Origin of the sequence: Paenibacillus sp. B1-35, from assembly GCF_050474385.1 — a bacterium.
In the GTDB taxonomy this organism is placed as follows: Bacteria; Bacillota; Bacilli; order Paenibacillales; family Paenibacillaceae; genus Paenibacillus_B; species Paenibacillus_B alvei.
Map to the genome: position 1 here is coordinate 749,731 of NZ_JBCHVJ010000001.1, position 57,671 is coordinate 807,401.

Consider the following 57,671-nt stretch of genomic DNA (forward strand, 5'->3'; position numbering starts at 1 on the left):
TTTCGAAGCGAAGCAGAAGTCACCGAAGGTGCTTACCATCGCTCGCACCATGAAAAACTCAAGTGGCCATTCGCTTGGCTATGTGATTGTCAGTGTGAACGAAAGTAAGATACAACGTCAGCTAAACAGCTATTCAGAACAGAAAATTATGCTGCTGGATGATCAGGGAGCGATCTTATCTCAGTCGGACTCCATAAACATCGGACAACAATTCCGATACCATGATTATGCGATTAACGAGAATACGCTCGTCTACAACAATGAAAAGTATATCTATGTTTCAGAGCCCGTAGCTGGAACCAAATGGTCCTTGCTCAGTCTAGTTCCATATTCTTCGGCAGTAGGCCCTAACAATCAGATATTAGTAACCAGCTTCATTATGCAGTTTCTTTTCTTTACAGGGTTTTGCATTCTGCTGATGATTCTGATCTCGGCGATCACTAATCCGATCACAAAGTTAAGTAAATTTGTCGCCAAGGTCAATATGGGGCAATTAAGTATTCGTTCGGGGATTAGAGGACAGCATGAGGTAGGCCAACTTGGCAAATCAATTGACCAAATGTTGGATCGAATTGAGATGATGATCGAACAGATTACGCTTGAGCAAACTAAGAAGCGCAAAGCAGAGCTTGAGATGCTTCAAGCACAAATTAATCCGCATTTCATGTTCAATTTGTTAAATTCGATTCGCTTAAACATCCTGATTCGCGGCGATGAAGAGAATGCGAAGTTAATCGGTTCGTTATCATCATTGCTGCGGATGACCATTAATCGAGATAATGAATGGATATCGCTTCGCGACGAAGTCGAGACCATTCAGCATTATATATGTTTGATGAACTTCAGGCATGCGAATCAGGTTCAGTTAATCGAGAAAATTGTCGTGGGTAGTGAGCACGTCTTCGTTCCTCGCTTTATGATTCAACCGATTATAGAAAACGCTATCATTCATGGATTTCATCAGTATGGCGGCCAAATTGAAATCGAATCGTATACGGTAAAGGTGAATGAAGAAAGCAGCCTCTTGATTAAGATTCATGATAATGGCGTCGGAATGACGCCAGAACGATTGCAAGAATTGATAACCAAACTTGAGAAGGGCCAGAGAGAGGCTGCTCCCAACAAATCTGGCTTCTCTGGCATTGGCGTGACGAATGTTTATCAGCGGTTGAAATTAATATATGGCGAAAAGTTTCTAATGAGGATTAACAGTGAAGTTGATGTAGGAACAACAATTACGCTTCAATTGCCCCAAGTAAACCGTGAAGTGGAGTGAAGCTAAATGTTTACAGCGATTGTAGTAGATGATGATTACCCTGTTCTTCAATATTTGTCTCAAGCCGTCAAATGGAAACAGCTTCACATCGAATTGCTCGGTACGTATTCCAATGGGTTAGAAGCGTTGGAAGCGATTCGTATGTGCGAGCGATTGCCAGATATCGTGATTACGGATATTGGCATGCCGAAAATGAACGGACTCGAACTGATTGCGGAGTATAGCTCAATTAACCCTGACTTTGCGGCGATCATTATATCCTGCCATGATGAATTTCATTACGCTCAACAAGCACTTAAGTTGAATGTTCAGGACTATATTTTGAAAGAAAGCTTGGAAGTGGAGCAACTAGGGCAGATTTTAAAGAAGATAACCCATCGATTATGCTCCAAACAGGATCAATTGGCTGAATTTCAACATTACAAGCAATTAGGCAAAATGAATCAGACTGCTGTCAGAAACAAATTTTTGAAGGATACCCTGTATCAAAATGCCTGGTCGAAGCATGCTTGGATTGAGAAGGCAGGATTAAATGGTATTAATCTTCAATCAAAACAGTACGTCACCATGATCCTCTCTGTAGATCGGTTGAATGAGATGACTCGTGTGCACAGATTGAATGATCATACGATTATTTTTGCGGTGGAGAATGTGCTTCAGGAGATTCTGAGCGACAAAGGGAATTTCGTTATTTTTAACTATAATAGTCGCGATTTGGTTGTTCTCTATTTAACGGATGATCCGAGTGTTGAGCAGTCCTATGTTTATCACATGATGCAGACCTGCATTACCAACATCAAACAGTACATAAAAATCCATGTATCCGGCTTCATTGGTCGAACGGTAAGCAAACCCAAAGAAATTCAAGATGCTCTGCTTCCTATGCTGCAGGAGTTGGAGCATCGATTTTATAGTGCGGAATCCAGCGTGAGCACATGGTCAAAACAGGAATTCAGCAAAGTTGATATTTATCAAGAGTATGCAAAGTATTATTCCATGATTAGCGAGCATATCGCAGCTAAGAATCAGTCTGGACTCATGATGACAATACAAGATTGGTCGAATTGGGTGAGATCCTCTCGTTTTCATCCTGATTATGTAAAAGAATGGGTGTTGCAATTACTTTTGGATTTACATATGAAAATAAAAGTTACACTTCATTTTCAAAGCGAGTTTTCCGATGAGAAGCTCTATTTAACCATAAGCCAAATTGTAACCTTGTCGCATTTATCGGAGTGGTTCCTAGACTACTTATCACGTATGGCTGCTAAGTTAAGCGAGATTACAATATCTACGCGTCCGGAAGTGATTAAGGCGCAGCAATATGTCATTCAGCATGTTTCGGAGCGGATAACGCTAGAGGAGATGGCCAGCTATTTAAATCTCAACTCGAGTTATTTCAGTCGGCTGTTTAAGCGAGAGTTGAATATCAATTTTATAGAGTATGTGAATCGAGTCAAACTTCAGAAGGCAAAGGAGCTTCTGCTGCAATCGAACAAAACGGTAGAGGAAATCTCAGATTTGCTCGGTTATTCGAACAAAAGCTATTTCATTAAACTATTTAAGCGTGATGTAGGAACAACACCAAGAGAGTTTGTCTCCTGGGACAAATCACAGAGGATGATGGAAGAGTCAATAAACTTTAAACTGGCAGGGGAGTAGAACTCATGTGGCGTAAAGCAATTGAAGATGCACAGGCGAAAATAGCAAATAATCTGCGCAATCACCCAGGATTGCTTCCTCATATTACGGGAGACAAGTGCTATGAATGGGGAGAGAACAACGATTGGATCGAGGGCTTCTATATCGGGATGATATGGCTGGCGTATGAATATAATCAAGATTCCTATTATAAAGAAGCAGCGGAAAAGTTCTTGGAGAACTTTAAGTATCGTTTGGATCATCATGTGGATTTGGATCATCATGACATCGGCTTTCTCTATTCACTATCTGCCGTTGCCCAGTATCGCATAACAAAGAGTGAAGAAGCAAAGCAGGTAGCCTTGCAGGCAGCACGTGTGCTTGCGAATCGGTGGCGCCCGAAGATGGGCATTATTCAAGCATGGGGCAAAGAAGGAGATCCTGAGAACGGCGGCAGAATCATTATTGATTGCATGCTGAATCTTCCGTTATTGTTCTTTGCATATGAGCAGACAGGTGAACAGGAATACTATGATATTGCGTATAAGCATGCACGCAAGAGCTTGCGTTTTCTAGTTAGAGGCGATTCCTCTTCCTACCATACCTTCTATTTCGATCAGGAGAATGGCAATGCTCTGCGCGGAGGCACGCATCAGGGCTATCAGGATGGCTCAACCTGGACACGAGGTCAAGCTTGGGGTGTCTATGGCTTTGCGCTTGCTTATCGATATACGCAAGATCCTGACTTCCTTGTTGCCTCTAAGCGTATGGCAAAATATTTTATCGATCATCTGCCAGAGGATCATGTTGCTTATTGGGATTTTGACGTTCCAGTTGAAGCGTCAACGCCTCGTGACAGCTCTGCTTCTGCAATCGTTGCCTGCGGTTTGATTGAGCTGAACGGTCTGCTTGATGTGGAAGATCCAGATCGTGAGTATTTCACCCAATCGCTGCATGAACAGATGGAGTCACTTGTTGCAAACTATTCCACAATGAATATGCCAGATGCAGAAGGTTTACTGCAGCATGGCTCTTATCACGTTAGAGGAGATCGTGGGCCGGATGATTACATGATTTGGGGAGATTATTATTATTTTGAGGCTTTGATTCGTCTGCAATGTGGAATTAGAAGCTATTGGTAATGTAAATGAACCAGCGGCTATCCAAGACTTTATAATCCAGTCAAAGGCTGCCGCTGGTTTTTATGACGCAGGAAGGGACGATTCAAATGTACTTCGTCACAAGCTACGCAAGAACGCTGTGTCATTAGGATTTCTCTTTTTCAAGAAATATTGATCTATTGACGACCAAATACGATTATGTTTTAATATGAATGAATTTAAATATATTCATTCGTTTTTGTTGAGAAACTCCAATTGGGTTATTGAATAATCCCGCATGTATTCTAGTTTCCGGAAGCTGTCAATTGGTCAATGTCTTGATGCAATATGATCTTGTAGATGAGTATCAGCTTGGAGGATGAGAATATGAGACCATTCGAGATTCTTTTATCGTTTGCCAATTTTATGGCATTATTGATCCTAATAATCCCGCGCCCTCACCGCGTTCGTTGGAAGGGGCTTGTCATACCCGCCACCCTCTGTATAGCAATTGTGCAAGTGCTAATAGAAGGCCCGCGCTGGCAAATGGCTCCAGCATATGTGCTGACTGTACTTTTCTTATTAGTTAGCTTGCTGCAGGGCACTATACAAGCAGGGGGGAATGTTAAACAAATCCTAACGAAACGTTATGTAACTATTGTTCCTATCACATTAGGCATCATTGGTATCGGAATATCGATTGCTCTTCCAATTATTTTTCCGGTATTTCATTTCCCGCGTCCAAGCGGATCATATGAAATCGGGACTGTAACCTACCATTGGACGGACTTAAGTCGTCACGAAGTTTTCGGTTCTGACAAAAGTGCGCATCGTGGTCTGATGGTGCAAGTATGGTATCCGTCTAAGAAGGGATCATCCATATCGTATGCTCCATACTTGCAGAATTCCAGCTCTGTTCCAACAGCCTTAGCGCGATTGCACAATTTCCCGGTATTCTCCTTAAAGCACCTCAAATATGTGATTTCACATTCCTCTTCTTCCATAGTCGCAGCCGATAATAAAAACAATTATCCGGTCGTCCTTTTTCTAGAAGGACTTACTGGATACCGTCAGATGAACACCTATCAGATTGAGGAATTAGTCTCTCATGGCTATATTGCCGTAGGTATCGACCAGCCGGGAGCAGCCGCATCGGTGACTTTTCCAGATGGACGTGAAATAGCGGGACTCTCAAAACCCGAGATGGATTCGCTTAGGGAACAAAACAGGAGTACTGTTGAGAAATTAGACCTCTTAAACAATGCAGAAATCATGGACGGTGTTATCCCGTATTTTGCAAAAGATATCAGCTTCGTGCTAAATCAGTTGGAATCTATAAATAGCGCTGATCCGAATCATATTCTGACCGGCAAGCTTGATCTGCAGCATACTGGCATATTGGGGGTATCATTTGGCGGTACGGTTGGTGCCGAAGCATGCTTGAAAGATCCGCGCCTAAAGGCCTGCTTGGTGATGGATGTTGATATGACTGCAGAAGTCGTACAGAAGGGATTGCAACAGCCAAGCATGTGGATTACCCGAGATGCCGACACAATGCGGCTTGAAAGACAAAGAGCCGGCGGTTGGACGGAGGAGGATATCGAGAAAACTCAGACCACGATGCGTGCGGTATATAATAGTTTGCCAGGAGACGGCTACTTCGTTCAGGTTCCTGGGATGTTTCATGCTGATTTAACTGACCTAACCTATTTATCCCCGATTTCTTCGAAATTTGGACTAGGAGGGCCGATTGGCAGACGAGCACATGATATCATCAACGCATACTCGGTAGCATTCTTCGACAAGCACCTAAAGAACACTCCAACAGCATTGCTCGATAGAACATCAAGACAATTCCCGGAAGCGATTTTCGAAACAAGAAAGCCGTAGTCTGATGCTTTCCACATGCCATGTCAATCGTATCATATACGATATTGCGTCTAAACCACCGACGACAATTGAGTGGATGTAGTATTCATCCGGTCACCTTTGTTCATTGTAGGAGACACCAAATCTTGACATCAAAATGCAGCTATGATCTAATGAGAATGAATTATAAAATATTCATTCATGAAAGGTTCGTTGCCAAATGGACAAAAAAACGATGATCTTTAATTGCGGATGGGAATTATTCCACTCCAAAGGGTTTAAGGATACGAATATTTCAGAAATTGCGAAAATGGCAGGAATCGCGGTAGGTACTTTTTATAACTACTATCCCTCAAAAGAAAGATTGTTCTTTGAGATTTATATGAAAGAAAACGAAAAATTCAAAAAGCGGATGATTGAATCCCTGGACATGAATCAGGATCCCGTAACGCTAGTGAAACAGATCGTGGAGCAGAACATTAGTGCCACGAACACGAGTAATATCCTAAAAGAATGGTACAATCATGATCTCTTTCGGGAACTGGAACAATACTATGAAGAAGTTAAAGCTGAAGATGATTCCATTCGCAGCCTCTATACTGGATTATTCAAAAAATGGAAGGCAGAAGGAAAAATACGAGATGATATAGATGATGAACTTTTGCCCGCCTTTCTTGATTCGTTAGCCTATATCGATGCACACAAGGAAGAGATTGGGCTTAGCCATTTTCCGCAATTGATACAGTATCTAGCAGAGTTTATTATGAAGGGCTTGACGGAAACCTCACGTTAAAATAATACCGTAAAAGCAAAAAGCGCTTGGAAAATTCCAATGCGCTTTTTTTACAGGGAATTTACGGCTTAACAATACATTTGGTAAGGACATTCATTTGAGAGCATCGGCAGAGATGGACGAGCTCATCTCCTGCACATTTTTACTTCATTGGATATAGAAACTATTCCGCCCGATTGAATCCTTTCATGATCAGCCATATAGCCAATATCAATTGTTGAACAGCGATCGGCACGTTCAATACCATGTAGGTTGCGTCCAGACCGATGAAGCGAATCATAAATAATAGGCTTGCCAATATAGATAGTGCTGAACCTATCAGACCCGGAACTGACAGCCAGCGTGGAACGATTTTGGTCTGGACAAATATACAGGTAAATAAGAACATAGCCAAAACAAAGGCCAGTGTTGTTGCGACATGGTTCACCAAATCACGACCGTCCCGCAACAATTCGCCCAGGGTGTGGAAATAGGATACGTTCAGAGCATCAACTGTTGCAAATTCTTGACTTACTGTCAGTAACAGCAGCAGAATGATAACTCCAATCATAATGAACACACCCGCGATTATGCCGCAAGCAACAGATCCAAGAGCTAAACTTTTATGATGTTTGCTTATTATCGGATACAGCAAAATCGGAATCCCAACATAGGCAACAACCATTAACAACTGTGAAAACGCTCCTATCAGTACTTGACTTTCATTTGTAGAAGCGTTGACCAGGTAGTCTGCTCCATCAATAACAGGCACAACACTACATATCCCTGCAACCAACCCGACTATGAATAACAACCCAACCATTACAGTAGACTTTCTACTTGAATGGATACTCTTCCTCAGCATAATGAACCTCCTTTTCATATCTATCGTGGGGTCTACTATCAAAATACTCCGAGTCGCTTACTGACATGACAGGGTCGGGAAGGAAGAATTTCTAAGTAAAGTTGTATCAATCAAGTTGGAGTGTAAACGCAATGAAGGGAAGGCGTCACAAGGGTTTCAAACAGATCAATGAAAACATGAACGAGTGGCTAGATGAAAAACGCAGCAGATATGCTTTCTCAATCTGTACCTAACAATATTACTTCGGAAATGGGTCTGGCGCTGTTGGATGTCGCAGATGTAATCCGCCCTTATCGGGAAGTTACCAATAGTTTACATAATGTGATTATGATTAACTTTTGTGATGGACTGATTCAGTTGAAGGGTGGACAGGAGACCCAAGACGCGTACTCTGCTTTTCTGTTTATCTATACAATGGCCACGTCACCGAAGTTGGCGGATTGATGACCCATGGGGCCGTTATCGCACGGGCATATGGCTTGCCAACAGTTGTTGGTGTAGAGAATTGCTACCAGGATGAGCAGAGATGGACCATTAATTCGCGTGCATGGAACAGAAGGGGATATCGAAATATTGTAAAACAGCAGCGTATAAACAAAAAGGATGAGCAAGATCCACATTTGTTGATGGATTTAAACTCATCCTTTTTACAATTATAAATAATCGCATTCTATTTCTGAAAGCCTTAATTATATGCAATGTTGCTGCTCGTTACAGCAGACTCATCAGCTTCTAATCGATTCGGATCAAATTCATTCTCCATCTTGGCGATAACTACTGTTGCTACACCATTTCCGATCAAATTCGTTATTGCGCGAGCTTCGGACATGAAACGGTCAACACCCAGCAGTAGGGCCATGCCTGCGATCGGAATTGATGGGAAAGCAGCTAAAGTTGCAGCTAGTGTAATGAATCCTGATCCTGTAACCCCAGCAGCACCTTTGGAAGTTAGCATCAATACGAACAGAAGGGTAATTTGCTGCCAAATGCTTAGATCAACACCAGATACCTGAGCGACAAATAGCGCAGCCATTGACAGATAAATCGATGTACCGTCTAGGTTGAATGAGTATCCTGTTGGAATAACGAGTCCCACGACGGATTTGGAAGCACCGTATTTCTCGAGCTTTGACATCATTCGCGGCAGAGCAGATTCGGATGAAGAGGTACCGAGCACTAGTAAGATTTCTTCTTTAATGTAAGAGATAAACTTGAAGATGTTGAATCCGAATGCTTTGGCGATGAATCCGAGTACGACGATTATAAATAGGAACATGGTCAAATAAACAGAACCCATCAGCTTGCCAAGTGTAAACAACGAGCCAAGACCAAATTTGCCAACCGTATATGACATTGCACCAAAGGCGGCAATTGGTGAAACCTTCATAATGATATTTACGATACCAAAAAATACGTGTGAGAGCTTATCGAATAATGAAATGATGGCTTGCCCTTTTTCACCAATAGCTGTTAGAGCAAAACCAAACAGGACTGCAAATAACAATACCGGAAGAAGCTCACCGCTAGCAAAAGCCCCGATAACATTATCAGGCACGATGTTCATGATGAAGCCCATTACACTATTCTCATGCGCTTTCTCCGCATATTGGGCAACGTCACCTGTAGCCTTTGAAATATCGATTCCAGAGCCTGGCTTAACTAAATTTACTACAAGTAGGCCAATTGCAAGTGCTATGGTTGTTACAATCTCAAAGTATAGTAATGCCTTACCACCGATGCGACCGACCTTTTTCATATCGCCCATACTTGCGATTCCATGTACGACGGTGAAGAAGATGATTGGTGCAATTACCATCTTAATAAGCTTGATAAAGATGTCTCCAAGCACCTTCAGTTCAACGGCATATTTAGGGAAAAATTGTCCGAAGAGAACCCCAAGAAGAATCGCGAATAATACTTGAACGGTCATGTTTTTCATGATTTTTTTTATCTTCATGTTCTTACCCCTCGCTTTCACCATTGTAAGCGCTTTATTCGATGTGCTTAAGTGTAAGAGAGAGGGGAGAAGGTGACAAGCATATGGTCATATTGTTCTTTTTGGTCTTTAAGGCCCAGAAATTTCGCTCATTACATCAGCCCCGATTTTCATTGCGAAATCTTTATAAAGCTCCTTTGAGGCTATCCTCCATTCCGCTGTTTGTTCTTTCGTTAATATGGAAATCTGCAAATTCTGGTTCGTATTAATCTCGTTCATATGCGTCTCATTTCTAGCTGCTTTCTTATTTGCCTGCTCTGTTGTTTCATCCAGTGCTTCCATGAGCAGCTGTTGCACATCAGAAGGCAGGCTATCCCAGAAGGATTTGTTGAAAATAACGGCATAGCCCAAATAACCATGATTGCTAATCGTCATATATTTCTGCACTTGGTAGAGGCGTTTGCTTACGATATTCGATATCGTGTTTTCCTGACCATCTACTGAGCCGTCGGCTAGATTGCGATAAGCGTCGTTAAAAGGAATAACACTTGTCTTCCCTCCCCAGTTCTTCATGTGCCGTTCAATTAATGGACTTGGTTGTATGCGAAACTTTAGTCCTTTGAAATCTCGAGGCCCCAGAATAGGCCGTACATTGTTCGTCACTTGTTTAAAGCCATTGGACCAGAAGGCGACTCCCTTCATGCCATGCGGTTTAAGCGTTTGGAATAGCTTGTCTCCAAGCGAACCATTCAGCTTGCTTTCAACCTCATTCTGATCTTTGAAAGCAAATGGCAGATCCATTACTAGCCATGCTGGATCGATCTCGCTTATAGTTGAGAAGGATGGGGCTATCATTTGAATATCACCACGCTGAAGTGCAGCAACTTCATTATTCTCACCATATAGCATGCCATTTGGGAACACTTGTATCTCGACGCGATCCTTTGATTTCTTCTTTACTAGATCAGCGAATTCAGCTGCAGCGAGGCCCTTTGGTGTGTTCTCAGCAACTACATGACTGAATTTGATGACGATCCGTTGCTTAAGTCCAGTTTGTTCATCATCCTGATAGAGCTGTTCATTCCAGTTTGGTTGATATCCGACGAGATATGCAGCTAACAATCCAACAATAATGAACATTCCAATACTTGCAATCGCTTTCAAATTTGTCTCCTCCCAGTTGCTAAATTAGACTTATTATTGCACAATAGCAGATAAAGGTAAATATTTCGAAAAGGAGGGCGCTAGACTTGAACCGAATAGGAATCTACTGGAAAATTATTTTGCTTTCATTCGGTTTGGTTCTGTTCTCCCTCCTTATTGCTGTAGAGGTCTTGCTTGGAAGCTTGACTAGCGTCAAAGAAGAGAGCTTACGTCAACGGCTGATTACGACTGCCCAAACCGTTGCTAATCTACCGGGAGTGGCAGAATATATCAATCAGCAGAATGGAGCTGAGCATATTGCTCCCGTTGCTGACAAAATTCGCATGCTGAATGAGGCTGATTATATTGTCGTGCTGGATATGAATCGCAAGCGCTTATCACATCCTCTATCGGACCGAATAGGAACTTATTTTAGTGGCGACGATGCGGATGCAGCTTTTGCTGAGCATATGTACGTTTCCAAAGTAAAAGGTGAAGCAGGTGTTGGCTTGCGGGCATTCGTGCCGATCATGAACGCGAAGCATGAGCAGGTTGGCGTTGTAATGGCAGGAGGACTTCTGCCTACCATGAAGGATATTTTTCCCGAGCAGCTCAGATCGGTTATGGTAATGATTATATTGGCGCTTTCGTTTGGAATGATGGGCTCAGCGATGCTTGCTAAACATATCAAGAAAGAGATGTATAATTTAGAGCCGCATGAAATTGCCTCGATGTTTCGTGAGCACACGGCTGCATTCCAAGCTATGCATGAAGGAGTAATCGCCATCGACAGCAAGGAGCGAATCACGATTTTCAATGAACGGGCCAAGCACATTTTTGGCGTGTCCAAGGATGTGATTGGACTGAACATTTGGGATGTGATTCCCGATTCTCGCTTGCCCGAGGTACTTAAGGTAAAAACACCGCTCTTGAACCACGAATTGCTGGTTGGCGATACGCTCATCTGGAGCAATCGAATACCCATAATCGAGCAGGGTATTACACAGGGAGCCATAGCGATTTTCCAAGACCGAACGGAGGTTACGCATATGGCAGAAGAACTGACAGGTGTGCGAGAATTTGTGAATGCCTTGCGAGCCCAAAATCATGAGCATATGAATAAAATGCATACCGTTGCTGGGCTTCTCCAGCTTGGAAAACATGAAGAAGCATTAAGATATTTGTTTGAGGTATCTGATCAACATGAAGAGACAACAAGATTTATGCAGGAGCATTTTGAGGATGATGGAGTTGCAGGCTTACTGCTTGGTAAGATCAGTCGAGGAAATGAGCTTGATATAGATGTGATCATCGATCCGAATTGCGGTTTGCGTCAATTTCCAGATTCGCTTGATCGACGAGATATCGTGCTGCTGGTAGGCAATTTGATTGAAAATGCATTTGATGCACTTTCCAATATCAAGGTTGATCAGAAGGCAGTGTATCTGTACATTGGGCAAGATGAAGATTATTTATCGATCTTAGTTGAGGATAATGGCTGTGGTATGACAGAAGACACGAAAGCAAGAATGCTGGAACGCAGCTTCTCGACCAAAAGTGGAGAGCATCGTGGAATAGGCCTATTTCTGATAAGTGGGATTATCGCAAAAGGTAAAGGGCTACTTCGGTGTGAATCCTCCCCAGGACTCGGAACATCAATGGAAATCGTTTTTCCGATGAAGGAGGCGGCAAGAGATGCAGGAGCAATGTAAACATATCGTGCAAGTATTGCTGATTGAAGATGATCCAATGGTTCAGGAAGTGAACCGCATGTTCATCGAAGGGGTGAATGGTTATAAAGTTATTGGGACGGCAGGCAACGGTCAGGATGGCTTGCGGATGATCGAAGAACTGAAGCCGGATCTAATCTTTCTGGATGTGTTTATGCCTTCATTTGATGGAATTAGTACGCTGCAGGAAATTAGGGCGCGTGATCTACCAGTGGATGTGATCGTAGTTACGGCTGCTAAAGAGACGGAAACATTACGAGCGATGATGCGAAACGGTGCAGTAGATTATATTATCAAGCCTTTTAAACTAGAGCGGGTTAGACGGACATTGGAACGTTATCGTGATCGATACGAGACGTTAACCGACGATCATACAGTTACCCAAGAGCAGCTTGATCGCATTCTGCAAATGGGAGATGAGATCCGAACGGATAGCACTGTGAACGATGGATCTTCTCTATTAGGGCAGAGTGTAATACAAGAGAAGAACGTTATCGAATCATCACCACCTGCTGAATTGTTTATACCTACGGAAGAACTGCCAAAGGGATTAAATCCAGTAACACTTAAACAAGTGCTTGCAGTAATGGCTGATAAAGGTGGGAAGCTATCCGCAGAAGAAACAGCCGAAGGGGTTGGGATTGCAAGAGTGACAGCAAGAAGATACCTTGAATATTTGTCAAAGATAGGATATGTCTATCTAGAGGTGAATTATGGAGGCGTAGGGCGACCAATTAATCGGTATACGCTTCATTCAAGACCAAAAAGACTAAAATAATCCGAAACACGCCTTATCGTGAATCTTACAATTACAAATGAAAATGTAACACCAAAGTGGGTAGGCTAATGACTCATGAAGCAGATGAAGGTTGCCATTGCTTATTGCAATGAAATATCTGGTATGTTAATATTGCGCTAACACTTACGATAGGAGTTGAAGAGGATAATGTAAAATTTCTTGCTAACGTTTAAAGAATAAAACAAGTTCTATTTGTGCTGTTTTGTTCTTTATTGGCAAGAAAGTTACCTTATTCTTTTCACTCAAAGAATATATTCTTATCTGACTCTGCGTAGGGTTGGATTTGTTTTATTTTTTTGAGCTGTAAGAAAGGTCAACTTTCTTGCAGCTCTTTTTTATTTGTGACCAAGGAGGTTTCTGGAATGTCATTGATCAAGGTAACAAACTTGACGTTTGCCTATGACGGCAGCTACGACAACATTTTTGAGCATGTAAGTTTACAAATCGATACCAACTGGAAATTGGGCTTTACGGGGCGGAACGGCCGGGGCAAGACTACGTTTCTCAACCTGCTGCTCGGCAAGTATGAATACAGCGGAACGATTTCCTCTAATGTCAGTTTCGAGTATTTCCCGTTCCACGTCGAACACAAGGAACATTATACATTCGACGTGGTAGCAGACATCTATCCGGACTATGAGCACTGGCAGCTTATGCGCGAGTTTTCGCTGCTGAAAATGTCAGAGGATGTGTTGTATCGACCATTCAACTCGTTATCCAACGGAGAACAGACGAAGGTAATGCTCGCAGTCCTGTTTTTGAAGGAAAACAGCTTTTTGCTTATCGACGAGCCGACCAATCATCTTGATCTGCATGCTCGGAAGCTGGTAAGTGATTATTTGAACGGCAAGAGCGGGTTTATATTGGTGTCACATGATCGGGCGTTTCTCGACAATTGTGTGGACCACATTATTTCAATCAATAAGACCAATATCGAAATCCAGAACGGAACTTTTTCAGACTGGTGGGAGAATAAACAAAGACAGGACAATTTCGAATTGGCTGAGAACGAGAAGCTGAGGAAGGACATTAAGAGGCTGTCCGAAGCGGCCAAGCGAACGAGCAACTGGTCCCACGAGGTAGAAAAAACGAAAAACGGCACCCGCAACTCCGGCTCCAAGGTCGACAAAGGATACATCGGCCACAAGGCCGCCAAAATGATGAAGCGATCCAAATCGATCGAGCAGAGACAGAACTCCGCCATCGAGGATAGATCCCAGCTTCTGAGAAATGTCGACAGCTCGGAAAGTTTGAAAATATCGCAGATGACTTATCATAAACATCAATTGGTTGAGCTTGACCGCGTTTCGATTCATTATGGTGAAAAGAACGTGTGCAACGACATTAGCTTTACTATCGAGCAAGGGGATCGCATCGTGCTCTCCGGTCCGAACGGCTCAGGCAAATCCAGCTTGCTCAAACTGATTTGCGGCGAGGAGATTCCTTATACCGGCGCGGTTCGAAAAGGGAGTCAGTTGAAAATTTCCTACGTTTCACAAGATACCTCGCAGTTGCAGGGCAATTTGTCGGAATTCGCCAGATCCAGCGAGATTGACGAAAGCTTGTTCAAAGCGATTTTGAGAAAACTCGATTTTTCACGCTTGCAATTTGAAAAGGACATCGCTTCTTATAGCGGCGGTCAGAAGAAGAAAGTTCTGATTGCGAAAAGCCTCTGCGAACACGCTCATTTGCATATTTGGGACGAACCGCTTAATTTTATTGACGTCATTTCCAGGATGCAAATCGAAGAACTGCTGCTGGAACATTCGCCAACGATCCTTTTTGTGGAGCACGACAGCGAGTTTTGCAAACATATCGCAACTAAAACTGTGGAATTGAACGTTTAACAGGTTTAATAAACTATGAGAGGATGAAAACGATGATCATTGAGGTTGAGGTTGTAGATGATACTGTGAACCGGTTCCTACCGGCTGACCCGGTTCACAAAAAAATAGATCTGTTGCCGGAGGTTTACCAATCTATCGACAGATGCACATAGCGATTCTATCAGCGAACGCATCGTGTTTAGTTGGTTAAAGACGCATGAAAGCGCCGGATGACGGTTGCTTTTCATGTATTTCTCCGGCGGTAAGGAGAACACATGAAACCAACCTCGAAATATGAAACGATTAGGCAGATCTTGTCCGACTTCAAGCAGCCTGCGTACCGGTATAGGCAAATTATAGATGCTATTTTCGAACAAAAAGTTGCTGAATACGAACGGATCACCATACTGCCTGCATTTTTGCGAGAAGAGTTGGCCCGGACGCTTGGTCCGAACGTCTCCAGCGTTATTCCGGTAAAGGAGCTCACATCACAGCAGGTCAGCAAGGTGCTGTTTGCCATCGGTGGCGGCGAACGCGTAGAGGCTGTAAGACTTTCCTATAAACGGGGATGGAAATCGTATTGTATTTCCACGCAGTGCGGCTGCGGGTTCGGGTGCCGTTTTTGCGCCACGGGTACCATCGGCCTGAAACGAAATCTGACTGCCGACGAAATTACCGATCAATTGCTTCACTTTCACTTGAACGGCCATGCCTTGGACAGCGTGTCCTTCATGGGCATGGGGGAGGCGCTCGCCAACCCGCACCTTTTCGAAGCGCTGGCGATTTTGACTAACCCGCATCTCTTCGGTTTAGGACATCGAAGGATTACGATATCAACCATCGGCCTGTTGCCAGGAATCGATAGGTTGACGCGGGAGTTTCCTCAGGTCAATCTAACCTTCTCGCTGCATTCGCCGTTCGACGAACAACGGAACGAACTGATGCCGATTAATAAGCGTTTTCCGCTTCGCGACGTGCTGAATGCATTAGATCGCCATATCCAACATACGGGAAGAAAGGTGTATATCGCGTATATTCTTCTTCAAGGGTTCAACGACTCGACGGAGCATGCGAAAGCACTTGCCGCTCATTTGAGGGGAAGAGGATGTTGGGAACACCTCTACCATGTGAACCTCATTCCCTACAATTCTACAGATGTGACGCCTCAGAGCTACTTGCCATCTGACCCCGAAAGGATTAATACGTTCGTGCGGACGTTGAAAATATTCGGTGTGAATGTAACGATCCGAACTCAATTCGGAGCAGATATTAATGCGGCATGTGGTCAGTTATACCGAGCTGATTCTAAAATGAATGGATAGGAGAGATATGGAATGAATACTTTCGTTCTCGATTTTCAGGAAATGAAAAATACACAGCTATTGCTCGTTGGCGGAAAAGGGTTGAATGTAGGGGAGTTATCAAAAATGGAGGGAATACAAGTACCGGAAGGATTTTGTGTGACAACAGCAGGATATCAAAAAGCAATCGAGCAAAACGAAACGTACCATGCTTTGCTCAATCGACTAACGATGCTACACGTAGAAGATCGAGATCAAATTGGTGAAATCAGTAGGGAGATTCGACAAATCCTTTTGGAAGTAGAAATTCCTTCTGATGTAGTGAAAGAAGTAACTCAATATCTCTCCCGGTTTGGCGAGGAACATGCATATGCCGTGCGTTCTAGTGCGACTGCTGAAGATTTGCCGCATGCCTCTTTTGCTGGTCAACAAGACACCTATTTACATATTATCGGCAAAGAAGCCATCCTGCAGCATATCAGCAAATGTTGGGCCTCCCTATTTACGGATCGCGCAGTCATTTACCGGATGCAAAATGGATTCGACCACAGTCACGTTTATTTAGCTGTTATCGTTCAAAGGATGGTGTTCCCACAAGCTTCAGGGATATTATTTACCGCTGATCCGATTACTTCAAACCGTAAGGTGATATCCATTGATGCCAGTTATGGACTTGGAGAAGCACTGGTCTCTGGCCTGGTCTCTGCCGATTGTTATAAAGTAAAGGAAGGAGAGATCATCGAGAAGAGGATCGCGGCCAAAAAATTAGCGATCTATGGACGTAAAGAAGGCGGAATAGAGACACAACAGATCGATCCTGAGCAGCAAAAGACTCAAACTCTTACGGAGCAACAAATCTTGCAACTAGCACGCATCGGAAGGCATATCGAAGCCTATTTTGGTTGCCCGCAAGATATCGAGTGGTGCCTGGTTGATGATACCTTTTACATTGTCCAGAGTCGGCCAATCACGACATTATACCCGATTCCGGAAGCGAATGATCAGGAAAATCGCGTTTATGTCTCTGTCGGTCACCAACAAATGATGACCGATCCCATGAAACCGCTAGGATTGTCTTTTTTCCAGTTAACCAATCCAGCACCCATGCGTAAAGCCGGTGGCAGATTGTTTGTTGATGTGACACCCATGCTGGCTAGCAGAGACAATACATTACATTACCTGGGTCAATCCGATCCGCTTATCAAAGACGCACTGATGACCATAATAGAGCGAGACTTTATAAAAACGTTACCAGATGAGAATATAACACCAAGTCCAATCAAAAGCATTACAGATACGATTCGTGAAATTGAAAACAATCCGTCAATCGTTCCTGATTTGATTCAGCGTAGCCAAGCATCGATCGAAGCGTTGAAACAAAATATCCAAACGAAATCAGGATCGGATTTGTTTGATTTTATTCTTGAAGATCTTGAGCAATTAAAGATGTTTGTATTTGATCCGCAGAGTTTACGTGTGATTCTGGCTGCAATGGATGCTGCAACATGGATCAATGCAAATATGAACGAGTGGTTAGGTGAAAAACACGCAGCAGATACACTTTCTCAATCTGTACCGGACAATATTACTTCGGAAATGGGTCTGGCGCTATTGGATGTCGCAGATGTGATCCGTCCTTATCCGGAGATCATTGAATATTTGCAACATGTCAAAGATGAGCACTTTTTGGATGAACTGCTTACGTTGGATGGCGGGCAGAAAGCCCGAGACGCGATCTATGCTTATCTCGACAAATACGGAATGCGATGTGCCGGAGAAATCGATCTTACCAGAACGCGCTGGATCGAAAAACCAATTACGATTGTCCCGTTGATTCTTGGCAACATCAAAAACTTTGAGCCTAATGCGAGCCAGCGGAAATTTGAGCAAGGGCAGCAAGAAGCTTTGAAAAAAGAACAAGAGTTGTTGGAACGATTAAAGCAATTGCCGGATGGCGAACAAAAAGCGAAAGAAACAAAACAAACGATCGACTTCATCCGGAATTACAGTGGGTATAGGGAATATCCGAAATACGTCATGGTTAATCGTTACTTCGTGTATAAACAGGCTTTGCTGAAAGAAGCCGAACAACTCGTACAAGCGGGCATCATTCATGAAAAAGAAGATATCTTCTATCTCACTTTGGAGGAACTTCACGAGGTTGTACGCACAAATAAACTGGATTACCACATCATCAGCAAACGGAAAGATGATTACAACTATTATGAAAAATTAACTCCGCCACGTGTTATCACGTCTGATGGTGAAATCATTGCAGGGGAGTACAAACGAGAAAATCTCCCGTCTGGAGCATTAGTAGGTCTGCCTGTGTCTGCCGGGGTAATAGAGGGACGCGCACGTGTCATCTTGAAATTGGAAGATGCTGATCTAGAAGATGGAGATATATTAGTCACCGCTTTTACGGATCCTAGCTGGACCCCCTTGTTTGTATCTATCAAGGGTCTCGTCACCGAAGTTGGCGGACTGATGACCCATGGAGCCGTTATCGCACGGGAATATGGCTTGCCAGCAGTTGTTGGTGTAGAGAACGCTACCAAGCTGATCCAAGATGGACAACGAATTCGCGTGCATGGAACAGAAGGGTATATCGAAATATTGTAATGGCTGAGTACGTCAAGTAATAACCTTGTCATTAGGAGGTTTGTTATTCAAAGCCCATATGTTACTGTCGCGGGCAACGACAAAAAACATATGGGCTAATCGCTTTGCGGCAAACATATGCGCATAATCGAGGAAATGAGAATTGAAGGGAAGAAAAGGGGACGAGGGTGTTAAAAGCGCTGTTATCTGCAACCTTAATCTATAAGGCTCTATGCAACAAACTCCAACACCTTCCAGGCACATCGGATTGAAACATTTCAATGCTTCCTGTATCAGACATTGTCACATAGCAGGTTCTTCCATCAGGCCCCCCAAATGTAAGGTTGGTGCAGTTTTTACCAATAAGATAAATTTCACCCAGCAATTGACCATCAGGGGAAATCTTCGCTACCACACCTTTTTCAGGGCGAGTAACAAACAAATTGCCTGCCACATCACAACGCATTCCATCAAGTCCAAAATCCCGAAACTCTATCAATAAGCGTTTATTACTCAATTCATTCGTACTAGATAGATCATATACCCATATTTTTCTTTCCAATGATTCATTCACATATAATTTTTTGCCGTCAGGACTAACCTCAATTCCATTTGGCGTTCCCATATTCCTTTCTAATAAATGCGTGTTCCCATTTGTAAGAATACGCCACAATTGTCCCTTATTTTGTTGGAACCAGTTAGGGTCACTTGCGAATAAAACACCTTGTTCGGTTATCGCTAAATCATTAGGCTGATTCATTGAAGGGTTATTAGCATGTATACTGATCTCTTTCGTTTCAAGGTTAACGGCGAATATATTATGTTTTTTATAATCTGCAATGTACAAAGTTCCATTAGGGTCAATACGTGTCCCGCATCCGATACTATCCGGGGGCAATGCAATAAAAACACTGCTTTTTCCATTTGGAGTTACTTTGCCAATCGTGCCATCTCTTTGATAATTTACGGCGTAAATATTCCCGTCTTTATCGCATGAAGGACCTTCTATTTTGTTTGTAAATCCATCCGTTAGAATTTTGCTCTTAAATAACTCAAACCGCATGGTTAAAATCTCCTTTCCTTAATACCTGGATTCACTTAGAATGTTATTTACCGCTAAGTCAAAAAAGTACGCTTAATGCAAAAATTCTCTTATCGAAAGACGGTCGGTGCAATAATTGCAAGTTAATGACATGACCAACAATCGACCATGCAAAGTAGGTAACTTTTGCGTTTTGAGTGTGAATTACGGCGGGCTCAGGCACCTAAGTGTAATCCGAAGCTATTTGTCGATATAGACATTGTGACTTTTGTTTACAGTTTGAGCGATTTCAAAAGCCGAGGCAGCTTGGCCAAATGCTAAAACAGACACCAGCGCTGTTAATGTTCACATTGCATCTTCTCATCAAGGCGCGAGCATGAAAGCTTTAAGCAGTTCTTCCTGTCTTTCTTTCGTTAATTTATTATCGTCAAAGTAGGCAGTATAAAGAGGTGGTAGTCTTAAATGTACGGAATAGTCAATTACGAAGTATTTTTGCTTACTGGAATTTTACTGAATTTAATTCCCGGAGCAGACACAATGTATATTGTAGGCAGAAGTATTTCACAAGGAAGAAAAGCAGGTGTATATTCTGTTTTTGGAATCATTAGCGGTTCATTAATCCATACCTTGTTAGTTGCATTTGGGTTATCCATTATTCTTACAAAGTCAATATTGGTTTTCAACATAATTAAGATGGTTGGAGTCATTTATTTAATATATTTAGGAATTAAAATGCTACTTGATAAAACGAATGCAAGCTTCAGTACATCTGAATCCCAAAAAGAAAATCTAAGAAAAATATATATACAAGGGATGCTGACGAGTCTTACGAACCCAAAAGTATCATTATTCTTCATTGCCTTTCTCCCGCAATTTATTGATACAAAGAACTCTAGTCCAATCCCATTTATCATTTTAGGGCTTACTTTTTCAATCACTGGGTTGTTATGGTGCCTGTTTATTGCCTATTTCTCTTCTTATGTTACCCGAAAAATAAAAGCAAACCAAAGGCTGAGTGCGTATTTAAACAAAATTACCGGCATACTCTTTATTGGATTAGGTTTAAATCTCCTTCGAACCAAAGCTCCTCAATAAAGCTCAAAAAAAACATTTTGAGTAGACGATTCTTTACAGACAGAACAAATCGTAACGTTACAGTCCGGCCCGTATTAGTTTTGCGGGTCTTTTTATTTTTAGCATAGGTGTAAAGGAATAACTACGGTGCCTACTTCTGTATCTTTATTTAACAAGCCGACCGGCCCATTTATTGTTGGCACGACGTTGTATCATTGGGTTGATGATCGGCGGGAGGAGCCTTTTACAAAAGATCCGAACGACGGCGCGAGCTAATGGTACAGATGTATTATCCTGCAAGTAATAAAGGAGAGGGAAATCGTGAGCCTTATATCCGAAACGCGCATGAGGTTGCAAAGGGATTGGAAGAAGATTTGTCCATCCCGGCATTCGTATTGAGTCATCTGAATTTGGTGAAATCGAATACGTTCACGGAAGCCCTGCTATCAGACGCCGAGAGCCGTTATCCCGTATTGATCTTTTCCCATGGTTTAAACGGTTTTCGCAATCAAAATACGTTTCAGGTCGAGGAGTTAGCAAGTCAAGGTTATATTGTGTTATGTATCGATCATGCCTATGACGCTGCGGCTACCGTCTTTCCAGACGGTCGAACCGCATACTTTCAGTCCGATAATCTAATTAATCTTGCTGAAAGAGATCGCCATATCCAATTATGGAAGGAAGATGCCGCTTTTGTGCTAAATCAAGTGGAGAAGCTTAATCAAGGGGATGTAGACAACCGCTTTACGGGAAGGATCGACACCACTCGAATCGGGATGTTCGGCCATTCTTACGGTGGAGCTACCGCTGCACAAATGCTTTTCGAAGACAACCGTATCAAAGCAGCAATTAACATGGGCGGTCTGTTATATGGGACAACGGTTACAGAAGCAGGAATCGGCAAACCGCTTCTGCTCATGAGTGCAGAGATCAACGAAGATCCAGATGAGGATCACACAGCATTCAAGGTTCGCAATGAACGCGCCCTTGCTGGTGGTGGCATGTCGATAGTCATTCCTCACACGGATCATACGAGCTACTCTGATTTTCATTTGATTTCACCTTCTTGCGAAGTCCAGGCGAAGATCCGCGACGTGTTCATCGTATTATTAACGAGTTTAGCCTCGCTTTTTTTGACCTTTATGTGAAACAGACAATCGACAGCTCGGCATTGGACAGACTGGCAGCCATTTACCCGGAAGTCAATTTTAAAATGAATTAGCGATGTATCTCAACATCAGGTCTCAAGTCCATTTTCATGACGGAATATTTCCATTTCAATAAACTTGACGATGATTGGAGAATGGATTAGAATGACTCCAACAAAACGTTTACGTATTTAAACCTTTCGTTACAACGTCATGAAGAAAGGATAGAATATGGGAAAACAGGCATTCGAACAATTTCGCACATGTATCCCTTTTTTCCAATTGTTAGTTGATCCGCATCGCCAAGATATCATCCTGTGGCTTAGTGAACAGGGGCCAATGTCAGTTGGTGAAATTACAGCCCAATCTACATTATCGCGTCCTGCGATTTCTCATCATTTAAAACTGCTGCGGGATCAAGGATTAGTTACGATGGAGAAGATCGGTACAGAGCGTTATTATTCCGTAACCTTGGATACTGCTGTTGATTCGTTAAAAAAACTATTATTGTTACTTGAAGATGAGTGCCTTTAGAACAAATCTAAAGGCATTTATAATCATATATATGTCGAAGAGTTTGAACGTTTAGATATTTAGGTGTTCGGAATTGTTGAATGGATAAGAGCATAAGGTGTTTATGCGGTGAGAATAGATAAGGAGTGATTCGGAATGAATCAAATAGAGAAGGTGGACACTGAATGCATTCTTGCGGAACATAAGAAATTTTTTCAAAAAGGGGCAACACGTACTCTAGAATTTCGCCTTGAACAGCTGAAAAAATTAAAAGAGGGTATTAAGCGTAATGAAGATAAAATTACACAAGCACTGTATCAGGATTTAGGGAAAAGCGAATATGAGGCGTATTCAACGGAGATCGGCTTTATATTGGATAGTATTAAGAACACGATGAAGCATGTGAAGAAATGGATGAAGCCCCAGAAGGCAAAAACCCCCATAGCCTTATGGCCGTCAAGAAGCCGCATAATCAAAGAGCCATATGGGACAGTACTCATTATAGGACCTTATAATTATCCGTTCCAATTGCTGATTGAACCTCTTATTGGAGTAATTGCTGCAGGAAATTGTGCGGTACTTAAACCTTCGGAACATACACCTCACACAACGCGAGTCGTTCATGAAATGTTAAACGAGATCTTTGACAAGAGTTACATCCGCGTCGTAAAAGGGGAGAAGGAAGCAACGTCAGCACTTATTCATGCCCCTTTTGACTATATCTTTTTCACAGGAAGTGTACAGGTGGGAAAGATCGTGATGGAGGCTGCTGCCAAGAATCTGGTTCCCGTAACCTTAGAACTTGGAGGGAAGAGCCCTGTCATTGTGGACAAGACTGCGAACTTAGAATTATCAGCGAAAAGAATTGTATGGGGCAAGTTTATGAATACAGGCCAAACCTGTATAGCGCCTGATTACATGTTGGTACATTCGGAAATCAAAGACGCTCTTATTTCAAAAATGAAAGAGGTCATCGTGAGTTACTATGGAGAAAATCCGATGGAAAGTAAGGACTATGGCCGTATTGTGAATGAGCGCCAATTCGATAGATTGACTTCAATTCTGGAAAAAGATCAAGATAACGTAATAGTTGGCGGTAAATCAATAAGAGAGAAATTGTATATCGAACCAACATTGCTAGAAGCAAAATCTTGGACTGATGCGGTTATGGCAGACGAGATTTTCGGACCGATTCTACCGATTATGGAATACGAGCAGTTAGATCGTGCAATTTATGCGATTAATGAACGTCCAAAACCGTTGGCCTTGTACTTGTTTACCGAGGATAAGAAATGTGAGGAAGAGGTGTTGCGAAGAATCTCATTTGGGGGAGGATGTGTAAACGATACGATTCTTCACATTGCGAATCGTTATTTGCCATTCGGTGGCGTTGGAAATTCGGGGATAGGCGCCTATCACGGGAAATACAGTTTCGACCTTTTTTCACATCATAAGAGCATTGTGAAGAAGACCACAAAAATCGATACCCGTTTTATTTTACCTCCTTACAACGATAAGAAGCTGAGATTGGTTAGAAAGTTTTTAAATTAGAATACTATCTCTTACAGATATCATTAGGACAATAACATGGATGGGAACGAGTTGAATATGGAAACGGTAGCATTAGTGGTGGGAGCAACTGGTTTGCCTTTTTAACGAGTTAGGGATCTATTGAAGCAAGGAGCAGTTTGCCGAGCAGCTGCTCCTATTGGTGTGCGACTGGTTTATTTAAAACATGGAATATATAGGTTGACAAAAGGTTGAATTACTCTTATTATACAATTAACACATTGGTAATTGTTAAAAGAGAGAAAGGGTTGTGCTTACCATGTCAAACAAAGAAGCCTTAGCACAATATGATGTCAAACAATATCGAACGCCGGATGGATATACATCGGACATTGCTGTATTTACGATATTGCCTGTTACAATCCAAGAATTCAAACCGCCCGAGATGGATCTCAAGATTATGCTCATCCAGCGGAGTGAACTTAACAGCGAAGGAAAGCCAAATATCGAAGCAGGCAAGTGGGCATTGCCTGGTGGCTTCGTCAATCCAGATGAGACTGCCTATGAATGTGCACAACGCGAGCTGCAAGAAGAAACAGGCGTTGAGAACATTCACCTTGAACATTACGGCGTTTACGATAAACCAGGACGCGATCCGCGGGGCTGGATGATTACAAATGCCCACTTTGCAATAGTTCCAGAACACAAGTTGTCCCAAAGACAGGCAAACGATGATGCTTCGGATGTTCAATTGTTCTCCGTAAAAGAGGTCATGAATCTCGAGCTTGCTTTTGATCACGCACAAATCATTGCAGATGCGATTCATGTGATTCGCCAGAAGCTGCTCGAAACGACTGTCGCCAAGGAATTTCTGCCCGAAGAATTCACATATTCGGAGCTGCAAGCCGTTCTCCTTACGGTCACAGATGATTCCGCAATTGCGTTGGAATCGGCATTTGCAAGAAAGATCAAATCTTTGCCCTTTATCCAAGAGGTTGAAGGGAAGAAGACAACCCGAACATCGAAACGACCGACACAGTTGTACCGATTCGTCGAAATGGATCTGAACAAATCCATTTACCATACCAGAATGTGATTGATAATAGATGATTACAATAAGATGGTGACTAAAGTAAATAGCATTTCGAAATCGATGTGTGATGGGTAAGGTGCTATTCTAACTTTATTGTCACTACTCTTTTTACCATATTCAATTAACAATTATACAATAGTTAAATTAGAGGAGGAGTCTAGAATGAACAAGAAAAAAGCGCTCATTCATATTGACTATACAAAGGACTTCGTTGCTGCGGATGGGGCATTGACTTGTGGAGAACCAGGGCAAGCGATTGAAGGGCGAATGACTGAAATTACGAAAGAGTTTATTCTAAGCGGTGATTTCGTTGTTTTCGCTATCGACATGCATAAGGAGAATGACGCATTCCATCCGGAAACGAAGCTGTTCCCGCCGCACAACATTGAGGGAACCGATGGTCGAAAGCTTTTCGGTCAATTGGAGGATCTGTATCAAGCAAATAAAGACGCAAATAATGTCTATTGGATGGACAAAACAAGATACAGTGCATTTGCTGGAACGGACTTAGAACTTCAACTTCGATCAAGAGGAATCATTGAACTTCATCTTGTAGGCGTTTGTACAGACATTTGCGTACTCCACACCGCAGTAGATGCTTACAATAAAAGCTTCGATATTGTCGTTCATGAGGATGCCGTTGCAAGCTTTGATGCAGAAGGTCATGTATGGGCGCTTAGACATTTCAAAGGATCGCTCGGAGCTGCAGTAGTCAAAAAGGAGGAAAACAAAGATGAATAAAATTGAGCTTCCGGTTTTCAATCATGGTGATGACAGTCTCGCGCTGCATACCGATAAATATCAAATTAATATGGCGCAGGTCTACTGGCAACATGGCATGCATAACCGTAAGGCAGTATTTGAAGTATACTTCCGCAAGCTTCCATTCCAGAACGGATATGCGATCTTTGCAGGCTTGGAGCGGGTCATTCGTTATTTGAATGACTTTTGCTTTACCGAGAGTGATTTGAGTTATCTTCAGGAAGAAGGATACAACGAAGAATATCTGGACTACCTTCGGACGATTCGCTTCACAGGAACCGTTCATTCGATGAAAGAAGGGGAACTGGTTTTTGCGAATGAACCGATTATGCGAATTGAAGCAGCACTAGCCGAAGCACAGCTCATTGAAACTGCGATCCTAAATATCGTTAATTATCAAACCCTTATTGCAACAAAGGCATCTCGTGTGAAGCAAGTTGCGGTTGATGATCATTGCATGGAGTTCGGAACTCGAAGAGCGCAAGAACTGGATGCCGCGATTTGGGGGACGAGAGCTGCTTACCTTGCGGGGTTCGAAGCAACATCGAATGTAAGGGCAGGGAAGTTATTTGGCATCCCTGTCTCAGGCACACACGCTCATGCAATGGTTCAAGCCTATCGTGATGAATATAGGGCATTTAAAGCCTATGCTGACACGCATAAAGACTGCGTATTCCTTGTTGATACCTATGACACACTGAGATCCGGTGTCCCTACGGCAATTAAAGTGGCGAAAGAGTTCGGTGATCGAATCCACTTTAAAGGCATCCGACTTGATAGCGGAGACTTGGCGTACTTATCGAAAGAAGCTCGCAAAATGCTTGATGAAGCAGGCTTTCCGGATGCCAAAATCTATGCATCAAACGATCTTGATGAACAAACCATCATGAACCTAAAAACACAGGGGGCTAAAATTGACGTGTGGGGCATTGGCACCAAGCTGATTACAGCGTATGATCAACCCGCTTTGGGTGCCGTATACAAGCTGATCTCGATAGAAGACGAACACGGAGATATGGTCGATACGATCAAAATCAGCTCGAATCCTGAAAAGATTACGACCCCTGGACGCAAACGTGTATTCCGCATCGTCAACAAGGCGAATGGGAAATCGGAAGGCGACTACATTGCATTGGAACATGAAGAACCGCAGTCGGAACAGCGCTTGCACATGTTTCATCCCATTCACACGTATATCGCAAAATTCGTAACGGGATTTGAAGCGAGAGAACTTCATCATGCCATCTTTGAAAATGGCGACTTGGTGTACGATGTACCTACGCTTGATGAAATTAGGGAGTTTGTAAAAGAAAATCTCAATGTGTTGTGGGATGAATATAAACGTACTCTCAATCCAGCAGAATACCCGGTTAACCTCAGTCAAGCATGCTGGAATAATAAGATGCGATTGATTGAAGAAGTACGAAATAAAGTTCAAGCGGCTCTCAAAGCTTAGAAGGAGGCTGGATGCGGTGGCGAAAATCGGTATTTACGGATCATCCTTTGACCCGGTCACGAATGTCCATCTTTGGACAGCAAGCACCGTAGCGCATCGCTGCAAGCTGGACAAGGTGATTTTCCTGCCTTGTTCCAGTAAGCGGCAAGATAAACAGTTGAACGTTTCGGATGAACATCGGATGAACATGGTTCGTACTGCGATAGAGGGCAACGACAAATTTGAAGTTGACGATTTTGAAATGAATCAACCTGCTTGGGAAATCGCGACGTACCAAACTATGAAGCATTTTCGAGCGAAATATCCGAATGACGAAGTGTATTTCATCATGGGGGCTGATCTGCTCGTCGATATCGGTGAAGGGAAATGGAAGCGGGCAGAAGAGCTAATTCGTGAAAATAAGTTCATTGTCATGGCAAGAGACGGCATCAATATGCTGTCGGCCATTAGCAAATCTCCAATTCTTCGGAATGCAGATGATGGCCATACGTTTCATTTGATCGACAAGGGGCTGGCCATGGAGATCAGCTCTAGTTATATTAGAGAAGAATTCAAAATGGGCGGAGAACCTCGCTACTTGGTTCCTGATCAGGTTTACGAATACATTAGAATCAATCGCCTATACAAATAGTGAAAGGGGAAGCGGGATATGAATAAGCAAACAGATATTATCAACGCACTGCATGTAAAACATACGATTGTACCTGCGGAAGAAATCCGTATTCGGGTAGATTTCCTTAAAGATTATTGCCGTACAGTTAGAGCGAAAGGATTTGTCTTAGGAATCAGCGGGGGGCAGGATTCGACACTTGCAGGACGATTATCCCAATTGGCGGTTGAAGAGCTTCGTGCAGAAGGCTATGAAGCCAAGTTTATTGCGATCCGTCTGCCTTATGGGAGACAACAAGATGAGGATGATGCCCAGCTTGCTTTGCAATTCATTACTCCTGATGATACGCTTACGTTCAATATTGAGGCTCCTGTAAATGTATTTGCAGAAGCATATAAGAGTGCTGACGGAAAAGCCCTTACGGATTACCACAAAGGGAACGTGAAGGCAAGAATGCGAATGATTGCACAGTATGCTGTCGCAGGCGAGCATCAATGCCTTGTAGTGGGAACCGATCATGCCGCAGAAGCAATCACTGGCTTCTTTACCAAGTTTGGTGATGGGGGAGCTGATATTCTCCCGCTAGCTGGACTTACAAAAAGTCAAGGGCGTGAACTCTTGATCGAGCTGCACGCACAAGAACGTCTATATCTGAAGACGCCAACAGCCGATCTACTCGACAACAAACCGCAGCAATCCGATGAAACTGAGCTTGGTTTGGAATATGCCGTACTTGATGAATACCTAATCGGCAACGAAGTTGCTCCAGACGCGAAATTGAGTATTGAGAACCGCTACGCGGTGACACAACATAAACGGGAACTGCCTGTAACACCATTCGACCAATGGTGGAAGTAAGGAAAACAGACTAGATTCTCGTAAGCTACTAAGCTAAGAGCCTCTTTTTCGAAAGGGGCTCGTTGGTGTAGATGGCTGATTGACTAGCATCATGATAGTAGGAGCTGCGAACACCACGGTTTTTCTAAAGTGATGCAAAAAATAGAAGTACTAGCCTAAAAATTAAGCGTTAGACTGAAGTATATCAAGTAGGGAACTAACGAGGCGATGCTGGTTGTTCCTAGAGGATTAGCATATTTCATATAACAGGAAGGCTGGCACTTAGTTCAAGCAATTCCACCATATTATGGGGCGTTTCTATCTCCTTAACAATTGTCCTCTAAATGTCTAGGCTGGATGTCTGCTCTCGAAGCTTTCATGGATGAACTGTCGTACTTAGCTTGACAATCCGTCTTATATAAAAGAAAATTGCTGAATGTAAAAGCCGGGGCTTGCTGCCTATGAGCTTGATCCGGGCTTTCTGAAACACGGGAGCAGACCCGCTCGGGGATCTGCATGAGCACTTCCTTTTTCCAATGATGGTCACTCTCTGAATCGGGGTCGCGCCAAAAACATGTAATTTAGGATTTAGCATCCGTTTGTAGCATCAATAAATAATGCTGTACCTGCTGCTTGCTGTAGGCGACGTGTTTATTATCTCTTTCTAGTTTGCTAGCCATAATACTTCCTTCAAAAATTGCAACAATGAAGGAAGCCACCGCTTTTGTATCGATATTAGGCTTTAGCTCTCCGAGTTGAATACCTTCTTCGATAATCTCTTCAATCATGTTGAGAAAGGTGCGGAGCACGCGAAGCGCCTTTTCCCTTAGAAGCGAGTTGGTATCATCACTGTCTACGGCGGTATTCAGCAACGGACATCCCCCTTTTATTGGGGGATTATTTATTACATCTTCATATACATCAAAAAGGGAGCCTATTTTCCCCTGAACGGTAGTAGCATTGGATATCGCTTCAGCAAAATGTTGAGCGACCGTTTCAATCGCGAAATCAAACGCCTCTGAAGCAATCTCATCTTTACTTTTGAAATGCCGGTAAATTGCCCCCTTTTGCAGTCCTGTAGCCTCCATAATGTCATGCAATGAACAGCCAGCATACCCTTTCTGATTAAATAATTCTGCCGATTTTAGGACGATGTGCCTTCGTGTCTGTTCACCTTTACGCATAATATCCTCCATCATTTATTCTGTTAAAAAAGTGTAACATATTTCAGTTGTACATGAACATACAGTAAGTTACCATAAAAGGGACTGATCGGTCTCTTTTAAATGGAGATGAGAAGAGTAAATTGACACCAGAAATTTAGTTAACGAAGGAGGAATCATTATGAAAATCGCAATCATGCTTTTCGATGGAGTCACAGCATTAGATGCAATTGGTCCATACGAGGTATTTGCTGCAACGATGAAATGTGAAGTAAAGTTTGTCGCTAAGAAAAAAGGGTTAATAAAATTGGACTCAAGTATGGGATATTTGCACGCCGATTACGATTTTTCTGAAGTTGATTCGGCTGATATTCTGGTTGTTCCAGGCTGCAGTCCGCCAAATTATAAAACTCCAATGAATGATCAAGTTACGTTAAATTGGATTCGTCAAATCCATAAAACAACGAAATGGACAACGTCAGTTTGTAACGGATCTTTGATTTTAAGCGCCGCAGACATATTAAACGGAACCATAGCCACTTGTCATTGGGGAGCCTTTGACCTGCTCAGATCGCTTGGCACCATTCCAACTGATGAGAGAGTGGTTCGACAGGGTAAAATCGTTACAGCAGCCGGTGTATCCTCGGGTATCGATATGGCACTCCATATAGTAGCATGGGAGTTCGGAGAAGATATCAGTAAAGGGGTCCAATTGATTTTGGAATATGATCCTCAACCTCCATTCGATGCTGGTTCACCCAAGAAAGCGCCCGCATTACTGGTTGAACAAATAAGAGGGATGTTGCAAGAGTTTGATAAACGGTAGCCCAATGTATGACTTAGGGCCAGAACGGTTGGACGAATAATAACGATAGCCCAAGAAAGACAGTTAAAGGCAGCCGACTTCCTTTGATCAGCTGCCTTTTATGATCTTGTACGGTGAACCGTTAATTAATAGGGATCGGCTTCGTGGCTTTTCTTTACAGCATCTTTTGTTGCTTCGTTCGCAGATAATGTACCTTGACCATATTTCGATTTGCCCGATTCCTGGCCAGGCACTTTATTTTCCGCCTTTATTTCCTGAAGTTCTTTCATTTTCTTTTCAATACCTTCCTTCACACGTTGGCCATATTGTTCATCGGCTTGTGTGAAGTGATCTATCATAGCTTCTTGGATTCGTTTATCGCAAATTGCAAGTGCTTCAGAAAGGTTTTTGATCAATTCATCGCGTTCCCAATCTTCAAAGCTACGGTACGTGTGTCCAGCCTGACCGTAGTTGTTAGGACGGTCAATTGGCGCACTCATTGCTGCCGCATGATACATAGGTTGGTGTGGTACACGATCTTCCTTGCTTGCTTCCTGAAAGCCGCCGAGCATGGATGGCTCATAGTTAATATGTGGATTTCCTCCAGATTCTTTCGGATCACGGATATCCATTTGGCCACGCTGCTGATTCGTGCGAACAGGCGCTTTTGGCGCATTCACAGGCAATTTCAAATAATTCGCACCTATTCGATAACGCTGCGTATCAGAGTAAGAAAAAGTACGGCCTTGCAGCATTTTATCGTCTGAAAAATCCATTCCATCAACGAGAACCCCTGTGCCAAAGGCTGCTTGCTCAATCTCAGAATGGAAATCTACTGGATTTCGATCAAGAACCATCCGACCCACCGGCAACCATGGGAACCTATCCTCTGGCCAAAGTTTCGTATCATCAAGCGGATCAAAATCGAGCTCCGGATGATAATCATCCTCCATGATCTGTACAAAGAGCTCCCACTCCGGATAATCGCCACGCTCAATCGCTTCATATAAATCTTGTGTCGCATGGCCGACGTTCTTCGCTTGAATCTCGTTTGCCTCTTCTTGTGTTAAGTTACGGATCCCTTGCTTCGGCTCCCAATGATACTTCACCAACACAGCTTCTCCCTTGTCATTTACCCATTTATAGGTGTTTACACCGGAACCTTGCATGTGACGGTATGTTGCCGGTATACCCCATGGAGAAAATAGGAAGGTAATCATATGCGTTGCCTCAGGTGTACGGGAAACGAAATCAAACATCCTCTGAGGGTTCGGCACATTCGAGGCTGGATCTGCTTTAAACGCGTGAATCATATCAGGAAACTTCATCGCATCACGAATAAAGAAAATTTTAAGATTATTTCCGACTAGATCCCAGTTTCCATCTTCTGTATACATTTTTACCGCAAACCCGCGTGGGTCACGAGCCGTTTCTGGCGAATCCTTCGCCCCTGCAACTGTAGAGAAGCGAACCATAAGTGGCGTTCTCTTCCCAGCACCCGAAAATACTTTTGCACGAGTATACTTCTCTGCGGGTTCGTTTCCAACTTTTCCGTATGTTTCAAAATATCCAAATGCTCCTGTTCCTCGTGCGTGAACGACGCGTTCCGGTATCTCTTCACGGTCAAAATGGGAAATCTTTTCGATAAAATGGTAATTTTCAAGTGTAGCCGGACCGCGATTACCAATTGTACGGATGTTTTGGTTATCCTTCACAGGATGGCCCTGGCGTGTTGTCAATGTCTCACGCTTTACATCTTGTTCGTTTGAAGCATTCATATCTTTTGGTTCCGCCAAAATAAAAACCTCCTTATCATAGATAGCTTTATCTTTCACATCTAATTGGGTAATTTATACAGCGACTAGGGGGTTGTAAAACAATCTTATAACGTTAATTTATCTATATTTCATAACCATCTGGATTATTTATAAATCCCCATACTGTTTAAAGTTATCGAGCCACCAGCTCTCTCATGCTTGGCACGTTCGTTGCGAAGGGAGACATCTTATATTTTGGCAGTTCGACAATATAACAGGGCTTTCTACACTAATTTTTATTTCATAGTTTTCAAAATAGTGCATTAGAACCTAATTTGGTTAAATATGGAATGATATAATCATTGTCGGTGATGGGTATTTATTCCATCACACATTTTCATTCCAGGAGGGTTTCCCAATTGTTCAAGAAATCATTAATACTCACTACAATGGCCGCTGTACTATCTTGTAGTGCAATTCTCCCGGTAACACAAGCATTTGCTGCTGCAAAGACTATCCCTGTAACATCTGTAGCTGTTAATGTTACGGACGGACAAGTGGAAGCTTCCGGAAAGTTGGGTGTGCTGGTTAGAGGTGCTCTCGGTGTAATTAAGGGAGCCGTTAAAACCGGTGGCGATGTACTCTACAATGTTGTAAAATGGCTTGATAAAGATACGGCAAAATATTTTGCCAACAACTCCAGCAAAATCATGAAAGGTATCGATAATGCAATAGCCAAAATCGATACGGCAAGGGATTATGCGACTGGAACGATCAGAACCATCGTTCTTGATGGCCTTCGCATGGCAGGTGTTCCTGATTCATACGGTGTGGCAATTGCTGAAGCAATTGCTACGACAGTTGACTGGCTTCTGCTGTAATTAAATTCAATATAGAGGGGGAGGGATCTTCAATGTTCCTCCCTTTCTATTTAGCACTTGAGGTGAATGGAACAATGGAACAACGACTTGCGGAGTTAATAGAACTAGTTAGAAATCAAAGCAATCAAATTCTTGAGATGCAAGAAAAAATAAATGTATTGGAAGATAAAGTGTTACGTTTATCGATCTGTAAGATCTCCAATGGAAACTATCCTTACTACGATTTTATTTTGTCCTACGGCATGACACCTGATCAACAAACTCGGATCAATAGGTTGTTTATGGCTTTATCCGAAAAGCTCGTCGGCAATAGATTACCTTCTGGTCTCAAGAAAGAGGGTTATTCCACTGCGTTTTTATTCAGTGATGAATCCATTCAATTGGATGACGTAAAAAAGGCAATCATAGATATATGGCCTGTTACAGATGATGACCTGCTATTGTCTTTAATAAAAGCGATGAAAGACCAAGGAATGCAGATTGAGGTTTGTGATTATCTGCTTTCCCAAGCGTAAATAACCATACATTTCGATTAGATTGGTTGTGACCTATTATGAGAAAGTTCTGTTTTCTCTTTTTAATATGTTTGTTGGCTGCATCTTTTACTTTTGCAGAGGAATACATATCAGCTCAAGAAGCTAAAACAAAGTATTTAATTTCATTTCAGACCTCGATTGATTACAACCTAATTCATACTCTGGAAGGCAAGATAGTAAGAGAATATCAAGAAATGCCTGTTGTACTGGTGGAAATTTCAGAGGGCAAGGCTTCGAAACTAAACGACTACTCCCAAATTCAATTTTATGAGCCAGATCTCAAAATCAAAGGTACACCAGAAATCGAAGCTCTTTCCGAGAGCGGCATAAACCCTGAAGGGACAGTCCCCTTATCACAATCAACTCAGGAAATCCCTTGGGGAATTGAAAAAGTAAATGCGTTGAAAGTTCAAGAGAAAGGTTTTACTGGACAATCTATAAAGATTGGAATCATAGATTCTGGAATTGACTATAAACATGACGATCTATTGGTATTCGGTGGTATAAGTTTCGTCGACGGAAACCCAGATTATTTAGATGATCACGGACATGGCACTTCAGTGGCAGGAATTATCGGTGCCCGAAATAATGATATAGGTATCCTAGGTATTGCCCCGGAATCTGAACTGTATGCAATTAAAGTCTTAGATTCAAATGCTAATGGAAATATTAGTGATGTAGTGTCGGGGATAGAATGGTCCATTCAAAATAAAATGAACATCGTTAATCTGAGCTTGGAGACGACTACAGACAGCAAAATACTGAAGAAAGCTGTGAAAGAAGCTTACAAAAAGGGGCTGTTACTGGTATCAGCCGCCGGAAATTATGGATTCAACGAAGGCGATACAATCGCTTACCCTGCTGCATATAAAGAGGTTATCGCTGTAGGGGCAATAAATAGCAGAAATGAACGAACATTTTATTCGGCCTCGGGTAAAGACCTAGAATTGATGGCTCCTGGAGCAAGTATATTTACTACGTCACTGAATAACCAATATGCGATGAACCTAGGCACCTCAATGGCCTCTTCGCATGTGGCAGGCGTAGCTGCCCTGATTTGGCAGGCTAACCCCCAACTTGATAACAAAGACATCCGTAAGATTTTGGATAGGACAGCTACCGAAATGGGTGAAAAAAGACTGTATGGACATGGCCTTGTTGATGCATGGAAGGCCTTAGATGATATGGTGAAATAGAATAGCAGAAACAAACAAAGGGATCGATAGTTATCGATCCCTTTAATCTTCAAATAAATGCCTAAGTACGATCTGCCGATTCTCTAAAAACCTCCGGGTAATCTGATAATGATCGGTATCTTCATAAGCGATCTGTGATATAGGGTTGCTATCGAAATTGATGATTTGGGCGTCTGGGTAACCTAATAGAATAGGTGAGTGAGTTGCTATAATGAATTGTGATGAATCAGACAGATCCTTAATTATTCGAAGCAGCGACAGTTGTCTTGCTGGTGATAGTGCTGCCTCTGGCTCATCTAACAAGTATATTCCTCTTTCTTTGAATCTATGTTTGAACAAGCTCAGAAAAGATTCACCGTGAGACTGGCTGTGAAGGGAACGACCACCATACGAATGATATCCCCCTATGAGGTCGATGTGTGAAGCAAATTCATAAAAAGACTCTGCTCTCAAAAAAAAGCCCGTAGTTATTTTAGGGAACCAGGATAATCTTACGAAATTCCCAAGCGCAGCTTCAGAAGACTCTACAAAATAGGCATTGTTTCTTCCTCCGCCTGCTGTATTGAACCCGCATTGATAGGCCATCGCTTCTAATAGTGTCGATTTGCCCGAACCATTTTCACCTACAAAAAAAGTAACTTTATTTGAAAAATCTATGGATTCCATCCTCTTTATTAACGGCAGGGAAAATGGATACGCATGAAAGTTATTCATTCTTTCCTTTAAGATCGTTACACTTCTTAGAAACATTGTTTTCCTCCTTCTAGGGAAGAAATTTTTTTCTTAATTATTCGCTGCATATTAATTTTATCAGTTAAGGTAAAAATACCATGTCCTCAAATGTAAATCAAGATTTGAGGTAAGCCGTAAGGGAAGAACCGGGATTTTGGAATAGGGAGAACGGACGCTCGAGGATTTCATTCACGTTCTTAACTAGAAGAAAACTAATAAAAATGAATCAATCGCGTTGTTACCGATAAATTTCATCAAAGTGGATCTAAAAAAGGGGCTGAATGGATGACAGGCTTTTTATCGTTAACCGAAAATGGACAAGAACATTGTGTGACATCAATAAATAATCAGTTGATTATATAAGTAATCGCTTATATAATAAGCATGAAATCAAGGAGGTGAATCGGCACATGATAATCTCAATAGAAGAAATGGCAGAACAGTTTAAGTTGTTAGGTGATAAAACTCGACTTAGAATTGTCTCACTTTTATCTCAACAACCGATGTGCGTCTGTCATTTAGTTGCGCTATTGCAAACGACTCAACCAAATATTAGCCAGCATCTTCGTAAATTAAAGGACGCGGGTTTAGTGGTCGAGGAGCGAAGAGGACAGTGGATTTTTTATTCTCTTTCCATTGAGGGTAAACCTCATTTAAAAGAAGCAATTGAATATTTGCCGAAGGTAGGGGAAAAAGAGCAGGAAAAATTAAACGCGTTGGTGTGTGAATAAGGAGGTGGATGTTATGAGTCAAGGTAACACCAAGAGACTCTCTTTTCTGGATCGCTATCTCACCTTTTGGATCTTTGGGGCAATGGCCATTGGATTAGGGTTAGGGTATCAGGTTCCTAATTTCTCCGAAGTACTTTCCAGCATGCAAATGGGAACAACTTCGGTACCGCTAGCTATAGGTCTGATTGTGATGATGTATCCGCCGCTTGCAAAAGTGAAGTATGAAAAGCTTGGACGGGTGTTTAAGGATTGGAAGGTACTCCTTCTCTCCTTAGTGCAGAACTGGATTATCGGTCCGATTCTGATGTTCTTCTTAGCTATTTTGTTTCTAAATGATATGCATGAATACATGATCGGACTAATTATGATTGGGCTTGCAAGATGTATTGCGATGGTCTTGGTATGGACTGATCTGGCTAAGGGAGATCCTGATTACACAGCAGGTCTTGTTGCATTCAACTCGATCTTTCAGATCCTGTTTTATTCCGTTTTTACGTATGTATTTATTACAGTGCTGCCAGGCTGGTTTGGGGTTGAAGGCGCTGTTGTTGATGTCTCCATGAGACAGATTGCAGAGAGCGTGCTAATCTACTTAGGAATTCCGTTTGCAGCAGGGCTGCTGACACGTGTGATTGGAATCAAGCTGAAGGGTCAACAGTGGTATGAACAAGTGTTAATTCCGAAGATTAGTCCACTGGCCCTGATTGCACTACTATTTACGATTATCTTGATGTTCACGCTTAAAGCAGAATTAATTGTTGAGCTGCCACTTGATGTAGTTCGTATTGCGATTCCAATGATCATCTACTTTGTGGTGATGTTCTTAGTATCCTTCTTCTTATCGAAAAAGTCAGGAACCTCCTATCCAGTGGCTTCATCCTTATCATTTACGGCTGCAAGCAATAACTTCGAACTGGCGATAGCTGTAGCGATTGGCGTATTTGGTCTGGATTCAGGAGTTGCATTCGCCGCGGTAATTGGGCCGCTCGTTGAAGTGCCCGTATTGATCGGGCTTGTAAATGTATCGCTGTGGATAAAGCGGAAGTATTTCGAGTCTGCACGAAATAAGTAAGAGCTAGGAGAGATTAAGGATGAGTAAGCCATTGATTTATTTTCTATGTACAGGAAACTCTTGTCGGAGCCAGATAGCAGATGGATGGCTAAAAGCATTAGGCAGCGATCAATACGAGGTCAAGAGTGCAGGGTTAGAGGCGCATGGTTTGAATCCAAGAGCGGTTCAAGTGATGAATGAAGCTGGAATTGATATATCGAACCACACCTCTGATGTGATCGATTCTGAGACTCTCAATCGTGCAGATTATGTCGTAACCCTCTGTGGGCATGCGGATGAGCACTGTCCTGCGATCTCAAATCCCCGAGTGGTGAAATGGCATTGGGGATTTGATGACCCGGCGAAAGCCGTTGGAACCGAAGAGGAAATCATGACTCAATTCCGTGAGGTGCGAGATGCAATCAAAGCCAGAATCGAAAGTTTCCTAGTAGAAGGAAAATAATCAACGCTTTGAACCGACCCTTGTGGTCGGTTTTTACTTAGGGCATGAAGGAGTACGTAACATGAAAGGCACAACTGATTTAACCCAAGGTAAGATAATGCCGACTTTGATGAAGCTATCACTTCCAATCATAGCGACCAACTTCATCTCTACAACTTATGGACTTGTCGATATGATGTGGGTCGGCAGGCTCGGAAGTAGCCCTGTTGCAGCTATTGGGACGGCGAGCTTCTTTATTAATCTAGCGATCGCTTTGGCCACAATGATAACGATCGGAACGGGGATAAAGGTGTCCCATTGTATGGGAGCAGGCGAGGGCGATAAAGCAAAGACCTATATCAAAAATGGATTCATTATGTCTGTCTTGCTAAGCCTTCTTTATATGGCATTCGTCTTTTTGACAAAGGATCAGCTTGTCGGGTTCTTTGATTTAGGTAGTGGTGAAGTTGAATTGATGGCAAAGCAGTTCTTATTAATCTCCATCTTGGGTACTGTCTTTTCCGTCGTAAATATGTTGTTCGCGACCATATTGAATGCGATGGGAAACAGCAAGCAGCCGTTTCATATCTTCACGGTTGGCCTTATTCTTAATATCATTCTCGATCCTTTACTGATTTTTGGCGTAGGATCATTTGAAGGATTGGGCGTTGTAGGGGCAGCTATTGCGACTTTGATGGCAAACCTTCTTGTGACGGTATTATTTATTATTCGAACAAGACATTCCGAGTTGATTACCAAATCATCCGCATGGAATAGCAGCCTTATGAAAGAAGTCATTCGACTGGGACTACCGATCACCATTCAACGGGTGACCTTCACATTGATTTCCATCATCATAGCAAAGATCATTGTGCGCTTTGGTTCGGATGCAATTGCGGTTCAAAAAGTCGGTATTCAGATTGAATCAATTTCCTACATGACCATAGGTGGGCTGCAAGGCGCTATTGCTGCTTTCTTCGGACAAAATTATGGAGCGCGTCGATTAGATCGTATCCAGCAGGGATACCAACAAGCTTTGCTGCTGACATCGGGATTCGGTATCTTTATTTCGATCATCTTTATTCTCTTCCCTGGGCAGCTCTTCTCTGTATTTTTATCTGATGAGGCGAGTTTAGCGCTAGGGACGGATTATATGCGGATCATTGGTTATTCCCAACTGTTTATGTGCATGGAGCTTATGACGGTAGGTGCCTTTAACGGAATCGGGAAAACCCATATCCCACCGATTTTCAGCATTACCTTTACAGCATTACGAATACCACTGGCTCTGATTCTATCCGAACCATTCGGCTTGAATGGGGTGTGGATGTCTATTGCATTAAGCAGTGTGTTCAAGGGAATCGTTTTGATCTTCTGGTTTAGGAGAACACTGCGCAAAATGAAAGTTCCACAAATTTCGGCTTAACATATGAATGAAGGAAGGTTCAACATGTGAATTTGCTACATCGTGATATCATACAACAAATCGTCGATAAATCGTTAAATATGGACTTGTTTCGAGGTCAATTTGGCTTAGAGAAAGAGAATGTTAGGGTAGATCATGAAGGTAAATTGGCGCTAACCCCACATCCTAAGACGTTTGGAAGTAAAACGGAGAATCCCTATATCCAAACCGACTTTTCAGAGAGTCAGATCGAGATGATTACCCCATCTTTTGACTCGATTGAAGAGACCTATCGATTCATGGAAGCTATCCATGATATTGTGTCATTAGAGCTTGATGGGGAGTACTTGTGGCCAAGCAGTAATCCTCCAATCTTACCTGATGAAAAAGAGATTCCTATTGCTAAGGTAAATGATCCTGTTGCGGATGAATACCGACATGAATTAGCAGATAAGTATGGTCGCAAAAGACAACTGCTAAGTGGAATCCATTATAATTTCTCGTTTGATGAACGGCTCTTACGAAAGTTGCATGAAACGCTAGGGCAAGGTGAAGCCTACAAGGACTTCAAGGATGCAATTTATTTTAAGATCGCACGCAACCTGCTTCGGTACCGTTGGTTGCTCATCTATTTAACAGGGGCAAGTCCAGTCTTTGATAAGACCTATATCGACAAGTGTGTGTCATTAGGCCATTCAGATGATAACAAGAGCTACTACTTCCCGAATATGAATTCGCTGCGAAATAGTGTATGTGGCTATCGGAATGAAAAACCGTTCTATGTATCCTTTGATTCAACACATGACTACGTTCGGGATTTGAACAGGTTAATTCGGCAGGGCGAATTGCTAAATGCAAAGGAATTCTACAGCCCCGTTCGCTTGAAAACAGCCAAAGGGTTGAATCCTTTGCAAGAACTTGTAGAAGACGGAGTAGCTTATTTAGAGCTGCGCTTGATTGATCTCAATCCACTACATAAGATTGGGATTAGTAAAGATACGATGTATGTTATCCACCTATTCATTCTCTTTATGCTGCTCAAAGAAGATGAGCCTTTCGGTACGGAAGACCAGAAGATGGCGGATCTCAATCATGATCAGGTGATCACGGGAGGCATGGAAGGGAACTTATATGATTCTAGGGGCTCCCGCAGCACGATGAAGGAGATGGCACTTGCTTGTATCCGTGAGATGCAAGAAATGGTGCGGCGTTTGAATCCTGACGGGGAAGAGTTGATCCAAATCCTAGATGGGGAGATGCAAAAAATCCTTTATCCCGAGTTGTGCTTTGCCTACAGGATTAAGTCGGACATTCAGAAATCCACTTATATGAAATATCATCTGGCTAAAGCCAAAGTGTATGCCGAAGAGAGCGAGAAGAGTGGGTACCGTTTTGTTGGATATGAAGATTTAGAATTATCGACTCAATTGCTTCTAAAGGCAGCTATGAAACGTGGGATTACGTTCAAATTAATCGACCGAGACGAAAATTTCGTTCTGCTTACTAAGGGAGATCACAAGGAATATGTAAAGCAGGCTACCAAGACATCGCTTGATTCCTACAGTACGGTATTGATCATGGAGAATAAAATTGTGACGAAAGAAGTTCTAAAAGAGCGTGGCATTCGAGTACCGAATGGGGATGCCTTCCGTAGTCAGGAAGAGGCATTGGCTGCCTATGAAACGTACCGTGACAAAGCTATCGTCATTAAACCGAAGTCCACCAACTTTGGGTTAGGTATCACCATATTTAATCGTTCGTTCACGAAAGAGGACTACCAAAAAGCATTCGAGATGGCGTTTAAATACGATCAGACGGTTCTGCTTGAAGAATTCATGACAGGTAAGGAGTATCGATTCCTAGTCATGGGCGATGAAGTTGTAGGGATACTGCATCGCGTACCGGCGAATGTCGTGGGTGATGGAGTTCACACGATTGAGCAGCTCGTCCATGAAAAGAATAAAGATCCGCTACGGGGTCGCGGTTATAAGACGCCTTTAGAGAAAATACAGCTAGGCGAAGCAGAAACCATGTACTTAAAGAATCATAACCATCAATGGAGTGAGATCCCTTCCTTAGGTCAAGTTGTCTATTTACGGGAAAACTCCAATATCAGTACAGGTGGAGATAGTCTTGACTATACCGATGAAATTCCAGAAAGTTATAAGAGATTAGCCATTGAATCAGCAAAGGCCGCAGGGGCTACTTTATGTGGAGTAGACATGATGATTGATGATATTACAATTGAAGCATCCGATTCCAATTACAGTATTATTGAGATCAACTTTAACCCAGCCATTCATATCCACTGCTATCCATACAAGGGGAAGAACCGTAAGGCGGATGAGAAAATTATCGACTTGCTGTTTGGAGAATTGGCAAACTAATTATGAATAGCCGATCTGCTTATAGCGATCGGTTTTTTTCTTTGTAAGTAAAAATAAAAAACTATGGGTAGTGGGTACCTAGTGGTTAATGGATTCAAACCAATCTTCTGCCCGGTTATTACAAACCGTATGGAAGATTGGTTTTGATGATATAAGAAGCTGCTTATACTTTACGCTTTGCGACTTCTTGATATAATGTCTCCAGATGTTGTTGAACGCTTCGAAGTTCATCCTTTCCTCTTAATGTAATATCGTATAGGGAACCTGTGATCGTTAGATAACCTTCGCTCGTCAGATGATCCAGCTCTTGTTTTACTTGCTGTGGACTACATTGATAGCCGTGGCTGTTCATTTCAGGTTGGATCTCCTCAGGTGCAAGTGCATGTTGATTCGCATGATACAACAGGTGAATGCGTGTAAATGCGTTTTCGAAATCTGAATGCATGGTGAAAAATCCCCTTCTCATAAATGGTATTCAATCACAGTTATCATTGTTTTTCTGTCCCTGCATTATGCATTCCCCCGACGAATCGGTTGAAAAATATACTTGATCATGGTTAAACTTCTTGTATGATCAGCTAGCATTCACTTTACAACAATCAACGAGGTATAAATCATGACAAAAACCATTCTAATCGTCGAAGACGAGCATATATTGCGGGAAATTATGAAAGACTATTTTAGCAACGAAGGATATAACGTTCTAGAAGCAGGGGATGGCAAAGCAGCATTACAAATATTTCAGGAAAATAACGTGGATCTGCTTATTCTTGATATTATGCTGCCAGAATTAGATGGTTGGTCTGTATGTCGTCGGATTCGAAAAATTTCAAATGTTCCTATTATTATGCTGACCGCTCGCGTAGATGAGGACGATACATTGCTCGGGTTTGAACTGGGGACAGACGACTACGTTACCAAGCCTTACAGCCCTCCAATCTTACTCGCACGAGCGAAGCGATTGCTAGTAAACCGACAAATGCAAGAAATGGACAACGAAATGATCACTAGCAGCGGCATTTCAGTCTATGTGCAGTCTCGTACGGTTACAGTAGATGGAGTTAGCTGCAGCTTGACTCATACTGAATTTGAAATACTTGCGTACTTAATGAAGCACAAAGGGATTATTATCACGCGCGAACAATTGATAACGAAAATATGGGGTTATGACTATGAAGGCGATGAACGGACGATCAACAGTCATATACGGAATTTGCGTCAAAAACTAGGGGACAAATCTGATTGCATCGTTACGGTTGTTCGGTCTGGCTATAAATTTGAGGAGATAACATGAAAAAAGGGATCGTATTCAAATTATTTGTGTTAACAACAGCGCTATGTTTGCTTATCCTCGCCATCATTTATTTTGGCCAAACCGTATTTTTCAAGAAATATTATGTCCATCAAAAGGTAGAGAATGTGAAAGCAAGCCTTGAAGCATTCGCTCAAAACTATGCTAACCCAGACAATCACACGGTAGAGATACAGCGGCTGGAACAGGAATTTTATCGAGAGCATAATACATGGGTAACTGTACTTGATCAACTCGGCAATATAAAAGAAAGCAATGATGACTCGATCGAAGTGAAAATAAATGGCGTTAGTGGTGGGGATTTCGCTGCCAAAACCATCACAATCCCTTTATATAGCTTTAATGATTTTCAGGGAATCCGACAAGGACATGAATTTCTACGAAAAGGGACCGACGCCGTAATTCAAGTCCTTAGAAAAGGGATAGAAGTTATTCCTTATCGAATGAGCATATATAACTTCGCACTTACGTGGGAGAATAATCAAATTGCAAACAAAGAACATGAGCTCTTTCCAAATGGAAATGAAGAAGATTGGAATAATGAGAAATTCCCCAGTCTTTACTTAACCGGTACCATAACGAAAACGACACTTCCTGCAAAAAATGAACCTATACGATTCATTTATTCGAACCATCTGTTCTTAGACCGAATCAGAGCATTTCAAGCAGAATTGCTATTGAAGAATGTAGAAGCGGCAACCGCTGCATTAGAGGGTGCGTACGAAGAGAATGAGATCAAATATAAACAGTTAGTTATGCCTATAAAAGACAAAGAGGGGAAGGACGCATATCTATTTGCAATGACCTCCCTGCAGCCAGTTGATGAAGCCGTGCAGATGATCCAGGATTATTATGTTTATCTCATTGTATTCGTTCTGGTGCTCATATTGCTGGCCTCATTCTATTATTCCAAAGGTATCGCCAGACCTTTATTGCGAATCAATCAAATGACCAAGAAAATAACGGAGCTGGATTTCTCTGAAAAGCTTCCGATTACGTCAAAGGATGAGATCGGGGCTCTCTCCCGCAATATTAATGAGCTATCGGACAAGTTGCATTCCTACATCCAAAAGCTTCAGCATGACATTGAAAAGGAAAAGCAGTTGGAGCATACACGCAAGGAATTCATTTCCGGTGTGTCACATGAATTGAAAACCCCTCTGAGTGTCATCCAGAGCTGTCTGTCAATATTGAAAGATGGGGTAGCGAATCACAAGAAGGATTACTACTTTGCTGCGATGGAGAGTGAAGTGAAGAGAATGGATCTTCTCATCGTGGACATGTTGAAATTAGCGAAATATGAATCAGGTACCTATAAAATACAACTGGACACATTCCGTATCGATACAGTCATTGATGAATCGTGTAAGAAGCTCTCTGCAGAAATCGCAAAAAAGCAATTGAACTTACATGTATCCCTTGCTCCGATCGAAGTCGTGGCCAATCAGCTCCTCATCGGTCAAGTCATCGTCAACTTTATCAATAATGCGATACGCTACACTCCAGAGGGGCATTCCATTCATATTTCCATGAATGAGGAACAGGAATCGGTGAAGGTATGTATTGAAAATACAGGTGTCCATATACCGTCAGAGAAAATCGAGAAAATATGGGATCGCTTTTATCGGGGAGAAGCTTCCCGCCATCGTTCTACTGGAGGAACTGGCCTTGGGCTAGCCATTTCCAAAAAAATATTGGAACTACATGAGGTTAATTACGGTGCACGCAATACAACAGATGGTGTTCTGTTCTTTTTCTACCTCAAGAAAAGCAACTTCTAAAAAAGCCATAAGCCAAACCAATTCAGATTCGGTATCCAGGAGCAGTTCTTGTCAACATCAAGAACTGCTCTTATTTTATTTCAAATCAATCTCTTCTGCACTTTATCTGCATCTCTCCACATTAAACTATCCATTGTTATGAGGTAAGACAACACATACATCAATGGACAAAAAAGGGAGTCACAGGAGAGGAAGATGATAATGTTGAACACATGGAAAACGATACTGCTGGCAGGGATGCTTGTTATTTCCCTAACTGCTTGTGCAAATCAAAATGGCGGAACATCTTCGATGGCAGTTGATACAGAAACCTCAACGAACAAAGACGCAACAACGCTAAAAGAAGCCGCAACATCAATGAATGAAAATGATGAATTGAAATCGTTGTTCAAAAAAAGTGTATTCTTTGGCGATTCCATTACAGAAGGGTTTATGTTTCATGATGTTTTAGACATCAGGAATGTATTTGGAGAGGCCGGCAAAACAGCCTTCTTCGCGGTAAAAGACAATGACGTGGCCAAGCTGGTCGAGAGAAATCCTGAGCATTTATTTATCGCTCTCGGCTCAGATGACATCCTCTGGCCAACGGATAATCCGTTGCAGTTCGCGATTCAACAATATGGCTTGCTGCTCGACCAGATCAAAGAGAAGCTCCCTTCAACCAAAATAACGATATTGTCGGTAACCCCGGTAACAGAGAAAGCATTAAAAGAAGAGCCGCGGTACTCCAATATTGCCGCTTACAATCAAATGTTGAAAGAACTGGCTGGCAAAAAACAAGTGAAGTTTGTAGATGTATCCTCTATTGCTGAGCAGAATCCAGCTCTCTATGAGGAGGACGGCATTCATTTCAAAGCTGAATTTTATCCGCTTCTGCTCGACTTTCTGAAAGGCGAACTGTAATACGCTTCGCATGAAGGAGGTCGACGAGTGTTGGTATTTAGCAGTCTGATTTTTTTGTACCTGTTTTTGCCGATGACCCTTCTCATCTATTTTATAGCACCGAATCAACTGCGAAATGTAATTTTGATTGTAGCAAGCTTAGTGTTCTATGCATGGGGAGAACCTGTTTACATCTTTCTCATGATCTTTTCAACTGTAATCGATTATGGGTATGGGTTGCTTATTGATAAATATCGGTATCGAAAAAGTACAGCTAGAGCATTGTTGGTCTGTTCCCTTGTCGGAAATCTTGGGATTCTCGGTTTCTTTAAATATTACGGATTTCTGGTTGAGAACCTCAATTCGCTGTTTGGCTTGCATGTAGAAGTAACGACACTCCCGCTCCCTGTAGGCATTTCCTTTTACACATTCCAAACCATGTCTTATATTATCGACGTGTATCGAGATAAGGTTCCCGTTCAGAAAAATCTGATCGCTTTCGGCACCTATGTGACGATGTTCCCGCAGCTTGTTGCAGGGCCTATCGTTGCATACGGTGATGTTGCGAAACAACTTATACTGCGAAAGATTCCATTATCGCGATTTGGGGAAGGCACACAATTGTTCGTTAGAGGCCTTGCAAAAAAGGTGCTGCTTGCGAATCATATCGGCATGCTCTGGTCAAGCATCAAAGCATCACCTGCGTCTGACTTAACCGTAGCATCTTCTTGGATCGGCATTCTTGCCTTTAGCCTGCAAATCTATTTCGACTTCAGTGGATATTCAGATATGGCGCGCGGCCTTGGCAAAATGTTCGGTTTTGAGCTCACAAAGAATTTCAATTATCCGTATATTTCAACCAGTGTCTCAGAGTTTTGGCGTAGATGGCACATATCACTAGGTTCTTGGTTCCGGGAGTACGTATACATTCCTCTAGGCGGGAACAGGGTAAGGGGCGTGAAGCAGTTCCGCAATTTATTTGTTGTATGGTTCCTGACCGGATTGTGGCATGGTGCAAGCTGGAATTTCATCATATGGGGTCTTTATTTCGGATGCTTTATTGCGATTGAGAAGCTGTTCCTGCATAAATGGTTGATGCATCTCCCTCGCGTAATGGGGAATTTATATACACTTCTCATAGTCATGGTGGGATGGGTATTCTTTGATCTAGATGGTTTATCGGCAGCCATCTCATTTCTAGAAGCTATGTTTGGCTTCAGCACATACCATTATGCTGATAACAACACTTATTATTATTTGTCGACGAATCTAGTTGTATTGCTGCTTGCAATGCTAGCAGCTACGCCGTTGCCGAGGAAGATGTTGTCAGCACTGAAAAAAAGATACCCATTAGGGAGCGCAATTTTATCGCCAATCGTTTATGTTCTATTCCTGTTACTCTCTACAGCCTATTTGGTCAATGACACGTATAATCCCTTCTTGTACTTTAGATTTTAAGAAAATGGTACATCACATCTTACTAAGGAGGTGATTTCACTTGAATCGTTATGACAAGTTGTCTCAGTCTGTTATCGCTGTATTGTTTCTTTCACTAATCGGCCTTATTTTCATACTCAACCTGATCCTGCCGAAGCGGGAATTCTCAGAGGAAGAAAATCGGAAGCTTGAGCAGTTACCGACGTTTTCATTTCACAGCTTTATTTCGGGGAAGTTCACATCCAACTTTGAGAAGTTTATGACGGATCAATTCGTAGTTAGAGATGTATGGGTCGGTGTAAAGTCAAATGCGGATCAAGCGATAGGTAAAAAAGAAAGTAACGGTGTGTATCTTGGTAAAGACGGCTATTTAATTCAGAAATTCGCTAAAATAAATAAAAAAGAGCTCGAAGAGAAAATTCAATCGATCAATGCTTTTCATTCTGCGACGCCTGACCTTAATAAGTATGTAATCCTTGCTCCAACCGCTGTTAGTGTGCTGCAAAGCAAGCTCCCTACATACGTATCTGAGAATCGAGAGCTGGACGCTCTTCATACCGTAAAAACTTCTTTGAATCCAGGGATTCGCTATGTTGATGTATACCCAGTGCTCTCTTTGCATCAGAATGAACCGATCTATTATAAAACCGATCATCATTGGACAAGTAAGGGTGCTTACTATGCGTACCAGCAGCTAAGCAATTGGATGGGGTTCCAGCCGATGCAGGAAGAGGAATTCGATATACAGACGGTAACATACGATTTCTATGGTTCCTTATATTCAAAGAGCGGATTTAGGAATTTGCACCCGGACAGCATAGATTTGTATGTGCCGAAGCACGAAGGGAAGGTAACCGTCGATTATGTCGAAGAGGAACAGTCCACGAATTCGATGTATGCGATGGACAATGTGAAGAAGAAGGACAAGTACACCGTATTTTTTAACGGCAATCATTCTATGATTCAGATTAAAACAAGTAATCACGAAGGAAAGAAACTGCTGGTGATCAAGGATTCCTATGCGAACAGCTTCGTACCTTTTTTAACATCGCATTTCAGTGAAATTTATATGGTTGACCTTCGATATGATGAAGGAGATGTTGCTGCGCTTGCGAAACAGCATCAAATCCATGACATGTTGATTCTGTATAACATGAATACATTCATTGAAGATCCATCGATCAATTATATAGCGAACGAAGAAGGGTAAGGAAGGAGCGGGATCATGCCCATGAACTTTTATCATCATATTGCTAGAAATAAACGTTTCTTTGCATTACTCCTATTCATCTTTGCAATTAGCGCATTAGTAGGATGTGCTTCGGAGCAGTCAGACATTAATGTGTCTGCTGCCAAGATAGAGGATCAGATGAAACAATCGGTCAAGTTCGATAAGCTGAAAAAAGGGGACGCGCATAAGCTGAAGAAGCTGTACGACCTTGGTACAGAACAAGTTGAGGACTTCTTGGTATATACTGCTTCTTCTAACGTCAGAGCGGATGAAATTGTTGTCATTAAAGTGAAGGATGAAAGTCAGATAGATAGTGTCAAGGCAAGTATTGCACGAAGAATCGACGCTCAAGCAGTTAAATTTAAGGATTATCGCCCTGATGAATATGCTCTTCTTGAAAAACACGTACTAAAGGTGAAATCTCACTATGTTCTGTTTGCGGTCTCAGCTGATGCTGAGCAGATCGAAAAGGCATTTGACGAAGCATTAAAGTAAAAATAGGTTACTGAACGATTCGGCCTATTGCGGGAAAGCATCAAACAGGTCGTATGTACAAGATTTATATGGTTATCGGCTGCATCAGAACATTTTTCTGGTGCAGCTTTTTGTATAGAAGGACTGATTATATCGGAAGGGTTATAAAACATATCGTCCATCGCCGCTATGGTTTTCTTGTACACTTAGCAGCAAACTTATGTTACCATCAAATAGGTATTATATTCCATAAGGACTTATAACGTCAAAAATAGATTGTTGAGCTAACCATAAATAAATTAGTGGAGATGTCCATGATCAAAGTACTTGTGGTCGATGACGAGAGCAGCATCCAGGCGGCCTTAGTGTACGCGCTGAGCAGGGAAGGTTATGAGGTGGAGACAGCAGCCGACGGTCAGGAGGCGCTGGAAAAGGTGGAGACGTTCTCGCCCGAAGTTATGGTGCTCGATGTCATGATGCCTCGTGTAAGCGGTTATGACGTATGCCGCAAGCTGGATGGACAGCCGCGGCCTGCGATTCTGCTGCTGACTGTCAAGAATGATATTGTCGATAAAGTGCTGGGGCTGGAGCTGGGCGCTGACGATTACATGACCAAGCCTTTTGATATGCGGGAGCTGTTGGCCAGAGTCAAGGCTCTATCACGCCGGGGAGGTTATGTACAACAAATGCAGCAGGAGCAGCAACAGGATGTGCTGAGATTGGGGGATTTAACCGCAGAGATGTTCAGCCGCACGGTATCTATCGAAGGAGAACTGCTGGATTTAACGCCTAAGGAATTTGATCTGCTGGTCTTGCTGATGCGCAATCCGGGTCGAGTCTATTCACGGGAAATGCTGCTGGAGAAGGTATGGGATATGGATTTTGCGGGCGGCACCCGCACCGTAGACATCCATGTACAGCGGCTGCGCAAAAAGCTGGGCACTCACCATGGACTTATTCAGACCGTGTACGGAATCGGCTATAAAAGCACGGGTCACCCTAGATGACCGGAAAATTTCGACTGGGCCTAAAGGGGAAAATGTCTTTGCTGCTCGCCCTGCTGCTGGTTTTTGTCGTGACCTGCCTGAGCGTGCTGGTGCTGAGCGGCATCCGGGAGAACCAGCGAACCATGCTTGAGCAGTCTTTTACCCGCCAGGTAGAAGCTGCTAATCTGCGCGTGCGGGAAGAATATCTGACCGAAGACAGGATGCCGCCGAATCAGTTTATGCAGCAGATGGGTCAACGGCTGGCCGTGGATTTGGGCGCACAAAGCGGCATGGCGGTGACTCTGTATACGGTGGATGGCTCCATTGCCGGCACCTCGCTGCCGTTTCATCCGCAGGCCGATGTGCAGGATGCGCTGCAAATTACAACACAGGGGCAGTCGGCGTACATTACCGAAGGGGATCAACTATTGTTTCTGGCTCCCCTGTACAATGCCGAGCAGCATCTTGGCACGGTGCAGTTTCATGCTTTGCTCACCGAGCAAAATACGTTTTACGCTCAAATTCGCCAGTTGTTTCTAGTTGCCGGAGGCATCGTGCTGGGTGTCGGTTTTCTCATTGGTTACGTGTATGTCCGGCGGCAGGTCAATGTCATTGACAAAATGAACAGGGCGGCATCGCAAATTGGGCAAGGCGATTATCTATCGGGTCCTTCGGTAGTCAGAAAGGATGAGCTGGGGGAGCTTGCACAAGGAATCTATGAGATGAGCAGGAGCATCTCCACGTCAGTCGGTGCTCTGCATGAAGAAAAGCAGAAGCTGCTAGAAACGGTGGGGAGACTGCGAGAACTGGAGCAGCAGCAGAAGCAGTTCATCGGCAATATCAGCCATGAGCTGAAGACACCGTTAACCTCGATTATCGCGTACGCCGACCTATTGAATATGTACAGCGATGATCCTGCCCTGTTGGATGATGCCGGAAGGCGCATCCATAAGGAGGCACAGAGGCTGTACAGTCTTGTAGAGAAGGCGCTGCAGCTGTCAGCGATGGATGTTTACGAGTTTGAGACACATGCGATGGCGGTGTCGCTGCAGCCATTGCTGGAGGAAGCTGTGGCCCAGCTGCAAGGAAAGGCGGACATCTGCAGGGTTACGATCCATACTTCGCTTGCTGCAGGTGAGGTGTGGGCCGATCCGGAGAACGTAATGCATATCATGCTAAATTTGCTGGACAATGCGGTGAAATATAACCGACCAGGCGGACAAATTCACCTGCTAAACTACCCTGTAGCGTCAGCAGACGGAGCACATCGGATGATCATCGAGGTTGCCGATACAGGAATCGGCATTCCAGAGGAAGCTGTATCCCGCATTTTTGATCCGTTCTATACAGTCAGTAGAGATCGATCAAGAACCAGTGGCGGAACAGGACTTGGGTTAGCGCTGGTTCGCAATCTGGCTGAGAAGCAAGGGGGAACGGTGCAGCTTGCCGAGACGGGATCGGGCGGTTCGCGGTTCAGGGTTGAGCTTCCACTACATGCTCCTGGTTTGAAAGTTCAATCTATACTCCCATACAAAGGCGAAGCCCGGAATGAATGAAATCATCCGGGCTCTTCACAATGGTTAAGCGTTCAGCTTTCTGAATTGTTTACAAGTTCGTTACAAGCCAGATATGTTTGCGCAATATTGTCTCGCTATTCTAAGGGCATGGGGGAGCTTGCAGCCGGTTGGTTCGGAAGGAGACAATAACTGGATCAAGCGACCTGGGTCTGAATAACATTATTGAGCAGGAGGACCCCGATGAAGATCAACAAAGGAATATACATCGCCGGACTGCTTGCCGCGACTTTCCTGTCATCCGGCATCTTATTCGGCTGTAACGCAGAGCAGAAGATCAGCACGCCGGTTACAATAGGCCAAACCAGCGCCGGAGAGGGAGGAGGAAAACGTGAACTGACAGTCGTCAAGGAGAGCAAACCGCCCGCTGAGCAGGGAATTGCCGTTCAGCGCATACACCGGATTGATGGCGCTAATATAGAGAAATGGCTGTCAGATTATGAACTGGATATCCAGGTAACCACGTTGGAGAAGCAGGTCACCGCTGCGAAAGAAGCGCAATATAGCTACCACCGGTTCCGTTATGATCTAGAGACAGGAGAGCGGCAGAGCATCAAGGAACAGACAGGAGCGGGTCAGGATGAGGTCATCAAATCATTTCGATCACCTGATGGGAAATATAGCTTCATTCAGACTTGGAAGAATAAATATGAGGCCGTGAATGCGATCAAAAATATGGTTACAGGCGAGCAGCGTGAAGTCGCGGTCGACAATTATATGGAAGTAGGCGGCTGGCTCAATAATGACTCCTATATTCTTGCCGCCGGCTCGATGGAGGGCCGAGGCGAGATATGGAACATATCCGTGGATGGTACCCGGAAAAAGATCGATCTGCAGGATCCCGAAATCGAGATTTTCACCGAATTTGCTGTGGGTAACGGGAAGATTTATTACACAGATGCCAAAAGCCGTCTGAAAAGCTTCGCCCCTACACAATCTAAGCCAACCCTGCTTGCGGCGGATGTCTCCACGTTGAGCCTGTCTCCCGACAGTCAGCGGATTGCCGTCTCCACGGCAGGAAGCAGTGGGAAGGAAGAATCTCGTCTGCTCATCTACGATACGGGTGGTCATGTACAAGGTTTGCTAATTGGGAAAGGTGATGTGCTGACCTACCCATCCTGGTCTCCCGATTCCTCCAAGCTGGCCTTCGCGGTTTATACCGAAGATAAGGGCGGCATGAATGGTGTCTATATTTTTGATACAGTCTCCGGCAAGGTATCGCCGCTAGGGTTGACGTACTACCCGGCATATCCGTTAAGCTGGAACCCTTCCGGCTCCAGACTGGGTATCACCGTGAATGACAAAGAAAAGCTTACCGTAACCCATATTGTCGATTTCAAAATGTGAATTTGTTCAACAAAGGAGAGATTCATTGTGAAAAAAACACTTCTGTCCGCCATCGTATTGGGAATGACTTTATCGGGAGCCGCTGGTGTATATGCCGGAAGCAAGCTGGAGAAGATCAACGTTTATCTCAATCACGGCATTACCTTTCAAGTAAACGGAAGCGATCAATCTTTAACAGATAGTAATGGCAATAAGCTGGTGCCGATCACCTATCAAAATACGACGTATTTGCCTGTGCGGGCCATTTCCGACATGACTGGAATCAATGTCGGGTACGATGCCGCCAGCCAGCAGATTCGGCTGAAAACGAAGCAGACCGGCGATAGCCAGCCAGCAGGAGAATGGACAACGATCAATTACAATAAAGCTCAGATAAAGGCGATCAAAGAGGCTTACGCTGATTTTGAATCCTTTGAAACGGCCTATGCTCCAAAGCAAATGGCCAAAACCGACAGCTATGTTAAAGCTGTAGCTTCGAGCGATGGAGTCAATTTGATTTTTAAGCATATGACTGTTAATGTGTCGCCACGTGATTATTCGAGCGACTATACATTCAAGGAGGTAAAGCTGTCCAACGGCGTCAGCGCCAAGTGGTATACACCTTCCAAAACGCCGTTGCTTGGTTTCAAACTGGACGACCGGACGGTGACAATCAGTTCCCCTGATGGGACCCTGAGCAGCAGTCAAATCGAACAGGTCGCTGTTAGTGTAGCGAAACTGACTGATAATTAACAAAATCCCCCCTGATGAAGTTGAAGTCAGGGGGGATTTTTAACCCGAAACAAGGAACTCGATCAACGGGCACACTTAGATACATAAAAGGTGAGGCAAACAATACGGCTATTCAAAATTTCACATTAGAGACGTTTATCTTTCTGGAAATTTAGACGGAAGTGTTTTGCATCGCTGTATACACCGAATTTATATCCTTTCTCTTTATAAAATGTAATGATTTCAGGAAGTGCTTGTAAGGTTTGAGCTCTTTCATGCATCAGCACCACTTCTACTTGTTCAGTTGTCTGCTTTTTAACATTTTCGATAATCTGATTCGGATTATCCTTCAACTCCCAATCATGTGAATCAACAGTCCAATCCCAAACTTTTATGCCAGCCGCTACGATTTGATCCCTTATATATTGACTTTTTAGTCCTGGTACGGAACCGTAAGGTGCTCTTACTAGCTTAGGATTTGTATTGGTAATCACCTTAATAAGAGATAGTGTCTCTCTCATTTCGGGTACAAACTGTCCGTCATTATACAGCTTCTTATGGTTATGGGTCATACTATGTGCTCCAATATAATGTCCTTCTTTACTTGCATGCTTCACATTCTCCTGAAATTTAGTAGTTTGTAGGTTATTGCCCTGCATAAAAAATGTTGCTTTTACATTGTATTCTTTTAGTACATCTAGAAATTGTCCAGTTAATTGACTAGGGCCATCATCAAATGTGAGATAAACAACTTTCTCTTTTGCCAATCCATCAATTGTAATAGGATTTGATTTTCCTAATATAAAGAACAAGTTAATTGAAGTTATAAGAACAATGCAAAAAGTTAAGGCCACCTTTCTTGCTCTACTTTTTCCAGTACCATGACTTGAAATGCTCATTTTTCTACTCATCCTTATTATGAAATGATTTTACATGAAAATGGGAATGTCCCATACATGAACAATAAGTAGAGTAATAGATGGAGATGTAGAAGAGATGCAGATAAGATATAAATCATTTCAAGAATATCCGAAGGGACGGAATCAAATCAGTAAAACACTCGATATGGAGAGCGTCTGCATCCAGAATTGGATCTCCTCTGCACCGAATATTGATTTTTCTATTCTATGATATGGGTATCTTGCAAGAAGGAGATATTGCATATGAAAAGGGTACAACGATGGGGAAGCATTATTCTGTCAGCGGCGATTCTATGGACACTTGTAGCCTGCGGCGCGGCCGACGACAAGGGTCAGACTCCGCTCGCTACGACACAGGCGCCTGCGGGCAGCGTTCAGGATTTGTTCTGCAGCAGCTTGTTCGTAGGCGACTCCATTATCGGGGGACTGACGAACGATTGCCTGCTGCCTGAAGCGAACGAAATGGGTTTTACCGATTAATTGGCTCTGACCATCCAGGCTGCGGCTGTGAATAAGGAAACCCATTATTAGACTCTATCGTGCAAATCATGGTAGGGTCTTAATCATTTTCTTCATGGATACTCCACATCGTCGGAACGAATCATTGTTTCCACAACATGATCTTAAACCGTCTTACCTTGAAGATAAAAGTAGTGATTCTCTGTTAAACAAAGGTTTACACGACATTGCATATAAGGTAGTATATAGATGTTAAATCGATCAGAAATTACCATTATAAATGTGTGAATGAAGGAGATTGAAGTCTTGTATTGGAGGTGATCTGAGAATTCAACCCGTTGCCCATCAAGATATGTTGCTTAGTCTCATTACTTCTTTAATAAGACAGCATCCTTGTTGATGAAGAAAAGCTAAGGAGGAGGCATAATGATGGAAGAAGCTGCACGCAGCGAGAAACACATCGTGAAGAAGGCGATATTCTCAACTGAGATTCGCAAGAAAGTGCAAAAGCTGCAGAAGAGGAACAATTGGTATAACTTCTTCGCAATTAGTTACGACTGGCTGATTATTGCAGGAGGAATCTATTTGGCCAAAGCTTATCCAAGTTGGTGGATGTACTTGATTAGTCTCTGCTTAATTGGCAGTAGGATGAGGGCCTTCGACAACTTAATGCACGAGGCCAGTCATATTTTATTATTTGAGAACCGCAATTTGAATAAGTGGATGGCTTGCTTTTTTGTAGCATTTCCCGTCTTTACTTCCTACACGACTTACTGCAAATCACATTACATGCATCACAAGCACCTGTGGGATCCAGAACATGACCCTGATACGAAGCGCTACGCGTTAATCGGGCTGGATAAGCCCCAGGACAGTATCAAACAATTTCTGTTTCGTCACATCCTCAAGCCCTTAACCTTAACACATGTTCCCAAGTATATTTACGGAACGATTCGTGTAAACATCCTATCCAAGGAAGAACCATGGTCAGAAAAGCTTGCCAAATCAATTTATTGGCTTACAATAATAGCAAGTAGTATTTACTTCGGCTTTTGGAAAGAACTCTTATTATTCTGGTTTGTGCCATTGCTAACGACTTTCCAGATCTTTCGATATTGGGCTGAGATGGCAGAGCATTCCGGTCTGAAAACAGACAATGAACTGTACGCAAGCCGCAACACGTTCGGCAATCCAATTGAACGTTTTTTGATTCACCCACACCACGACAATTTCCACCTTGTTCATCACCTGTTTCCGGCAGTACCGCATTACAACTTGAAGAAAGCACATCTGCTGCTAATGGAGGACGAGGAATATAGGAATGCACATCACTGCACTGGATTTTTTAAATCATTTGTTCCCGGTTTCTTTAGCGCCATTGAAGACATCTGTGGAAGGCACTTTGGCCGCAATAAAAGAATAGAATAGCATCTCAGCAGGACAATAGGAGGAAGGATCTTGACTGTTGCATTTTTTCATGGCGTTGCATTAGCTTTCGGACTTATTATTCCACTAGGGGCACAAAACGTATTCGTTTTTAATCAAGGCGCATTGCAGAAAAGATTGTCACGAGCATTACCCGTAATCCTAACTGCCGCATTATGTGACACCCTGCTTATCTTGCTGGCTGTGTTGGGCGTCTCCCTCGTTGTGTTGCAGCTTGCATGGCTGCAGCTTATTCTCTTTGGTGCTGGGCTAGTGTTTCTAGTCTATATGGGATGGTCCGTCTGGAAGAGTGAGCCTCCTAACACGGAGCAAGACGGGAATGTATTAAGTGCGAAGAAGCAGATATTATTTGCTCTATCTGTCTCGTTGCTAAATCCTCATGCGATCTTAGATACGATAGGCGTCATTGGCACAAGTTCACTTAGTTATACGGGGAATGAAAAGCTTGTATTTACTGCTGCATGTGTCGTTGTATCTTGGTGCTGGTTTTTTGCGCTCGCGATTGCAGGGAAGGTCGTAGGAAAGTTAGATAGCAATGGAAGGTTAATCCGTAATATCAATAAGATTTCAGCCATTATTATTTGGGCAGTCGCGATATACATACTGAAGCAACTGATTGAACAATTGATGGCATGAGGGGGGTTACCTGTAGTTGTCGTATGACAGTACATAGTGACATCATTTCAAACCGCGTAAAAGCGGTTTTTTTCTTTTTGGATCAATAGTCAAATGAATAAGACAACTGGTTATGCGACTCCCATCGGTGAATCGATTTAAAAAAGTTAGGGAACGCTATGTTTTGGAATGATACGCAGGCAAAAGCAGCGTTTCCCATTACAAAATGAGGAGTGAACGAGATGGCTAAACACAACGACCGTAACCGAAACGATGATTCTAAACAGAACACGGCTGGTATTGGTACTGGAGAGGCTGTAGGAACAGTAAGTGGTGGTGCCGTAGGTGCTGTAGTTGGTTCCGCTTTGGGACCTGTTGGTACCGTTGTAGGAGGTATCGTAGGCGCATCGTTGGGCAACAAGGCAGGCGATAATGTTGATAATAACAACGGAACTGAACAAGGTAAACAGGACTAGCTCCATATTTTAGTGAGGAAAATCAGGGCGC

Annotated in this window: 51 protein-coding genes and 3 pseudogenes (1 of these 54 running past the window's edge); 45 read left to right on the forward strand and 9 right to left on the reverse strand. The window is 42.9% G+C overall.

Going from position 1 to position 57,671, the window contains the following annotated elements; all coding sequences use genetic code 11:
• The 6 genes from ACQ5BJ_RS03330 to ACQ5BJ_RS03355 form a co-directional block, all read left to right on the forward strand.
• Positions 1-1,276, forward strand: partial view of a sensor histidine kinase gene (locus ACQ5BJ_RS03330; protein ID WP_430108523.1) — the 3' portion only. The gene continues 515 nt to the left of window position 1, outside the view; only the last 1,276 of its 1,791 coding nucleotides appear in the window; its start codon lies beyond the left edge, outside the window; it ends in the stop codon at positions 1,274-1,276.
• A 6-nt stretch (positions 1,277-1,282) separates the two neighbouring features.
• Positions 1,283-2,938: a response regulator transcription factor gene (locus ACQ5BJ_RS03335; protein ID WP_430108526.1), complete on the forward strand. Its 1,656-nt coding sequence runs from the start codon at positions 1,283-1,285 to the stop codon at positions 2,936-2,938.
• Positions 2,939-2,943: 5 nt separating this feature from the next.
• Positions 2,944-4,059, forward strand: a complete 1,116-nt coding sequence (locus tag ACQ5BJ_RS03340) for a glycoside hydrolase family 88 protein (protein ID WP_005550218.1) — start codon at positions 2,944-2,946, stop codon at positions 4,057-4,059.
• Between the two features lie 345 nt (positions 4,060-4,404).
• Positions 4,405-5,907 (forward strand): alpha/beta hydrolase family protein, encoded by a 1,503-nt coding sequence (locus ACQ5BJ_RS03345; protein WP_005550219.1) that lies wholly within the window; start codon positions 4,405-4,407, stop codon positions 5,905-5,907.
• 4 nt (positions 5,908-5,911) lie between these two features.
• A complete protein-coding gene (locus tag ACQ5BJ_RS03350) occupies positions 5,912-5,989 on the forward strand; it encodes a hypothetical protein (protein WP_081505811.1) in 78 nt (25 codons plus the stop codon).
• Positions 5,990-6,106: 117 nt separating this feature from the next.
• Complete coding sequence (locus tag ACQ5BJ_RS03355) at positions 6,107-6,679, forward strand: TetR/AcrR family transcriptional regulator (RefSeq protein ID WP_262866712.1); 573 nt, start codon at positions 6,107-6,109, stop codon at positions 6,677-6,679.
• Positions 6,680-6,842: 163 nt separating this feature from the next.
• On the opposite strand, the gene ACQ5BJ_RS03360 is transcribed toward ACQ5BJ_RS03355, so the two are convergent.
• Positions 6,843-7,523 carry a DUF4386 domain-containing protein gene (locus ACQ5BJ_RS03360; RefSeq protein ID WP_430108531.1) on the reverse strand — a complete coding sequence of 227 codons (681 nt, stop codon included), beginning with the start codon at positions 7,521-7,523 and terminating at the stop codon, positions 6,843-6,845.
• A 164-nt stretch (positions 7,524-7,687) separates the two neighbouring features.
• Here ACQ5BJ_RS03360 and ACQ5BJ_RS03365 point away from each other — a divergent pair.
• A pseudogene (locus ACQ5BJ_RS03365) lies at positions 7,688-7,940 on the forward strand (hypothetical protein); the annotation flags it as partial.
• A pseudogene (locus ACQ5BJ_RS03370) lies at positions 7,940-8,102 on the forward strand (PEP-utilizing enzyme); the annotation flags it as partial. The pseudogenes ACQ5BJ_RS03365 and ACQ5BJ_RS03370, both read left to right, overlap by 1 nt.
• A 106-nt stretch (positions 8,103-8,208) precedes the next feature.
• Here the strand turns inward: ACQ5BJ_RS03370 and ACQ5BJ_RS03375 are convergent.
• The gene (locus tag ACQ5BJ_RS03375; RefSeq protein WP_197268890.1) at positions 8,209-9,480 is read right to left on the reverse strand and encodes a dicarboxylate/amino acid:cation symporter; all 1,272 of its coding nucleotides are present in this window, start codon (positions 9,478-9,480) and stop codon (positions 8,209-8,211) included.
• Between the two features lie 108 nt (positions 9,481-9,588).
• Positions 9,589-10,623, reverse strand: a complete 1,035-nt coding sequence (locus ACQ5BJ_RS03380; protein ID WP_430108534.1) for a DctP family TRAP transporter solute-binding subunit — start codon at positions 10,621-10,623, stop codon at positions 9,589-9,591.
• Positions 10,624-10,709: 86 nt separating this feature from the next.
• Here ACQ5BJ_RS03380 and ACQ5BJ_RS03385 point away from each other — a divergent pair, with 86 nt between their 5' ends.
• The 5 genes from ACQ5BJ_RS03385 to ppsA all read left to right on the forward strand — a co-directional run bounded on the left by ACQ5BJ_RS03385 (position 10,710) and on the right by ppsA (position 18,880).
• On the forward strand, positions 10,710-12,314 hold the full coding sequence (locus ACQ5BJ_RS03385) for an ATP-binding protein (RefSeq protein ID WP_268599902.1): 1,605 nt from the start codon (positions 10,710-10,712) through the stop codon (positions 12,312-12,314).
• Positions 12,298-13,110, forward strand: coding sequence for a response regulator (locus tag ACQ5BJ_RS03390; protein WP_005550640.1), 813 nt, complete (start codon positions 12,298-12,300; stop codon positions 13,108-13,110). The genes ACQ5BJ_RS03385 and ACQ5BJ_RS03390 overlap by 17 nt, the downstream gene beginning before the upstream one ends.
• A gap of 383 nt (positions 13,111-13,493) precedes the next feature.
• Positions 13,494-14,978 carry an Lsa family ABC-F type ribosomal protection protein gene (locus ACQ5BJ_RS03395; RefSeq protein WP_289355611.1) on the forward strand — a complete coding sequence of 495 codons (1,485 nt, stop codon included), beginning with the start codon at positions 13,494-13,496 and terminating at the stop codon, positions 14,976-14,978.
• Between the two features lie 254 nt (positions 14,979-15,232).
• Positions 15,233-16,279, forward strand: a complete 1,047-nt coding sequence (locus ACQ5BJ_RS03400) for a Cfr family 23S rRNA (adenine(2503)-C(8))-methyltransferase (RefSeq protein WP_430108539.1) — start codon at positions 15,233-15,235, stop codon at positions 16,277-16,279.
• Positions 16,280-16,291: 12 nt separating this feature from the next.
• A complete protein-coding gene (gene ppsA, locus ACQ5BJ_RS03405; RefSeq protein WP_430108542.1) occupies positions 16,292-18,880 on the forward strand; it encodes a phosphoenolpyruvate synthase in 2,589 nt (862 codons plus the stop codon).
• Positions 18,881-19,079: 199 nt separating this feature from the next.
• On the opposite strand, the gene ACQ5BJ_RS03410 is transcribed toward ppsA, so the two are convergent.
• On the reverse strand, positions 19,080-19,922 hold the full coding sequence (locus ACQ5BJ_RS03410; RefSeq protein WP_430108544.1) for an SMP-30/gluconolactonase/LRE family protein: 843 nt from the start codon (positions 19,920-19,922) through the stop codon (positions 19,080-19,082).
• Between the two features lie 441 nt (positions 19,923-20,363).
• Between ACQ5BJ_RS03410 and ACQ5BJ_RS03415 the strand changes: the two genes are divergently transcribed.
• From ACQ5BJ_RS03415 to nadE, 9 genes and pseudogenes are all read left to right on the forward strand, one after another.
• Positions 20,364-20,996 carry a LysE family translocator gene (locus ACQ5BJ_RS03415; protein ID WP_430108548.1) on the forward strand — a complete coding sequence of 211 codons (633 nt, stop codon included), beginning with the start codon at positions 20,364-20,366 and terminating at the stop codon, positions 20,994-20,996.
• A gap of 147 nt (positions 20,997-21,143) precedes the next feature.
• A pseudogene (locus ACQ5BJ_RS03420) lies at positions 21,144-22,197 on the forward strand (alpha/beta hydrolase family protein); the annotation flags it as partial.
• Between the two features lie 157 nt (positions 22,198-22,354).
• Positions 22,355-22,657, forward strand: a complete 303-nt coding sequence (locus ACQ5BJ_RS03425) for an ArsR/SmtB family transcription factor (RefSeq protein ID WP_005550649.1) — start codon at positions 22,355-22,357, stop codon at positions 22,655-22,657.
• 135 nt (positions 22,658-22,792) lie between these two features.
• Positions 22,793-24,187, forward strand: coding sequence for an aldehyde dehydrogenase (locus ACQ5BJ_RS03430; protein WP_005550650.1), 1,395 nt, complete (start codon positions 22,793-22,795; stop codon positions 24,185-24,187).
• Positions 24,188-24,464: 277 nt separating this feature from the next.
• Positions 24,465-25,241 (forward strand): NUDIX hydrolase, encoded by a 777-nt coding sequence (locus ACQ5BJ_RS03435; protein WP_005550651.1) that lies wholly within the window; start codon positions 24,465-24,467, stop codon positions 25,239-25,241.
• Between the two features lie 159 nt (positions 25,242-25,400).
• Positions 25,401-25,979, forward strand: a complete 579-nt coding sequence (locus ACQ5BJ_RS03440) for a cysteine hydrolase family protein (protein ID WP_005550652.1) — start codon at positions 25,401-25,403, stop codon at positions 25,977-25,979.
• Entirely contained in the window at positions 25,972-27,456 is a 1,485-nt protein-coding gene (locus ACQ5BJ_RS03445) for a nicotinate phosphoribosyltransferase (RefSeq protein WP_005550653.1), read from the forward strand. The genes ACQ5BJ_RS03440 and ACQ5BJ_RS03445 overlap by 8 nt, the downstream gene beginning before the upstream one ends.
• Before the next feature lie 16 nt (positions 27,457-27,472).
• Positions 27,473-28,087, forward strand: coding sequence for a nicotinate (nicotinamide) nucleotide adenylyltransferase (nadD, locus tag ACQ5BJ_RS03450; RefSeq protein WP_005550654.1), 615 nt, complete (start codon positions 27,473-27,475; stop codon positions 28,085-28,087).
• A gap of 18 nt (positions 28,088-28,105) precedes the next feature.
• Positions 28,106-28,924, forward strand: coding sequence for an ammonia-dependent NAD(+) synthetase (nadE, locus tag ACQ5BJ_RS03455; RefSeq protein ID WP_005550655.1), 819 nt, complete (start codon positions 28,106-28,108; stop codon positions 28,922-28,924).
• 560 nt (positions 28,925-29,484) lie between these two features.
• On the opposite strand, the gene ACQ5BJ_RS03460 is transcribed toward nadE, so the two are convergent.
• The gene (locus ACQ5BJ_RS03460; protein ID WP_430108556.1) at positions 29,485-30,087 is read right to left on the reverse strand and encodes a TetR/AcrR family transcriptional regulator; all 603 of its coding nucleotides are present in this window, start codon (positions 30,085-30,087) and stop codon (positions 29,485-29,487) included.
• A 160-nt stretch (positions 30,088-30,247) separates the two neighbouring features.
• Between ACQ5BJ_RS03460 and ACQ5BJ_RS03465 the strand changes: the two genes are divergently transcribed.
• On the forward strand, positions 30,248-30,892 hold the full coding sequence (locus ACQ5BJ_RS03465) for a DJ-1/PfpI family protein (protein ID WP_430108559.1): 645 nt from the start codon (positions 30,248-30,250) through the stop codon (positions 30,890-30,892).
• Between the two features lie 125 nt (positions 30,893-31,017).
• Here the strand turns inward: ACQ5BJ_RS03465 and ACQ5BJ_RS03470 are convergent, their stop codons facing one another.
• Complete coding sequence (locus tag ACQ5BJ_RS03470) at positions 31,018-32,649, reverse strand: catalase (RefSeq protein ID WP_238555921.1); 1,632 nt, start codon at positions 32,647-32,649, stop codon at positions 31,018-31,020.
• 398 nt (positions 32,650-33,047) lie between these two features.
• Between ACQ5BJ_RS03470 and ACQ5BJ_RS03475 the strand changes: the two genes are divergently transcribed.
• From ACQ5BJ_RS03475 to ACQ5BJ_RS03485, 3 genes are all read left to right on the forward strand, one after another.
• Complete coding sequence (locus tag ACQ5BJ_RS03475; RefSeq protein WP_268620684.1) at positions 33,048-33,509, forward strand: hypothetical protein; 462 nt, start codon at positions 33,048-33,050, stop codon at positions 33,507-33,509.
• A gap of 74 nt (positions 33,510-33,583) precedes the next feature.
• Complete coding sequence (locus tag ACQ5BJ_RS03480) at positions 33,584-34,024, forward strand: hypothetical protein (RefSeq protein ID WP_430108563.1); 441 nt, start codon at positions 33,584-33,586, stop codon at positions 34,022-34,024.
• Positions 34,025-34,062: 38 nt separating this feature from the next.
• Positions 34,063-35,241: a S8 family peptidase gene (locus ACQ5BJ_RS03485; RefSeq protein WP_430108566.1), complete on the forward strand. Its 1,179-nt coding sequence runs from the start codon at positions 34,063-34,065 to the stop codon at positions 35,239-35,241.
• A 42-nt stretch (positions 35,242-35,283) separates the two neighbouring features.
• Here ACQ5BJ_RS03485 and ACQ5BJ_RS03490 read toward each other — a convergent pair whose 3' ends face one another.
• Positions 35,284-35,991 carry an AAA family ATPase gene (locus ACQ5BJ_RS03490; RefSeq protein WP_262866719.1) on the reverse strand — a complete coding sequence of 236 codons (708 nt, stop codon included), beginning with the start codon at positions 35,989-35,991 and terminating at the stop codon, positions 35,284-35,286.
• 392 nt (positions 35,992-36,383) lie between these two features.
• Here ACQ5BJ_RS03490 and ACQ5BJ_RS03495 point away from each other — a divergent pair, with 392 nt between their 5' ends.
• The 5 genes from ACQ5BJ_RS03495 to gshAB all read left to right on the forward strand — a co-directional run bounded on the left by ACQ5BJ_RS03495 (position 36,384) and on the right by gshAB (position 41,989).
• Complete coding sequence (locus tag ACQ5BJ_RS03495; protein WP_005550673.1) at positions 36,384-36,704, forward strand: ArsR/SmtB family transcription factor; 321 nt, start codon at positions 36,384-36,386, stop codon at positions 36,702-36,704.
• A gap of 13 nt (positions 36,705-36,717) precedes the next feature.
• Positions 36,718-37,776, forward strand: coding sequence for an ACR3 family arsenite efflux transporter (gene arsB, locus ACQ5BJ_RS03500; RefSeq protein ID WP_005550674.1), 1,059 nt, complete (start codon positions 36,718-36,720; stop codon positions 37,774-37,776).
• A gap of 19 nt (positions 37,777-37,795) precedes the next feature.
• Positions 37,796-38,218, forward strand: coding sequence for an arsenate reductase (thioredoxin) (arsC, locus tag ACQ5BJ_RS03505; protein WP_005550675.1), 423 nt, complete (start codon positions 37,796-37,798; stop codon positions 38,216-38,218).
• Between the two features lie 61 nt (positions 38,219-38,279).
• Positions 38,280-39,623 (forward strand): MATE family efflux transporter, encoded by a 1,344-nt coding sequence (locus ACQ5BJ_RS03510; RefSeq protein WP_430108571.1) that lies wholly within the window; start codon positions 38,280-38,282, stop codon positions 39,621-39,623.
• A 26-nt stretch (positions 39,624-39,649) separates the two neighbouring features.
• Entirely contained in the window at positions 39,650-41,989 is a 2,340-nt protein-coding gene (gshAB, locus tag ACQ5BJ_RS03515) for a bifunctional glutamate--cysteine ligase GshA/glutathione synthetase GshB (RefSeq protein WP_430108574.1), read from the forward strand.
• 163 nt (positions 41,990-42,152) lie between these two features.
• Here gshAB and ACQ5BJ_RS03520 read toward each other — a convergent pair whose 3' ends face one another.
• Positions 42,153-42,434 carry a hypothetical protein gene (locus tag ACQ5BJ_RS03520; protein WP_005550679.1) on the reverse strand — a complete coding sequence of 94 codons (282 nt, stop codon included), beginning with the start codon at positions 42,432-42,434 and terminating at the stop codon, positions 42,153-42,155.
• A gap of 171 nt (positions 42,435-42,605) precedes the next feature.
• Here ACQ5BJ_RS03520 and ACQ5BJ_RS03525 point away from each other — a divergent pair, with 171 nt between their 5' ends.
• From ACQ5BJ_RS03525 to ACQ5BJ_RS03570, 10 genes are all read left to right on the forward strand, one after another.
• Positions 42,606-43,283 carry a response regulator transcription factor gene (locus ACQ5BJ_RS03525; protein WP_005550681.1) on the forward strand — a complete coding sequence of 226 codons (678 nt, stop codon included), beginning with the start codon at positions 42,606-42,608 and terminating at the stop codon, positions 43,281-43,283.
• Positions 43,280-45,082 (forward strand): sensor histidine kinase, encoded by a 1,803-nt coding sequence (locus tag ACQ5BJ_RS03530; RefSeq protein WP_430108578.1) that lies wholly within the window; start codon positions 43,280-43,282, stop codon positions 45,080-45,082. Before ACQ5BJ_RS03525 ends, ACQ5BJ_RS03530 begins: the two co-directional genes overlap by 4 nt.
• A gap of 195 nt (positions 45,083-45,277) precedes the next feature.
• Positions 45,278-45,985 (forward strand): GDSL-type esterase/lipase family protein, encoded by a 708-nt coding sequence (locus ACQ5BJ_RS03535; protein WP_268620670.1) that lies wholly within the window; start codon positions 45,278-45,280, stop codon positions 45,983-45,985.
• 30 nt (positions 45,986-46,015) lie between these two features.
• A complete protein-coding gene (locus ACQ5BJ_RS03540) occupies positions 46,016-47,422 on the forward strand; it encodes an MBOAT family O-acyltransferase (protein ID WP_430109424.1) in 1,407 nt (468 codons plus the stop codon).
• Between the two features lie 40 nt (positions 47,423-47,462).
• Positions 47,463-48,611: a DHHW family protein gene (locus tag ACQ5BJ_RS03545; protein WP_430108581.1), complete on the forward strand. Its 1,149-nt coding sequence runs from the start codon at positions 47,463-47,465 to the stop codon at positions 48,609-48,611.
• A 15-nt stretch (positions 48,612-48,626) separates the two neighbouring features.
• Positions 48,627-49,127: a DUF4358 domain-containing protein gene (locus ACQ5BJ_RS03550; protein WP_262866720.1), complete on the forward strand. Its 501-nt coding sequence runs from the start codon at positions 48,627-48,629 to the stop codon at positions 49,125-49,127.
• Between the two features lie 293 nt (positions 49,128-49,420).
• Complete coding sequence (locus ACQ5BJ_RS03555) at positions 49,421-50,113, forward strand: response regulator transcription factor (protein ID WP_005550689.1); 693 nt, start codon at positions 49,421-49,423, stop codon at positions 50,111-50,113.
• Positions 50,110-51,648, forward strand: a complete 1,539-nt coding sequence (locus ACQ5BJ_RS03560; protein ID WP_262866721.1) for a sensor histidine kinase — start codon at positions 50,110-50,112, stop codon at positions 51,646-51,648. The genes ACQ5BJ_RS03555 and ACQ5BJ_RS03560 overlap by 4 nt, the downstream gene beginning before the upstream one ends.
• Before the next feature lie 201 nt (positions 51,649-51,849).
• Positions 51,850-53,013 (forward strand): TolB family protein, encoded by a 1,164-nt coding sequence (locus ACQ5BJ_RS03565; RefSeq protein ID WP_430108585.1) that lies wholly within the window; start codon positions 51,850-51,852, stop codon positions 53,011-53,013.
• A gap of 27 nt (positions 53,014-53,040) precedes the next feature.
• Positions 53,041-53,745: a stalk domain-containing protein gene (locus ACQ5BJ_RS03570; RefSeq protein WP_005550693.1), complete on the forward strand. Its 705-nt coding sequence runs from the start codon at positions 53,041-53,043 to the stop codon at positions 53,743-53,745.
• Between the two features lie 125 nt (positions 53,746-53,870).
• Here ACQ5BJ_RS03570 and ACQ5BJ_RS03575 read toward each other — a convergent pair whose 3' ends face one another.
• Complete coding sequence (locus tag ACQ5BJ_RS03575; protein WP_430108588.1) at positions 53,871-54,623, reverse strand: polysaccharide deacetylase family protein; 753 nt, start codon at positions 54,621-54,623, stop codon at positions 53,871-53,873.
• A gap of 264 nt (positions 54,624-54,887) precedes the next feature.
• Between ACQ5BJ_RS03575 and ACQ5BJ_RS03580 the strand changes: the two genes are divergently transcribed.
• The 4 genes from ACQ5BJ_RS03580 (at position 54,888) to ACQ5BJ_RS03595 (ending at position 57,640) form a co-directional block, all read left to right on the forward strand.
• Positions 54,888-55,124: a hypothetical protein gene (locus tag ACQ5BJ_RS03580; RefSeq protein WP_268620657.1), complete on the forward strand. Its 237-nt coding sequence runs from the start codon at positions 54,888-54,890 to the stop codon at positions 55,122-55,124.
• A gap of 408 nt (positions 55,125-55,532) precedes the next feature.
• Complete coding sequence (locus ACQ5BJ_RS03585; RefSeq protein WP_268620715.1) at positions 55,533-56,531, forward strand: fatty acid desaturase family protein; 999 nt, start codon at positions 55,533-55,535, stop codon at positions 56,529-56,531.
• A 30-nt stretch (positions 56,532-56,561) separates the two neighbouring features.
• Positions 56,562-57,185, forward strand: a complete 624-nt coding sequence (locus ACQ5BJ_RS03590) for a LysE/ArgO family amino acid transporter (RefSeq protein ID WP_268620656.1) — start codon at positions 56,562-56,564, stop codon at positions 57,183-57,185.
• Positions 57,186-57,406: 221 nt separating this feature from the next.
• A complete protein-coding gene (locus ACQ5BJ_RS03595; protein WP_005550699.1) occupies positions 57,407-57,640 on the forward strand; it encodes a glycine zipper domain-containing protein in 234 nt (77 codons plus the stop codon).
• The last annotated feature ends 31 nt before the right edge of the window (positions 57,641-57,671 follow it).

Excerpts from the sequence above, each read along its gene's own strand:
- ACQ5BJ_RS03495 (WP_005550673.1), top strand. The coding sequence starts at position 36,384 with ATGATAATCTCAATAGAAGAAATGGCAGAACAGTTTAAGTTGTTAGGT.
- ACQ5BJ_RS03560 (WP_262866721.1), top strand. The coding sequence starts at position 50,110 with ATGACCGGAAAATTTCGACTGGGCCTAAAGGGGAAAATGTCTTTGCTG.
- nadE (WP_005550655.1), top strand. The coding sequence starts at position 28,106 with ATGAATAAGCAAACAGATATTATCAACGCACTGCATGTAAAACATACG.
- ACQ5BJ_RS03355 (WP_262866712.1), top strand. The coding sequence starts at position 6,107 with ATGGACAAAAAAACGATGATCTTTAATTGCGGATGGGAATTATTCCAC.
- ACQ5BJ_RS03530 (WP_430108578.1), top strand. The coding sequence starts at position 43,280 with ATGAAAAAAGGGATCGTATTCAAATTATTTGTGTTAACAACAGCGCTA.
- ACQ5BJ_RS03520 (WP_005550679.1), bottom strand. The coding sequence starts at position 42,434 with ATGCATTCAGATTTCGAAAACGCATTTACACGCATTCACCTGTTGTAT.
- ACQ5BJ_RS03550 (WP_262866720.1), top strand. The coding sequence starts at position 48,627 with ATGCCCATGAACTTTTATCATCATATTGCTAGAAATAAACGTTTCTTT.
- ACQ5BJ_RS03465 (WP_430108559.1), top strand. The coding sequence starts at position 30,248 with ATGAAAATCGCAATCATGCTTTTCGATGGAGTCACAGCATTAGATGCA.
- ACQ5BJ_RS03435 (WP_005550651.1), top strand. The coding sequence starts at position 24,465 with ATGTCAAACAAAGAAGCCTTAGCACAATATGATGTCAAACAATATCGA.
- ACQ5BJ_RS03510 (WP_430108571.1), top strand. The coding sequence starts at position 38,280 with ATGAAAGGCACAACTGATTTAACCCAAGGTAAGATAATGCCGACTTTG.
- ACQ5BJ_RS03445 (WP_005550653.1), top strand. The coding sequence starts at position 25,972 with ATGAATAAAATTGAGCTTCCGGTTTTCAATCATGGTGATGACAGTCTC.
- ACQ5BJ_RS03440 (WP_005550652.1), top strand. The coding sequence starts at position 25,401 with ATGAACAAGAAAAAAGCGCTCATTCATATTGACTATACAAAGGACTTC.
- ACQ5BJ_RS03430 (WP_005550650.1), top strand. The coding sequence starts at position 22,793 with ATGAATCAAATAGAGAAGGTGGACACTGAATGCATTCTTGCGGAACAT.
- arsB (WP_005550674.1), top strand. The coding sequence starts at position 36,718 with ATGAGTCAAGGTAACACCAAGAGACTCTCTTTTCTGGATCGCTATCTC.
- ACQ5BJ_RS03345 (WP_005550219.1), top strand. The coding sequence starts at position 4,405 with ATGAGACCATTCGAGATTCTTTTATCGTTTGCCAATTTTATGGCATTA.
- ACQ5BJ_RS03400 (WP_430108539.1), top strand. The coding sequence starts at position 15,233 with ATGAAACCAACCTCGAAATATGAAACGATTAGGCAGATCTTGTCCGAC.
- ACQ5BJ_RS03490 (WP_262866719.1), bottom strand. The coding sequence starts at position 35,991 with ATGTTTCTAAGAAGTGTAACGATCTTAAAGGAAAGAATGAATAACTTT.
- ACQ5BJ_RS03595 (WP_005550699.1), top strand. The coding sequence starts at position 57,407 with ATGGCTAAACACAACGACCGTAACCGAAACGATGATTCTAAACAGAAC.
- ACQ5BJ_RS03350 (WP_081505811.1), top strand. The coding sequence starts at position 5,912 with ATGCTTTCCACATGCCATGTCAATCGTATCATATACGATATTGCGTCT.
- ACQ5BJ_RS03470 (WP_238555921.1), bottom strand. The coding sequence starts at position 32,649 with ATGAATGCTTCAAACGAACAAGATGTAAAGCGTGAGACATTGACAACA.
- arsC (WP_005550675.1), top strand. The coding sequence starts at position 37,796 with ATGAGTAAGCCATTGATTTATTTTCTATGTACAGGAAACTCTTGTCGG.
- ACQ5BJ_RS03565 (WP_430108585.1), top strand. The coding sequence starts at position 51,850 with ATGAAGATCAACAAAGGAATATACATCGCCGGACTGCTTGCCGCGACT.
- ACQ5BJ_RS03410 (WP_430108544.1), bottom strand. The coding sequence starts at position 19,922 with ATGCGGTTTGAGTTATTTAAGAGCAAAATTCTAACGGATGGATTTACA.
- ACQ5BJ_RS03480 (WP_430108563.1), top strand. The coding sequence starts at position 33,584 with ATGGAACAACGACTTGCGGAGTTAATAGAACTAGTTAGAAATCAAAGC.
- ACQ5BJ_RS03460 (WP_430108556.1), bottom strand. The coding sequence starts at position 30,087 with ATGCGTAAAGGTGAACAGACACGAAGGCACATCGTCCTAAAATCGGCA.
- ACQ5BJ_RS03485 (WP_430108566.1), top strand. The coding sequence starts at position 34,063 with ATGAGAAAGTTCTGTTTTCTCTTTTTAATATGTTTGTTGGCTGCATCT.
- ACQ5BJ_RS03375 (WP_197268890.1), bottom strand. The coding sequence starts at position 9,480 with ATGAAGATAAAAAAAATCATGAAAAACATGACCGTTCAAGTATTATTC.
- ACQ5BJ_RS03525 (WP_005550681.1), top strand. The coding sequence starts at position 42,606 with ATGACAAAAACCATTCTAATCGTCGAAGACGAGCATATATTGCGGGAA.
- ACQ5BJ_RS03580 (WP_268620657.1), top strand. The coding sequence starts at position 54,888 with ATGAAAAGGGTACAACGATGGGGAAGCATTATTCTGTCAGCGGCGATT.
- ACQ5BJ_RS03425 (WP_005550649.1), top strand. The coding sequence starts at position 22,355 with ATGGGAAAACAGGCATTCGAACAATTTCGCACATGTATCCCTTTTTTC.
- ACQ5BJ_RS03335 (WP_430108526.1), top strand. The coding sequence starts at position 1,283 with ATGTTTACAGCGATTGTAGTAGATGATGATTACCCTGTTCTTCAATAT.
- ACQ5BJ_RS03415 (WP_430108548.1), top strand. The coding sequence starts at position 20,364 with ATGTACGGAATAGTCAATTACGAAGTATTTTTGCTTACTGGAATTTTA.
- ACQ5BJ_RS03535 (WP_268620670.1), top strand. The coding sequence starts at position 45,278 with ATGATAATGTTGAACACATGGAAAACGATACTGCTGGCAGGGATGCTT.
- ACQ5BJ_RS03390 (WP_005550640.1), top strand. The coding sequence starts at position 12,298 with ATGCAGGAGCAATGTAAACATATCGTGCAAGTATTGCTGATTGAAGAT.
- ACQ5BJ_RS03360 (WP_430108531.1), bottom strand. The coding sequence starts at position 7,523 with ATGCTGAGGAAGAGTATCCATTCAAGTAGAAAGTCTACTGTAATGGTT.
- ACQ5BJ_RS03555 (WP_005550689.1), top strand. The coding sequence starts at position 49,421 with ATGATCAAAGTACTTGTGGTCGATGACGAGAGCAGCATCCAGGCGGCC.
- ppsA (WP_430108542.1), top strand. The coding sequence starts at position 16,292 with ATGAATACTTTCGTTCTCGATTTTCAGGAAATGAAAAATACACAGCTA.
- ACQ5BJ_RS03395 (WP_289355611.1), top strand. The coding sequence starts at position 13,494 with ATGTCATTGATCAAGGTAACAAACTTGACGTTTGCCTATGACGGCAGC.
- ACQ5BJ_RS03340 (WP_005550218.1), top strand. The coding sequence starts at position 2,944 with ATGTGGCGTAAAGCAATTGAAGATGCACAGGCGAAAATAGCAAATAAT.
- ACQ5BJ_RS03575 (WP_430108588.1), bottom strand. The coding sequence starts at position 54,623 with ATGAGCATTTCAAGTCATGGTACTGGAAAAAGTAGAGCAAGAAAGGTG.
- ACQ5BJ_RS03585 (WP_268620715.1), top strand. The coding sequence starts at position 55,533 with ATGGAAGAAGCTGCACGCAGCGAGAAACACATCGTGAAGAAGGCGATA.